This window comes from Terrimicrobium sacchariphilum (genome assembly GCF_001613545.1).
GTDB lineage: Bacteria > Verrucomicrobiota > Verrucomicrobiia > Chthoniobacterales > Terrimicrobiaceae > Terrimicrobium > Terrimicrobium sacchariphilum.
The window spans coordinates 1,204,285-1,261,955 of record NZ_BDCO01000002.1; the positions used below are offsets into that span (position 1 = coordinate 1,204,285).

Consider the following 57,671-nt stretch of genomic DNA (forward strand, 5'->3'; position numbering starts at 1 on the left):
GCGGTAAATTCGGGCTCTCTCAAAGGCTCGGGCACCGTCAATGGCAACGTGACCATCGGCGATGGATCCGGATCGGCAGACGCGATCTTTAATCCCGGCGATACCACGGGAACATTCACGACCACGGGTTCCCTTTCGCTCTTGTCGGATGCGAACTTCGTGTTCGAGCTGAATAGCGGCACGCTCGCAGCGGATAAGGCCATCGCCAACGGAGTGTCGCTCAACTCGTCCAGTGTCATTTCCTTCACCGACCTGGGCTCCGCGGTTCTGGCGGAGGGCCAGAGCTTCACCATCATCGACAACACCTCTGCGAGCGCAATCTCGGGGGTCTTCTCCAATCTGGCTGACAACTCGACGGTCACGATCGGCGTGAACCAGTTCCGCGTCAGCTACAGCGGTGGGACAGGCAATGACCTTGTCATCACCACTGTGCCGGAGCCGGCCACGGTCGCATTCCTCGCCATGGGCGGAGTTGCGCTTCTCGTTTATCGCCGTCGCATGCGCGCCGCCTCTTTGTAAATCGCTCATCATTGCGGGAGGCCGGCGTGGGAGCCGGCTTTCCGGATGAGGAGTGTTCTGGGAAAAACGGGAGATGCCTCGGCATCTCCCGTTTTTTTATTGGGATACCGAGCCGACGACCGTGTCTTTTTCCACTGTAAGCGCCTTTGCCGGTGCCGGGAAAAAGCAGGCTGTGATCTCGCAAAAAAAGGCCGCACGATCTCAGATGTGGGCCGGAAATCACCCTCTCGCAACAGGCGCATGAGGCCCCTGATTGGCTTGATAAAATTGTGGCCACAATCATCTGTAAATCCCTTCAAAAAGGGAAAAGGTGTTTGCGAATCGAGCCCGGCACCAGCATCGTTGAGGAGTCCTCCCGAGAATGAACGTATTTACATTGAATCTAGAATGTAAACAGCAGATCCGGCAGCTCGCAGCCCGGTCCGCCCTTGGGAAAGGCTTTTCACTCGTGGAACTGCTGGTCGTCATTGCTATCATCGGGATACTGGCCGTGGTGACGATTCCGGCCTTTAACCAAATGCAGGCGGGGGCAGGGTTTTCCAGGTCGCTTTCCGATATTCAGTCATTAGTGGAAAAGGCGCGCTATGAAGCCATGGCCCGCAATACCTATGTATGGCTGGCCTTTCAAACAGCCACCAATCAAGGCTCGCTTGAGGTCCAGGGTGCGTTGTTTGCCTCGGCCGACGGCTCCGGCACGAATACGAGCTCAGCTAATGTCCAGCCGCTTTCGCGAGTGATGCGGATGAAGGACGTTGCTCTCGTGGACTGGCAGGCACTCTCCACCGAGACGAAACAAAAGGCTGCGGCGCGGTACTCGAATACCTCCCGGCCCGACTATGTGACCTCCGTGGGCGCTTCGTTCACGACCAACCAGGGCGGGATCACGGCCAGCTCGGGGAGCGTGGATTTCTCTGGAAAGAACACTCTGACCTTCACCCCTCGCGGAGAGGTCGCCATGAAGGGCTCCCTGGGCAGCGATGATGGTTTTGATCCCCTCATCATCCTGGGGGTCAAGCAGAGCAAGGGTTTGCAATCTTTGACCAATCGTGACGACGCCGCGCTCCTCGTGGATGGCGGCGTGGGTTCTGTGGAGGTTGTGAGAGTTCAGTAACGCAATAGAAGATTATGAAAACTTTGAACGAAAGACGCGCGGGCTTCTCCCTGGTGGAGGTGGCCCTCGCGCTTGGGATCGCCGCATTCTGCCTGCTGACCCTGGTCGGCCTGCTGTCGGTCGGGTTCAACTCGATGGGATCGTCTCGCCGGACTGCCGAGGCCTCGACCGCCATGGTTCAGATCGCCAATGCAATCCGCGGCGCCTCGGCCAATTCCGCCGGCCAGTATCAAGGCCTCGGTGCCTTTTCCAACATCTCGTGGAACAAGGCCAGCTCGGTCACCAACATCGAGCTCACCTCAGGAGGCCTGCCCAGTGCCGGCCCCTCGGAGAAAAGCCATGTGGCTCGCGTGCAGATCCTTCCCGCCACCAATAGCCTGGGAGCCCGCACCGCCTTCGTCAGCGTAGCCTGGCCGAATGCTGCTCAATGGGACGAACAACGCTCCACCTGGACGCATGCGGAGGGATCGATTTCGACATGGGTAGTCTTCATGCCTTCGCTCTAGCTCGCAGCAGCATTGTCGTCATGCCGCGCAAGGTTCGGGCATTTACGCTCATCGAGGTCCTGGCTTCGCTGGCCGTGATGGCGCTGATGCTTGTTTTTCTCCAGCAGATCATCAACGGCACGATGGCTGCGAGTCGGCGCGCCCACCAGCAGGCCAACTCCAGCCTCGCCGCGCAGTCCACCCTGGACACGCTGGGAAATGATCTGTCCAACCTCGTCACGGCCAATGGTGCAACGGTGTTTGTTAAGGAGGATGCCGACAGGAATATCTCCATCGCCTTCCTCACCCGCACCCGCAGATCAGTCAATGCCCCGGATACCACCCGCTACATGGCCGTGCTGTACCAGAAGGTAAATAACCAGATCGTTCGTTCCAACTGGCCTGTGACCTGGTCGGACACGGATGTCGCCAAGGCAGCCACCACCCGGCCGGCCGGGTGTCTGGAGAGTATCGTGGCTGACAATATCATCGGCTTCCAGGGAGCGTTCCTTACGAATGACGGGTCCGTGGCCCAGTTCACCTCCGGCGGCGACTGGACCGCAGCGACAACTACCCAGGGGCAGGTGCCTGCCGGCCAGTTCAAGGCGCTGGTCCTTGCGCCGGGAGGGAACGAGTTTGCCACCGCCTCGCAGCCTTACGTTCGATCCCTGGTTGTCGCCGTCGCCGCTCTGGATGATCAAAGTGCGCAACTCGCAAAGGTAAGCGATCTCGCGACCACCCTGGGCACGCCTTCTCAAGGGCAGACCCCTCAGCAACACTGGAACACGATTTTGTCAGGCGGCCATATGAATGGGGTGCCTGATCCCGTGGTGTCGTCGCTTCGTACGGCAGAAACAACCTTCCTCCTAAAGTAGTATGGTGATGCTTCCTGTGAACTTCCGACGGAGAGGTGCTTCGTCCCGGGGCATGGCTCTCGTGGTCGTGCTCGCCCTGGTCGTCTTGGTGACGGTCGTCGTGCTGGCGTTCTTCGCTCAAGCCACAGCCAATCAGCAGGTCGAGGCAAAGCGGCAGCAGCGCAGCATGGCCCAGGCGCTGGGACGGTCTGCCTGCGACTATGTGATCGATCAGTTTGCCCGTGAGATCGTCGATGCGGGACGGTCCATCGAGTACTCCTCCAATGGCGTCTCGGTCTTTTATCCCAAGGCAAATGCCAACGTCGTTCCGCAACGAGTGGTCGCCTCGACGATCGGGGTATCCGATTCCAATTTCTTCAATCTGAACCGCCAGAGCATTCCCGCCGCCGATACCAATGTCTCGGCCGATGGCACGGCCAGCCCATCACGTAACGGGACGCTTGTCTCGGCGGATCGCTGGAACCGCCCGCGCATGCTTCCCGGCGGAGGATTCACCAACACGACCCAGTTGCCCAACTGGATCTATGTCGACAAAACCAACGGGCCGGTGAAGTCGCCGTCGACCGACGTCGTTGGTCGCTTTGCCTACAATGTCTACGACTGTGGCGGAGTGCTCGATGTGAATGTCGCCGGCTATCCTCAGAGCGCGGCAAACTCCATGTCCTCGGTGAAGGGAACGATCGCCGGAGCCGATCTCACCCAGATCGGCCTTTCGCAGTCGGCCATCGACAAGCTGGTGACTTTCCGGAATCCCGGCGCCACCACCGCTTCATCCTATCTGGAGTGCGTCGACGCACTCACCGACCGCGGCTACCTCGCCAATGTGGTGACGAATTCCACAACGGGAAAGGTCTATACAAATAACTTCTTTGGTACGCGCCAGGATTTCCTCAAGTATGTGCGCACGCAGAATCCCGACCTCGCAAATTTTACGCACCTCCTCGGGGTCTTCTCCCGGTCGGAAAACTCCCCGTCCTGGACTCCCGGCGTTCCCTCGGGCGTGACATCGTCTGTGAGTTATGACGCGGATGCAGACAAGCCGGCGTCGCTGAACCGACGCATCGCCAATGTTCGCTTCCCCGTCGACCAGACCATCACCTGGTATCGGGTGGACGGCACCAGGGAGGAGAGGGTCAGGAAACAAGGACAGCCCCTCGTTTCCCAGCGTTTCCCCCTTGGTCGCCTGAGGTGGATCACGCCCTCTGGACCCAACCTGGCGATTCCCAACGCGGCGGCGGCGATCAAGCAGCACTTTGGGCTGGCGTGGGACAGTGCAAACAAGCTGTGGATCTATACCTCGCCTGTCGGCAGCTCTGCCGCGACCACTCTCAAGACGCTCGAGCAGGTGGCGACGGAGGGTCGCGAACCCGATTTCTTCGAGCTTCTGCAGGCGGGCATCCTCTCGGGATCGACCGGGCGGGATGCGGGTCCTCTCGGGACCCTCACCACCGATGGACCGGCTGGGGATACCCAGGCCTGGGACAAGACGCCCGCTTATCAGATCATGCAGATCGGTGCGAATGTCATCGATCAATATGATGAAGACAGCTACCCGACGGAGATATTGACTGGTCTCGGTCCGGTCGCCGATGCGACATTCTACGGGATCGAGAGCCTGCCGTATCTGCCTCGTGTCTTCTTTTGTGTCTATCGGTACGACTCCAATCCCAAGCGGGCCGGAGGATGGTTTTGCTTTGAGGTCTGGAATCCCCATCAGACCGTGCCGACAGGCTCCCAGGTGCCGACGCAGTTTCGCATCCGGGCCACCGGCTCGGCGCAGGTGAAAGTGCTCGTGCTGGGCGGGGCGAATACCCCTCCCAATCTGCCTCCCGGTGGCGCGCCACCCGTTTTCGGCCCCGTGACGGATCTGAAGGGGAATGTCGGCGTGCAGTTCTCGATCAACCCGCAGGAACCCACCCTCCTCACGCCGTCCAATGCCAGTTCTCCCGCCAGTGAAAACCTCATCACCAGTCCGGAGATCACCCACACGGTTTACAAGAACAACGGCGCCGACGTGTGGTATGTCAATACGGCGAAGTCCAATAGCATGGTCGGCATCTGGACAGGCGATGCGCTCAACGTGGACCCCGCCTATTATGATCAGGGAATGATCACGCCCAATGGCGTCACCTTCACCCTGCAGTACAAACATCCTGATGGCAGCTGGCGGGATTACTCGGTCATGAAGAAGCTGGGCATCACGGACCGCGGCGGTTCGATCGTGGATATCTACAATCCGGTCAGCAAGGATTGCTTCTACTTTGCCCAGAAGAGCGATCCCCGTACCGATCGCTTCAGCGTGAGCATGAACTATCAGACGTATGGCGGTCTCATCCTGCCCAATAGCTCCCTGAGGCCCAATGGTGGCCAGGGCACGATCCTCGCGCGCTTCAGTCCGGCCACCACATCGGCCTTTACCTTTCATGGCAGCGGCTCGGCCACGGGAGGGCTGAATAATAACAATGCCCTGGGCATGCTCTCGGAAAACCGGGAGACTCCGAGCCTCGCTTCTTCCGCCTCCTGGGTCTCCTACCGGGATATTGACAATATCAACCGGCGGGCGGAGGGCGCTTTCGCCGCCTCCACCTCCTCCGACGGGATGCCGCTGTTTGCAAACAACCTGGCGAGCCGCCCGCTCATTCTCAACCGGCCCTTCCGGTCGGTGGGCGAGTTGGGATATGTCTTCAGCGACGCGCCATGGAGGAATGTGGACTTCTTTACCCCGGAGAGCGGCAATGCCGGTCTGCTGGATATCTTCACCGTTTCGGAGGACGAGGTCGTCGCTGGCAAGATCAGCCTGAACACCCGGCAGGCCGCCTCGCTGAAGGCGCTGGCCGCCGGGGGCGCCGTCGTGGAGGGCTCGGGAGCCATCTTGTCTGCCATCGAGGCTGCCGACATCGCCACGGCTGTCCAGGGTGCCTCAGAGACCTCCCCATTTCTGAATCGCAGCGATCTGGTGGGCAGATTCCGGTCGTCCCTGGATACCGATGGGAGGTTTGCCTCGCTGCCTTCCATCGCGCTTTCGAGCGCCGCCCGAAACCGGATCAAATCCCAGCGAGAGAGCATCGTGCGGACCATCTCCGATGCCACGGATACCCGCACCTGGAATCTCCTCGTCGACGTGATTGCCCAGTCCGGCAGGATGCCCGCCGGGGCGAGCCTCTCCGGAGCGAGCTTTGTCATCACGGCGGAACAGCGATACTGGCTGCATCTCTCGATCGACCGGATCACTGGCAAGGTCGTCGACCAAATGCTGGAGCCTGTTTATGAATAGACTGACCCTTCTGTCTGGTATTCACCTCATCCTTCTCGGGTCCGCCGCTGTCGCGCAGGATTCGATCCCGGCACCCGTGCCGCCCTTCGTCAAGCCCGCCCCGGCTTTCGATGCCTATGTCCTGCGGCTCAAGGACCCGCCGAAGGGCGCCTCCAGTCAGGCCGCGCCGGAGTTGATCCAGCGGGAGGCGACACGCTCGCGGGATGTGGTGCGCTATGTCGACTCTCTCTCCGATGGCAGCAAGGTGGAGACCTGGATACTGGGAGGGAAAAGGATTGTGGAGGATCCTCAGACCCATTCCGTGAGCGTGATGGACCCCGATCACGACCCCGTGGCGGTCGTGTACAAGATTTACGATCCGGCCAATGTCGACTGGATCACGGCCGATAAATACGTGGGAGTCGAGAAAGGGGAGGCTGGCAGCTTCTATGTCTTTGACCTCAACGGATCGAGCGGCTCCGGAGCCTCGCCCTATGTGCAGTCCGACTACCTTTTGCCTTCCGGCCGCCGCGCTTGGGTGGATGTGCAAAGCGGACGGCTCGCGCAGTGCAGTGTCAATAAACGCATCTACACCATCGAGTACACGCAGGCCCCCACCGGTGACCTGGTGCTGCCAGAGGCATTTGCCAGGGTCTGGCAAAAGTTCCAGGCGGATCGCAATCCCTTGAAGATCGAGCGACCGCCGCGCGACTAGGCGGTCCAGGGTCAAGCCCGCACCCGATTGCAAATCGTGCGGGCTGGCGACGCTACGCTCCGCGATTTCGATCTGCCCGGGGCGTCGTGATCTCCGGGATTTTCGTGCAGCTTCCCGCCAGATGGAAAGGGTGGCGATGCTCTCCCGATGTTGTGGCCACGAAATCTTGAAAACCTTTATTTTGCCCGGAAAATTCGGGCGGGTCGCTTTCAGCCCGGAGAAGGAGGCGATAATTTGGAGGAGTCCCAAAATGACGAGTTCCAAATCTTATCAATCGTCGAGCTATCGCATGAATGCGGTCATCTGGTCGCATAGCCAGCGTGCAGTACCAGGAAAGAGGGCGCGATAATGAGCGCGGCCGTTATTGCAGAAGCCGGGCGAAACCTGATCGGGCAGACCGGCTGGAACAGTCAAACGTGGGCCGAGGAGACTCTGGCGCGCCTGAGCCTGCGGGAGAAGATCGGACAGACGGCGCAGGAGCGCATCAATGCGTCCACCCGTTTCCTGGGAATGAGCCTGGAGGAGTGGTTCGAGCGGTATCCGGTCGGCAGTGTGTTCTGCGGAGGTGAGATTATCAGCGGTTGCGGAGATACGGCGGAGTCGTCGCGTGCGGCGATCCAGACACTCCAGGCTGCATCGCGGTTGCCCCTCCTGGTGTCGGGCGATCTCGAGAGCGGTGCCGGTGCCGCGGTGAAGGGGCTCACACGCATGCCTTCGGCTCTCGCCCTGGGTGCGACCAATGACACCGACCTGGCCTATGAGTACGGTCGCTGGACGGCGCTGGAGGGCCGCCAGATCGGGTTTACGTGGACTTTTGCCCCGGTGGTCGACCTGCTCAGGAACTGGCTCAACCCCGTGGTCTCCAATCGCGGGCTCGGAGTTTCTCCCCGGCATGTGGGCCGCATGGCCAGCGCGGTGATCCGCGGTGTGCAGGACCACGGCATGGCGGCTTGCGCGAAGCACTTTCCCGGCGATGGTGTTGATTTTCGCGACCAGCATCTGGTCACCTCCATCAACTCTCTTTCCGAGGCCGAGTGGAGGGAAACCTATCTGCGAGTCTTTGCGGAGGTCATCCAGTCCGGTGTGCATACGATCATGTCGGGACACATCGCTCTCCCGTGGCTCGAGCCGCTGGCGGACGGCGAACGCCCGCGTCCCGCGACAGTTTCCCATCGGGTGCTCGGCTTCCTCCGTGATGAGCTCGAGTTCGACGGTGTGATCGTCTCCGACGCGCTCGAAATGGCCGGCTTTACCGGGTGGGGGAGGTATGAGGATCGCATCATCGAGGCGTTCAACGCCGGCATCGATGTCATGCTCTGGCCGCAGATCGAGTACTTTGACGTGATGGAGCGCGCGGTCATGGATGGCCGGGTCACAGAGGCCCGCCTCGACGAGAGCGTCCGTCGCATTCTTCGACTCAAGGCCAGACTGGGACTGCCCGGGGCTCCGTTGCCCGGCGCGACCACAGGCGGGCCGATCGTCCTCTCGGACGAGGCGCGGCAGACCGCCCGTAAGGTGGCGGAGTCGAGCATCACCCTGGTGCGCAATGAGGAGAACATCCTGCCTCTCGATCCGGCAAAGGTTCGCCGTGTCCTGCTGCACTGCGCCGTGGGCCTGGACGAGAAATCCCGCGACGACCTCAGCACTCTCGTGCAGGACTTTCGCGATCGGGGTGTTGAGGTGTCGCTCTTGCAAAACGGAAACTGTCTCGATGTGATTTCCCGCGAGCGCCTCGGCGAGCGGTGGGATGCGTATATCGTCGTATTCAGCCTCCAGATTCATCAGCTAAAGAACACCGTGCGTCCCGTGGGCCAGATTGGTGAGGTGATGTGGACGCTGCAGAATGCGGAAACTGTCCGGCCGATCGTTGTTTCGCTTGGCACTCCCTATCTGCTGCAGGACATGCCGTTCCTCAAAACGTTGGTCAACGCGTACAGCCCCAGTACCGAGACGCAGACGGCGCTGGCTCGTACATTATGGGGGGAGATTCCGTTCTCGGAGTTTTCGCCGGTCGATGTCGGTGGCGAATGGCACGCTTGACCTGCTTGGTACAGCTCCCCGGCATCGCATTGCCGCAGCAGATGTACTGACTCCTCCTTTAATGAAACGCCCGACCCCAAAGTGGCTTAGCACCGCGATATTTTACGAGATATACCCGCAATCCTTCCGGGATTCCGACGGAGACGGCATCGGTGACCTGCCGGGAATAATCGAGAAGCTCGACTACATAGCCGATCTCGGGTGCACCGCGATCTGGCTGAACCCCTGCTTTGTCTCGCCATTTGGAGACGCCGGCTATGATGTGGCCGATTTCTATCGAGTCGCTCCACGATATGGGACCAACGATGATCTCGTGCGGCTCTTCCGGGAGGCCCGGGCGCGGGGCATCCGGGTCTGCCTGGATTTTGTCGCGGGCCACACCTCGATCGACCATCCCTGGTTCAGGGAATCCTGCCGGCATGAACCCAACCGGTATTCCAACTGGTATATCTGGACCCGCTCGATCTGGGACAAGGGCGATCCTCAAAAGCCCATGGTGCATGGGCATGCCGAGCGGGACGGAAACTACCTGGCCAATTTTTTCTATTTCCAGCCGGCTCTCAACTACGGCTACGCCAGGCCGGAGCACCCGTGGCAGCTTCCCGTCGACCATCCGGATGTCCTGGCCGTACGGCAGGAGATGAAAAACATCCTGCGCTACTGGCTCGACCTGGGCGCGGATGGTTTTCGCGTCGACATGGCCATGTCTCTGGTAAAGAACGATCCCGATCTCAAGGAGACGATGCGACTTTGGCGAGATGTCCGCGAGATGTTTGACCGGGAGTATCCTCATGCCGCGCTGATGTCGGAATGGTCCGACCCGGAGAAAGCCATCCCGGCCGGTTTTCACGTCGACTTCATGCTGGCGTTTGGCGATCCTCCGGCATACACCTCGCTGCTCCGCAAGGAACCCGGTCGCGATCTGAACCCGGTCGCCGATCCGGCCTCGCATAGCTACTTCGATCGGTGCGGGCAGGGCGACATCCGCGAGTTCATGGTTCCTTATCTCAAGCACTACGAAGCGACGAAGGACCACGGCTTCATCACCATCCCTACGGGCAATCACGATGTCCCTCGGCTTGCAAAGGGGAGGACGGAGCAGGAGATACTTATTGTTTTCGCCTTCGTGATGACGATGCCCGGCATCCCGTTCATTTACTACGGTGATGAGATCGGGATGAGGCATATCGACGGTCTGCCGTCCAAAGAGGGCGGGTACTCCCGCACCGGAGCCCGCACGCCGATGCAGTGGGACGATGGCGTGAACCTCGGCTTCTCATCTGCCTCCCCCGAGGATCTCTACCTCCCCGTGGACGCAAGCCCCGGCGCTCCCACCGTCCTGTCCCAGGGTCAGAAGTTGCTTTCCCGGGTGAAATCCCTCGTGCAGTTGCGGCGTTCCTGGAGAGCGCTTGGCAATGGCGGTGCATTTCGCGTTCTGACCAGCGAGGGATACCCGGTTGTCTATCAAAGAGGGAAAGGGGCCGACACCTTTGTCATCATCATCAATCCTGCCGATGAATGTCAGCCCTCGACTTTCCTGCTTCCCCAGGTCGGCGCGTTGCAGCAGATCCATGGCGATCACATCGATGTGCTGGCGGATCGCGATCGCTATTCCGTGGTCATGCCCCCGGTCAGCTACGGAGTTTTCAAGGTGACCTAGATGAAAGGCCATTCCGGACTTTATGAATAAATACCATGTCATCATGATGGCGCCCCGGCGCCTTTCCCTTGCCCTCTTCTTGTTGCTGGCAGCCTGCGTCACCGAGGCTACCGCCCAGGAGATATGGACCATGCCGAAAGAGTTGCCGACCACTCCGCCCGGTGCGACGCCCGCCACCTTTCCGCTGCCGAGATTTGAGTGGCTGCAGAGAATCATCGAGAACAACGCCAAGGCAAACAAGGCGCCGGAGACCATCCAGTTGGTTTTTGACGGTGACTCCATCACGGACGGCTGGCAGGGAAAAGGGCGGCGCACATTCGATGAACGCTACGGAAAAATCGGGGTGTTCGACTTCGGCCTGAGCGGCGACCGGACCCAGAATCTTCTCTGGCGTCTCTACAACGGGCAGGTCGACAAGGTCCGGCCCAAACTGGTCGTGCTCCTGATCGGAACCAATAACATCGGCTTTGGCGAAAAGCCCGAGGACGCCGCTGCCGGGGTGAAGGCGGTGGTGGAGGAATACCGTAAGCGTCTGCCCGAGAGCGTCATCCTCCTCCAGGCCGTCTTCCCACGCGGCCAGAGTCCTCAAGACCAGGCAAGACCGAAGATCGACACTCTGAATCGTGAGATCGCAAAGCTCGCAGACGGGGAAAAGGTGGTGTTCCTCGACTTCGGAGAAAAATTCCTCAATCCCGACGGGTCCGTCAATGCAGACCTCATGCCGGACTTCCTGCATCCCAACGACAAGGGCTATGTCGTCTGGGCGGACGCGATACAGCCGGTCATCGACAAGTATTTCCCTCCCCGGTAGCAGCGGGGCCTTTTTCAAGCGGACCGGCAGCGATTCTCGCGGCGCGAAATCGGGATTGCTGCCGGGCGGGATTGGTTCCGACGCGATGTCGGCAGTCTAAAGGGAATTGAGCGCCCTGAAATCCCGTGGCAGGGGATCTGCCCCGACACTCACGGCGGAGGGTGTGCGCCCGGCCTTTTCACCCGGCGCGTTTCAGAAACTCTGGCGGACTGCGGGTCGCGTGGAATCCCGGTGAACGAGACGTACCGGCAGTCGGTCGCTCACCGGAGTGGGGGGCGTGTCGCGAAGCTCCTCTTCCTGTTGGTTTACCGCCCGCAGCTGGGTCAGCAGATGTCTCACGGCATGGCGGCCGATACCGATGGGGTCCTGCGCGATCGTCGTTAGCCGGGGACGTACTGCGGAGGCGATGCGCAGATCACCGAACCCGACGATCGAGACATCCTCCGGCACGCGGCGCCCGCAATCTTGAGTGGCGGCGAGCACGTCCATGGCCACCCAGTCGTTGAAACACACGATCGCGGTTGGGGCTTCCTCCATGGTGAGGAGTTCTCTCGCGTGACGGTAGATCTCCTCGGAGCCGTAGTTTTGGATGTCGCGCATCCACGTTTCGCGAACGGGCAACCCATGGCGCTCCATCGCGTGGCGAAATCCCTCCACGCGGGCGCGGCCCGTGCTGATCTTTCGGTGGAAAATGTTGGCAATGCGCCGATGGCCGAGCTCGATGAGATGCTCGGTTGCGGCGATGCCTCCCTCATAGTCCTGGCTGCCGACGAAGGCATATTCCTCGACTCCGGCAAAGGTCTGGTCCACCACCACGATCGGCCTCTGAAAGGTTCGCAATTCTTGCAGATAGGCCGGGGTCGGCTGGTCTCCCGGCGGGAACATGAGCAAGCCATCGACCCGCCGCTCCGTGAAGGTCCGGAGCACTTTCTCGCCCTCGTGGACGCAGAGATCCCAACTGATCACGATCGTGTCGTAGGCGGCCTCATACAGCACCTCCAGCATGCCTTCCACGATGCGTCCGGAGAAATCATCACGGAAATCATTGCAGGTGAGGCCGATCGTCATGCTCCGACCCTTTTGGATGGCATGCACGAGCCGGTTGGGCCGGTAGTGGTGCTGGGCGGCCACGCTCAGGATGCGTTGCCGCGTCGTCTCCGAGACCCCCGCCTTCCCGCTGAGGGCTTTTGACGTGGCTCCGATTGATACACCGCATATCCGGGCGATTTCCGCGAGTGAGGACATAACGGGCTTCATATCACTGGAAAAATGGCTGTGAGAAAAGACTTTCTTAAAATCCACGGGCTGGCCGTGCGATTTTCCCCGGTTTTCCTCGTAAAAAGTCCTGAGAGAAAATACTTGCGCAAATGGCGAGAAAGTACTTTCTCTATAGAAAGTTTCCACCTCACCATGATCTCCCCATTCCCACTCAAATCCTCCCGTCTCCTCTCTTCAGCCGTTGCCGTTTTGGCTGTTGGGCTCAGCGCCATGTCGGCTGATGCCGCTCTGCTTACCTCCTGGACACAGTATTCCGGCTCGGTCAGCAGCGGGCTGAATACCGCCAGCCCGGTTCTCGGCAATGGCACGTCCAATTCTGGTGATAGTCAGTCAATCTACGCTGTTTCCCCGACCTACACGCTGAGTAGCGTAGGGGATTCCCTAACGCTCTCCGGCGGAGTGACATTTCTGAATCTTGAGACTCCCCAAGCCGATCAGTTCCGTTTTGGCCTGTATAATGTGAATGGCCAATCCGGTGGTCTCGGCTGGCTTGGCTACATGGCGTCGAACTCCGGCACCAGTGGAGGCTCGACCTACAGTCGGCTCTGGGAGCGGAATAATCCGAATAACTTCAGCTTCGGCAGCGGTTCTGGTGCTACGACGGTAGCCAACGTGAATGCAACCCCGGGAAATACCGCCTTCGCCTCGGGCACCTACACGTTCTCCCTTACGCTCACCCGTGTGGCCACGGGTCTCCAGGTGGGTTGGACGCTCATCGGTACAAATGTGAACTACACCGTCTCGGGCACTTATCTGGATACCACTCCGCAGACCTATACCTACGACCGCGTGGGCTTCTTCACTGGTGGTGGCCTCACCGCCGATCAGGTGAGCTTTTCAAATGTCGATCTCACCGTCGTTCCCGAGCCCGGCGTGGTGGGCCTCGTGGTGGCGGGTCTCACCTTCTGCTTCATTCTCAGGCGTCGCCGTCAGGCTTAGCATCTTTGCCCGGCAGGTCTTATATTGCGAATGATCTGCCGGGTTCCCCTGGTCATTCTCTCTTTCTTCCCCATGAAACACCTCCTCCCTCTCTCGGCCCTCGTTCTTGCCTGTTTCTCCGGTTCGCTCCGCGCGGCGGATGCGCCTACGCTGCTCGCGGAATACGACTTCGAAAAAATCCCCGCCTATGTGCCCAACTGGGGCGCGGGACTCGGCAGCACCTACAAACCGGCCACAGGCTGGAAGACGCCGTTCAAGGTTTCGCTCGATCAGGACAACCCGCACTCCGGCGACAACTCTCTCCGCTTCGAGTTGCTGGAACCCTCCGATAAGGAAAAGATCGTTCACAGCCCGGCCATCAAGGTCGAGCCAGCCGATGGCGAGAGAAAGGTCCGCGTGCGTCTCTTTGTGCGTTCGACGGGCTTCGGCGAGAAGGGTGCGGGTATCCGCATCCTGGAGCGCGATGAAGCGGGTGCCAGCATTCGCCTTCTGGGCGGATCGAAGACGCTCATTCCGGTGCCGGATTCCGCGGATTGGGTGGAACTCGATGCCGAGGGTGTCCTGCATTCGCGCACTGCGTCGATCTCCTTCATGGTGGTCGCTTATACGGAGGAGGCTCCGGCCACGCTCTGGATCGACGATGTGTCGATCGAATTGGTCCCCGCTGTCACGCCCTGATCACGCCCTGGATTTTCGATGAAGGATATTCCCGTGTTCCTGCCGGGTCGGCGGCTCACGCTCGCCCTCACCCTGGCCTTGCTTGCTCCGACCGTGAGAGCCGCGGATGCTCCCTCCGGTCTTGCCTTTTCCTCGACGGCGAAGGGGAACATTTTCACGGACGCCCAGGGAACCGTCACTCTGAAGGTGCCCGCCTCCATTGCCAGCGGCACGCTTACGGTGAAAAACGAGAGCGGCGCTGTCATTGAGACGCGCCCGCTCGCAGGAAACTCGGGGGATGTGTCGATCACGCTTCCGCAAAAGGGATTCTACGCGATTGATGCCGAGACGGTGCAGGCGGATGGGGCAAAATCCCGCGGGTCCACGACCGCCGCCGTGGTCGGCCCGGTGCCTTCCGATGAAATGCGCCTCCAGTCCCGCCTCGGCCTCTGGACTGTGCAAGGGGACGCCGATCTCGTACTTGCCGCTGGCGCCCGCTGGAACCGCCGCATGATTTCCATTCACAAGCTGGGTGAGAACATGCTCAGTGAGAATCCTCCCGCGGCCGAGAGCGTGCTCTTTCCGAAGTCGCCGTTCACTCAGGTCGGCGTGATGTCCTTCGGCCTTCCGCTCTGGCTCATGGAGCCGACTGATAAGAAAAAGAGCTTCGGCAACCCGCTCAACAAGCCCACCGACTGGAACAAGCTCAAGGCGCTCGTCTCCGCCTGGGTGCGTCAGCAGGGGGAAAACTTTCCCGACTACTTCGAGATCTACAACGAACCCGAGTGGCAGTGGAAAGGCGCGTCGAATGAAGACCTCGTGCGGGTGCTCGCCACCATCGCCGACGGGATCAAGGAAGCCAGCCCGAAGACTCAAGTGCTCGGCCCGGGATTCTCGTCCATCCGCATCAAGGACCCCGCCCGCCTCGATCTCGTCACCGCGAAGGAGCAGGGACTCTTTGATCATCTCGACGGGCTCGTCGTCCATGCCTACGTGGATGGTTCGGCTCCCGAGAAGGAGTTCATCCAGCGTGTTGAGGAACTTCAGGAGTTCCTGCGCGACATCGGGCGCCCCAAGTTTCCGATCCACATCACGGAGTTTGGCTGGACCTCCGGCAAAGGCACCTGGCAGAAGCCTGTCGACGAGATCACCCAGGCCCGCTATGTGACGCGTTCGCTCACCCTGCTCGCCGCCCTGGGCGTGGAGAATGCGACCTACTTCTGCCTGCAATTCAAGGCTGCTCCGAATCCCGGCGAGCGTGGCTTCTCGCTCGTTCACGACGACTCCACGCCGAAGCCCGGCTATGCCGCCTACGCCAATGTCGCCCGCTGGCTCGCTGGCGTGAAGGGGACAGGTACCTGGCTGCGTCTCACGCCGACCACGCATCTCGTGCTCTTCGAGAAAAGCGACAACACCTCGATCGCCGTGGCATGGGACACGGAGGCCGAACGCGCAATCGGCCTGCCGCTGGTCACCTCACGACGCGAGGACATGATGGGCCGCTCGCTGCCAGCTTCCGATACGCTGGCACTTTCGCCGAGTCCGATCTTTCTCGAGTTTTCCGAATCCCAATCGCCCTCGATCGAAATGCTTGCGCGTCTCGACGTGATGCGCGGCGGCGAGGATGTCACCCTGCCGCGTGGCGGTGAGTGGATCGCTCCGGCTCCCCTGGTCGTCCGTGATGGCCGCCTTGCTGTCCCTGCCTCTGCTGCCAACGGAGATTACCTTCTCCTGACCCGCGACGGCCAGAAGTGGCTCGGCCAGCCCGTGAAGGTCATCCCTCCGCTCGAGGCCCGTCCGCCCGTTCTTGCCTGGCCCGCGGATCAGCAGGAGCCTTCGCTTGAGACGACTGTCATCTCGCATTCCGCCGTCCCAGTGACCACGCGGCTCGCGGTGAAGCTTGATGGAACCCGTGACCGGTTCCTCGAGGCCTCCGAGATTGCACCCGGCGAGACACGCCAGCTCTCGGTGCCGCTCGATGGACTCTCTCAAGGCACCCGGTATCGCGGCAAGATGGCCGTGGATAGCCGCCACGAGGGCCGCCGGGATGAAATCTCGCTCCCGCTGGATTTTACCATTCTCTCCGCGGCTCCCGTACCGCGCGGCGGGCAACCCGACTGGAGCCAGATTCCGGCGGTGGATTTCTCAGCCTGGGACCCCTTTGGCGGTCCCATTGCGCCCGAAGATTGCTCCGCGACGCTGCAGGCCGCTCATGGGGTGGAAGGATTGCACCTCCGCGTCGTCGTCCGTGATGATGAGCACCTCCAGACCCGCTCCGGCGAGGATATCTGGTCGCAGGATTCCATCCAGATCGGCCTCGATCCCGACCATCAGAAGACCTGGGAGGCTAATGACCTCTTCGGTCTCAAGGGACATCGCGTCTTCGAGTACGGCGTGGCCTGGAATGGCAAGCAACCCATGACGTGGCGCTGGGTCTCCTACGTGCCGGAGCTTCCCGTCGGCGTCGCCGAGCCTCGCGTACAGCTCCGCGTGAAACGGGAAGGGGACATCACCACCTACGATATCCTGTTCCCATGGGCTGTCATGGGTCTCGACCGTCCCATGGCTGCGGGTTCCGCCATTGGCATCTCACTTTCTCTCGCCGACGCCGATACGGGCAAAACCAGCCGCCGCGCCCTGCGTCTCTACGGCGGCATCGCCGAGGGCAAGGACCCGGAAAAATACGGCCCTCTCTGGCTCCGCTAAATCGCCATGTCATCCGCTCTTCGCCAGGTTCATCTCGACTTCCACACCTCGCCGTTCATTCCCGATGTCGGCGCGGAATTCGACGCGCGCGAGTTTGCCGCGACCTTCAGGCGCGCCCGGGTCAATAGCGTGACCATCTTTGCCAAGTGCCACCATGGGATGTGCTATTACCCCACGCAGACCGGCACTCCGCATCCCGCGCTGAATGGCCGCGACCTGCTCGGCGAGATGTTGGAAGCCCTCCGCGAGGAAGGCATTCGCTGCCCCGTCTACACCACCGTGGCGTGGGAGGAAAATGTCGCCGACCTTCACCCGGAGTGGCGGCAAATGCGGGCCGACGGCACCTTTGCCCGTTGTGAGAATGTCGATCCCGCCCGCCCGCCGCATCCCGGCGGATGGAGGTTTAACGACTGGGTGCATCCCGACTATCTCGACTATCTCGAGGCGCACGTGCGCGAACTCTTCTCCCGCTACGGCCAGTTGGACGGGCTTTTCTTCGACATCCTGTTTTACGATCTGCTAGCTCATCACAGCGACGCCTGCCGCCGCTACCGTGCACGCCATGGCTTCGAGGCGGACGATGTCGAGACCTTCAAGCGCTTCGAATCTCACGCCCAGGCCAGCTTCGCCTCCCGCTTCACGAAGCTCATTCGCAGTCTCTCGCCGGAGAGCTCGGTCTTTTACAACACGCCCTTCGATGTCTATGTCGACGGCACCGGCGGCCGCCAGCGCCTGCCCCATCTCACCCATATCGAGATCGAGTCGCTGCCTTCGGGATTCTGGGGGTATTACCATTTCCCACGCCTGGCGCGCGGCGCGGGCCGGTGGGGCAAGCCCTGGGTCGGTATGACCGGTCGCTTCCAGCGCATGTGGGGCGACTTTGGCGGGATCAAGCCCCAGGCCGCGCTGGAGTACGAGTGCTTCCGCTCACAGGCTCTCGGTGGCGGAAATTCCGTCGGCGACCAACTCCCGCCTCGCGGCCGGCTCGATGCTGCGGCCTACGATCTCATCGGCGCGGTCTACGAACAATGCGAAGCCGCCGAGCCGTTCTATGCCGGCAGCGTGGAGCTCACCGATATCGGCATCCTCTCCGCAAACTTCCCCGGCAAGGATCTCTCCGCGACGGGCACGTCGGACGAGGGCGCGATCCAGATGTGTGAGGAGACGCATTACGAGGTCTCGCTCCTCGACGAGCACTCCGACCTCTCAGCCTGCCGCGGCCTCATTCTGCCGGACGATGTGGTCATCACGCCGCGCCTCTACAAGAAGCTCAAGGCCTACCACGCCGCAGGCGGCAAGCTGATCATCTCTCACCGCTCCGGTCGCGACATCTCGGGCCGCTGGGCGCTGGATTTCCTGCCCCTCGGCTTCAATGGCATGGTGGAAAAGTTCCCCACCTACTGGCGGGCGCGCAAGGACTTCTGGCCGGAGCTGAGCGCCAGCGACCGGGTCGTGTATTCCCAAGGGGTGAATGTCTTCCCGGGCAAGGGCGCCAGGGTGCTGGTCGATCGCGTGCTGCCGTATTTCAAGCGTACCGACCTGACCTTTTCCTCGCATTTTCAGACTCCGCCGCAGGCCGAGCCGGACCGCTTCCCGGCCGTCGTCTCGGGGAAGGGATTTGTATATTTCGCCGACCCGATTTTCCGCGAGTACCGGCAGACCGGCAATCAGGCCGCCCGCGACGTCTGGCGCCGCATCATCCGCGACTTCGTCGGCGACCCACTCGTGGGTGCAGGTCTCCCGAGCACCATGCTTTGCATCCCGCGCCGCCGCGGCCGCGATCTGATCCTCACGCTCTTGCATTATGTGCCCGTGCGCAAAGCCCTCGAGATCGACGTGTGCGAGGAGCGCATGAGCTTCGCCGGCGAGTCGCTTGCCTTTTCCTCCAGCGTAAAGGAAGTCCGTCGGTTCGATACCGGTGAGACTCTCGAGCGCTCCGCGGACGGCAAGTGCTTCACCTTGCCGGTTACCAAGGGCCGCCTCCTCCTTGAAGTCCCGGGATTTTTCACCGCCAAAGCCAGCCGCCCCGTTCGAGCGGTCGCTACGAAACGGAAGTAGCCAGGCTCTCCCAGAACGCCGAAAAGGCTTCCCTCCACCCCAAAACTAAACGCCTCCGCAAACACCACGGGAAAGATTTCTCTGGAAAGAGAAAATACTTTCTCTAACTTGAAAGACGCCCCCCATGAAGTATCGTCGCCGGAATCCGAACGGCCTTACCCTCATAGAAATCCTCGTTGTCATCGGCATCATCGCCGTGCTGGCGAGTTTGCTGTTCCCTGCGTTGAGCAGCACGCGCAAGGCGGCGGCGAATGCCGTCTGCGTGTCGAATCTCCGCCAGATTTTCCAACTCTCCGCCGTCTGGGCTACGGACAATGATGGCTACGTGCCCCAGAGCCAGTGGTATGTGACGAACATGCCCACGAGGTACAGCAATCTCACCAAGTACGGCCTGACCCCCAAGATGACGATTTGCCCGGCTTCCGGCCTGCAGTCGCCTACCTACGGCATCAGCAGTCGGCTGGTAACCTCCTCCGACCCGCAATGGGGGCCGGGAGACGTGTACTTCTGGTCGCACGGAAAATACAAACTCTCCCTCCTCTCGCCTCGCACCATCTTCTTCTCCGAGACCGGGAAGCAAAGCTGGAGCGGCAAAGCCGGAGCCTACATCTCCGCCCCGGAATCCGCCGCCGCACCGCATGGGAACAAAGGGAATGTCCTTTATTGCGACGGCCACGTGGAGGCCTTGGGGACGAACGATCTGAAGAAGCTTGAGAACTGGTCATACGGCATTCCGTGAGCCGTGCGGAGTGAAAAGCCTCCGGCAGCACCTGTCGGGCCTGAGGGGCGCCGTCTTCGGGGGTCTCAATAGCACCTCTTGTCCAGGCGGCGGATGGTTACTACACTGGCGCATCGTTCGATGAAAAAAGTCATATTCCTGGGAGAGCAAAGCTTGCTGGATTCCGTTTACTCTCTCGAGACACGGTGGAAGATCGCCACGGAAGCCGAGGTTTTGGAACCTGCCATCCCTCCCGAGGAGGTCGATGCTCACATGGACCGCCTCTCGCAGGCCGATGCGATTTTTACCACCTGGGGCATGCCTCTGCTCTCCGAGGCCCAGCTTGCCGCACTTCCCAGGCTCAAGGCCGTATTTTACGCTGCTGGCTCGGTAAGGTTGTTTGCGCGACCCTTGATCGAGCGCGACATCATGGTCGTGAGTTCCTGGGTGGCCAACGCGATCCCCGTCGCCGAGTTCACCCTCGCCCAGATCCTGCTCTCCATGAAGGGCTACTTTCGCAATCTGCGTGACTACAATACTCCGGAGGCGCTTCGTCAGGCGTTTCGGGGGCCGGGGAATTACGGCGAGACGGTTGCCATCCTGGGCGCCGGGGCGATCGGGAGAAAGGTCATCGAATTGCTGGCTCCGTTCCGGCTGAGAATTGCGGTGTTTGACCAGTTTTTGACCAAGGTCGATGCGGCGAATCTCGGCGTAAGCAAGGTGAGCCTGGAGGAAGCCTTTGAGTCGGGGTTTGCCATCTCGAACCATCTTGCCGATGTGCCGGAGACGGAGGGCATGTTGCAAAAACAGCACTTTGCTCGGATGCGCGACGGGGCTGTCTTTATCAATACCGGTCGGGGCCGTACCGTCCGCGAGGACGATCTTTGCGATGTGCTGGAAGCACGCAAGGACCTCACCGCGCTCCTCGACGTGACGTATCCCGAGCCACCCAAGGCGGATTCCCGGTTGTTCTCGCTGCCCAATGCGCTGCTCTCCACTCACATCGCGGGGTCGATCAATTCCGAAGTCGCCCGCCTCGGCGAGATCGCCTGCGCGGAGTTTCTTTCCTGGAAGCACGGCAAACCGATGCGCTTTGCCATCTCCCTGGAGAAGCTCGCGACTATGGCTTAAGGATTTGCGATTCCCGCGTTGAGACTGGTCTCTCCGCCATGGTCGCCGGAAATAACCGCCGCGACGACAGGGCTGCGATCCCGTTCTCTATTCCATTACCCTAATGGTGGCCGCGTTGCCGGGACTTAGGCTGGCGAGGGAATGTCCGCGGTGCCGGGTGCTTCTATGTAAAAGCCCTTAATCGGTTTTCCTGGGCCAGGGGATCGCTTTTTCCTTGGGAATGACATCCTTCCGAACATTCATTCTCTTGCTGGCCGCGGTCTCCACGGCGAAAGCCGCTACCGTTTACGACGTAGGATCGGCTGTAACGGCCGGAAATACCGGAGCTAATACCTATTTCGTTTCCAATCAGACCGGCGCCGGTGTCACTACGGGGTCCTCGCTGGGGCTTACGGTGGGCACGTCCACCGGCACCACGAACACGACATATCTCGTCGGCTATTTCCCCGACGTCAGCCTGATCAATGTTGGGGACTCGATCTCCATGTCGCTGTCGTTCTCCGGCCCGATCAATGCGACCAACGAGGCATTCCGTGTCGGCTTTTACGATTCTGGCAACTCGCAACTCACCAGCAATGTCACGGCGAGCAATGGATCTGCGGTAATGAAGGACTATACGGGATACTCCGCCAGCCTCGGTGCCAATACGACTCCCTCCGCCTCAAACACATTCAAGGAAAGAAGTACCTCGAATAACAATCTCTTCTCCTCGTCTTCCTATAATTCATTCAGTTCCCCGACACTGGCGGGCAGTGTGGGTTCGACAGGGTCACGAAATCTCACCTACACGCTGGAGTTGGTTGCGACCGGCGTAAAGATGACGATCGACTACGGGACTTACTCTTACTCCTATATTGATACGGTCACCCCTTATACGAATTTCGACACCTTCGCGATTTACTCGGAGAAATCCACTTCGACCACGACATCCCCCACGCTCACTTTTACCAACCTCACGATTTCATCAGTTCCCGAGCCATCGACATTTGTCCTTTGCGCCCTGGGATTGGGACTTCTTCTGCGCCGGAGACTCCGGCGCTAGGAGCAACGGAAAGACAGGACAGACGAAAAGGCCGCGGTGAGAATCGCGGCCTTTTTGCGTGGAGGGATCAGGACTCGCGAAGACCGCTCGCAGCCGTCCGCCCATCACTCGCGCGCATGTTTCTGAGATGTTGCCTTGCGATGGCTGGCGGGATTGTCGCCGCACCGGCGCTCTGCTGTTGCTGACGACCTGCGAAGGGAGCGACGCAGGGGCTATTTGGTAACGAGCTCGCCGACCTTATGGGGTTCACGCATGGCGTGGAACTTCTTCCGGGCCTGTACCAGCATGAAGATGCCGACGAGGCAGACGAATCCCGCGATCGCAAGGATGAGGAGCCGATCGGTGAGAGGGTTGGGCAGCAGGGCGAGAAGGCTCATGAATCCCCCGATCGCCGTGGCGAAGAAGCCGATCATCCGCAGTTGCATGGCATCGTTTCCCTTTCCGACTTCCTTCTCGAAATCGACGGGCCGATGCATGCGCTCGAAGAAGACATCGATCTGGCGGCGGTATTCCGGCCTGGAGTATTTCCAGAATGGAATTGTCGCGGCATAGGCCACCGCGCTGACACCCATGATCACGAGGGTCAGTGTCGGCCAGGACCAGCTCTCGCGATGAAAGATCACGGTGCCGCCCAGCTCGATCAAGGATGGCACGAATCCCGCCCCTGCCGCGACCAGGCCGGACCACCATGGAGCGCGCCGGACGAACAGACCAAGGATGAGAGGAACGCTCATCGGCCCTCCCAGCATGGCCCCGATACGGAAGGCGACATCAAAGATGCCCTTCCCACTCGCCGTGGCGAAATAGCAGGCCAGCGCGACGATGGTAAGGCCAAACGCCAGGGAGGTGAACTTGCCGACGACGAGCTGGCGCGTATCGGACATGGGGGCTTTTCCCGTGAGACGGCGCAGGGCGGGAATGACATCGCGCACGACCATTGCCGCGTTGCGATTGATGCCGGCATCCATCGAGCTCATGGTGGCGGAGAACATCGCGACCGCGATCAGGCCGGTCATGCCATAGGGCAGCAGCCTCATGCTGATCACGGCATAGGAACCCTCTCCGGGGTTGGCCAGCGGCAGGGCGGCGACATCAGCCGCATAGAGCAGCCGTGCACACAACGGCGGGATCACCCAGAAGATCATGCAGACGCCCATCAGGACCGCCGCGAGCAGTGCCGCCTTGGAGGCCTCGCGACCGTCCTTCACTGTAAAATAGCGGGCGGCAGAGCTAAGCGAGCACTGCGTTTTGACCTGAAACACCAGCATCGCGATGATCCACATCGCAGCATAGTTTCCTCCGGGAAACGTGTTCTCTCCCTTGAACAGGGCAAAGTTTGCTCCCAGACCCTGTTGGGAGACCAGCTCCAGCAGCCCGCCGACGCCTCCCACCTTGAGCAGGCAGAGAATAGCAACCAGCACCGTGACAGGCACGAGGATGAGCCCCTGTACAAACTCCGTGGCCATCATGGCCCAGCTGCCACCTGTCGTGGCGTAAACCGTCACCACCAGCCCGAGGAGGAGGATCACCGTGATGATGTTCAGGCCAAACATCGCCCCGCTGAAAAGCGCCAGGGCCCAGAGCTGCATCGACGCCCCGAGCAGAAACATCACCAGTCCGACATAGGCGTAGATCTGCTGCGTCGCGGGACCATAGCGCTGACGCACCACCTCGGGGAAGGTAATGGCTCGCAGCTGACGGAACCATCCGGCAAGGAAGAGCCAATTCATCACCAGGCCGACGACCGTGCCTGCGTAGATGATGAGATAGCTGAGTCCCGCCGCATAGGCTACGCCGGCGTTGCTCGTGAACGTGATCGCGCTGATGCCGCTCATGAAGATGCTCGTGCCGACGAGCCACCATGTCCCCTGGCAGCCACTGCGAAAGTAGTCGCTGACATTGCGGTTCATCGAGTGAAACGCCGCTCCCATGACGAGCATGAAGACGAGGTATACGGCGATGATTACGTATTCGAGGGTGTGGCTCATGAGAGAACTGGGTTCCCCTCAATCTCGCCTCGGAATCGCCAGGCCGGGATGTCCGGCGTACTTTTACAAAGAAATGGCCCGTCGCGGCCCGGCGGTGACTCTTTGCACGGTTGCGCCGGGACGCCACGTGCCTTCGACGAGCAGGCGCTGCGGGACGACCGGGATGCCGAGTTCGTTCCGGTTGATCATGGAGACGACGAGGTCGACGGCGGCTCGACCGATCAGAGCCGAGTTTTCATCGATACCGGAATGATTGCTGGAGGGATTGGTGACATTGCACATCGCCACTCCGACATCCGATGGCACCGATACGCCCAGCTCCTTGAGGAAGATGAAGACATCCTGATGGATGGTGACGATGCAATCCGGGCGATGTTTGCGAAACCACTTGGCAAAGGTCGAGAAGTTCCAGTCTTCCGGCACCGCGGGGATAAGCACGGGAACGGCTTTTCCCGTGCTGTTCTTGCGTTGCTCTGAAAGGAACGCTCCCGACCAGTTGCCGTCGACCCGTTCGTCGAGGGCGCCCATGATTGCCAGGCCCGGTCGGCGATAACCCAGGGCGCGCAGCCTGCGGCACAGGATCACCATGGAGCGGAAGTGGTGATTTGCCACCGCGTGAAAGGCGGGCCGTGTCATCGTATAGCCGAGGCTGATCACGGAAAACCGGCTCCAGTCGAGATTGAGGTGCGCCCGCGCACGACGCTGGGGCGCGTTGATGATCCCCTGGATACCACGGGCCACGAGGATGCGCGAGGCGTTCAGGTGGGTCATTCCCGGCTCCCGCAGCCAGAACGGCTCGACCTTGTACCCGAGCTCCTCCGCTCGGAGACACGCGGCGTCGAAGTATTGACTCGCCGAGGCGAGCCCCTTCCATCCCTCGCGCGTTTCGTGGTTGGTCAGGAGCGCCAGGGTTGAGCGATATGCCGGGGGACGTACGGAATTCCGATAGGCATTGAGGACGGAAAGGGATGGGTCCGGGACATACCCGAGGCGATCGGCGATGGCTCGGATATGGAGTTTGGTAGCCTCGGGAATGCTCGGATGTCCGCGCAGCGCCAGGGACACCGCGACCTGGCTGACTCGCGCCATGCGTGCGATGTCGCTTTGCGTGACACGTTTTTGATCAGGCTTTCCCATGCTTGGCATATGTTTCCTAGGGGTTGAAACGCCGATGCTGGACCCGGCGGAAGAGGTAGTACGGCGCCAGGCCCGTGTCTTGCACGGAGAACGCCGTGGCCGGGTCGGCTATGGTCGTGTTGGCGGCATCGATGTAGCGCTCGATCGTCGTGGCCCCCTGGTACTCGGCGAGCACCTTGTTGGGGTCCTCCACCCATTCATCGACCGGCGTTCCTTTGGATGGCCTGGCCAGGATTTGTGCCTTGTAGTGCACGGTGAAGACATTGGACTGGGTGGTGAGTCGAGGATAGATCCGCCCATAGGATGCCTCTCTGGAGTTATCTCCTGTGAGGGCATTGGTGCTCCAGAAGGATTTCATCTGCGTCAACTGCGTTCCCTGCGGAACGAGGTAGAGACTGCATATTTCCGACGGTGAGCGAAAGACTTCTCCATTCGCAAACCTGTCCTCAAACTGCCGGAGCGTGCCTGTCTTTTCCGAGACGCTGTCCGCGCCGGCTTGCTCCGCCACATCGAGGATCCGGCGGAAGCTGTCCTGGCTCGTGCTGCTTTTATAGCTGGATGCCTTGCTCGTCGGGATGGCGAGGATCTGTTCGCTTCGCAGGACGGCGCGGAGCGCCGTGTTCCTCTTGATATAGGAAAAGGGAGCGATGGCATAGTTCATATTGACTTTGCCGGCGGTGGAGAATGGCTCGCTGATGACGTAAGGCTCGACCACCGGCATCCAGAAAAAATCGAGCAACAGCGAATCCGCGGGACTGGCGGCTCCCGGATGGGCGGAGTCGGGACGAAACAGCAGCGTGCGCCACGGCACGCCTGCCTTCACTCCGGTAGGCAGCGAGCCAAAATTGACCGGGGAGGCGATGAGGCGATTGGGAGAGAAGAAGGTCGGGCCGCCAGCCTCCTGTTCCTCGTTGTCGTCAAAGTATGGCACGGATGACGGCGAGGCCCGGTATTGGTTACCCTCATCCGGTTTTCCGATGTAGGGGCCGTCTGCCACGGTCGCAGTGCCGTTGTCCCAGTCTCCGGTGGTCCATGCGGCCTGCGCCGCGGCCAGGTTGGGGAAATCGGGCTGGGAGTAGCTGGAGTAGTTCGCCCCGGGAACCAGTTTCCCGGAGGCATCGTATCCGTAAAGATACCGAGTGGATACCGAGTCATCGAGCGTGTGCGAAAAGGCGTTCGTGCCATAGCCAGGCAGGGGGACAAATACGCTGCGGTCGACCTCGGGGGATGCTGCGACGAGCCTGATATCCCCGTGGCCCGGGACGAGGCTGATCACGACATCATTGCTGCGGATCCAGGCGCCCAGTGCCGGGTTTTCCGCTTTTCCGGGTTCGTTGCTTCCCGGGGAGTTGCTCACGATCGAGATGCGGCCCTTCTTGTTGCCCACTGCGCCATCGGAGGAAAACGTCCACCAGTTTTCCCGCGTTCCGGCGGCGGCATTATCGACCAGTGTGGGTTGCGGCAGCGTCGGGGCTCCGGGAAACTCGGCCCGGATCGTTTGCACCGGCGGGTCCGTATTGGTGTCGGCGCCAGCCGGGAAGATTTCGATCTTCAGTTTACCGCCGGAGAAGGCCATCGTCCCCGCATTGGGTATCGTCACGGGCGCACTGACAAAGGGATAGACATTCTCGCTGGTGAGTCCGGTATCGGCGGGCATCACGCCTCGCGCCGGAATCTTCCCTCCGGTGAGAACCATGCGGATACCGGTGAACCCGCCCCAGTACCGGCCATTGTAGGTGGTCACCGTATTTCCATTGGAAAGCTTGGGACCCGCCTTGAATCGCCGCACGCCGCTGCTGGGAAATGCCAGCGGCTGGCCGCTCAATGTCATCGCATTTTCAAAGGTCACTTTGATCTGGGCGTCCCCCCGGATCGCGGTCCAGCCTTGCGCTGGACAGAAAAGCTCCAGCAGGAGCGCGGCTTCCACACGCTTCTGGCCGGGTTGCAGGGCGATGCCTCCCAGTGTGCGGTTCACCTTGCTTGAATCGGGGTCGGTCGCGATGTTGCTGGGCGCATTCGCCGCATCGGCGGTGCAGATGAAATGCATGGCGATCTCCGAGACCGTGAAGAACCGGCCAAATCCCATCGTGTCGTTGGATGTCCGCAACGGCACGACCTGCCCGTGTCCAAAATCGACCTCACGGTTGGAAAGCCGGCGGCTGGTGAACTGATGGCCGCTGGTGGGATAATTGTAGCTGCCCGTGGTTTCCTGCTCGAGGAGATCGTCGAAAAGGTTGGTGGAGCGAATGTAGTCGACCATTTCTGTCAGGATCTGGTCCCGGTCGGCGGAGTATTTCGAAAGGAAGTCGCCGCCAAAGCCGGGGATCGCTTTCCCGGTGAGGGTCTTCAGGTAGGCCAGCAACTCCGCATTGCGGGGAATGTTCTGGATGTCGTTGGTGGCGCTGCCCGAGTTGCTTCTTTGAAAATAAAAGGGATGGCCGTTGATGGTTGAGCAAAAGGCAATCAATCGATCAAATACCGTGCGATAACCGGGTGCCGTCGAGGCATTGACGGGCCACATCGACAGCTTGGGGAGGGCGAAGGGATTAAGCTCGGGCGCGCGGCTTGTCGCCGTGAGGAAAAAGCGGGCCCGGGCGAGGACATCCTGGTTGAGCGCGGTGAGATTGCGGTCGGGAGTGAAGACCAGTTCGTCGGAGGATGCCAGCAGCCGCTGGTTTGTGATTGGAAGCGGTCCAGTCGCGACCTGTGTGCCGCTTTTCGAGCCGCCTTCATCATAGCGGGGCGCCAGGCCGAGGATCTGCGCCGCGGTGAGATCAGGGAATACCGCCGACAGGTAGGTCGTGGCCGGATGCCCCGGGTACCGCTGAAATTCGTTCCGCGCCGGCTGAAAATTCGCCAGCGACCTTTCTCCCTTTCCTCCGGATCGCGGGGTATCCCAGAATCCCCCGAAATCGCCCGCCGCGGCGTTCCAGGCATCTCCGGCGGCTGTATTGACGTTAACCTTGCAGGTTTCGTCGTCAGCCCAGTAGGCGATGCGTCCGACGATGGGGTTCTTGTCCGTGGCACCCGCGACCTTGAGCTTGCCTCCACTCGAGGATGGGGCGACGAGGCTTCCATCGGAAAGGGCGTAAAGCCATCGCACAGGCATGGGCAGAGGGTTGGAGGAGGTTGCCGGGGCATTCTTGACGGTGAAACCTGCCACGGCGTTCAAGGCGCTGGCATCGGCGATGGGATATTGGCCGGCCACCGGCGCATTCAGATCGACGTACACCCCGCTCTGGGCCGCCCAGTCTGCCGGCACCGCGTCGGCGCCCTGGAGATTGTATGTGGGGGAGATCAGTTCATTGTCGCTATAGAGTCGATAGACCGCGGTCTGTTTTCCCGAGGTGTCAAAGGTGCGAAGCAGCCCGGGCTGGGATGTCCACAGCAACCTGGGGTCCTGCGTCGCTTTCCGCAGCATGAGTTCCACCATGCCCACGGCGGAATCTCCCAGCAGTCTCGCCTGTACGGCATTGGCTCCGCTGGCCGATACTTGAAGGTTCGTCCGGGAGGAAACGAGAAATGCCACCGCCAGCGCGGTAAGGATGATGAGGACCGCCAGGACGCTCACCAGTGCGAAACCCCGTGTCCGTTGTGTGATTGCTGTCCTCATGTTTGACTGTTCCAAAGGCTGGTTCCCACCGGCACCGTCGTTCGGAATACGCGATAGGGGATGCGCCCGTCCTGGAGTCCGCGCTCGACCTTCTTCAGGTCGTTGTCCCATTCGGCCGGGTCGTGAAATACCTCATTGGGTTCAAACCCGAGATCCGGAGCTGCGGAGCTGTTGCCTTGCAGTCTGGCCGAGGTCGCTTCGTCGATGACGACGAGTATGACCTCCAGGCGGGGGGGCAACTGGTTCATCTCCCGCGGTTGATTGCCGGAGTTTCCAGCCCATGACACGCCGCTGTCATAGGAGTATGATGTCGATGCGCCATCGGGCCACATGGGGCGGACGGCGAAGGCGACGACATTTTCTGCCAGCACACGAGCCGAGCCATTGGACAGGGCATTCGTTATCCAGTTTGACGGGGAGGCATACACGGACATCTTCTCAGAGGGTTGCTCGATGCTCAGGAGCCGGTAGCGAAACCGCGGATGGCCTGCGGCGAGGAAGGCCGGCTTGCCACCGATGAAGTCTCCGCTGGTGTCGTTTCCAAACTTCACGTAGTAGCCTCGTGTATTCAGGAGGCTTGCCAGCTTCGTCAACGACGAGGAATCCGAGTGACCGAGCGGCGCCTGAAAGAACACGGCATGTCCGATCTGGGCGGGCACGAGGCCGGGTCCGCAGGCGAAGCGTAGCTCCGACTGGCGACCGTAGCGGGTGGGATTCCCATCATATGACGGATCTCCGGCGGGGCGACCCGAGGCGTCGAAGTAATCGTAGTAGGTATTAAGCGTGGACTGGGAGAGTTCACGGGTGATGGTCGCAAACGCATCGCGTGCGGCGCGGAATGTCTCCTCGTGGGATTTGCCTCTGCGCCACACCTTGCTGGCCTGCGAAGTCATGTCCAGCGTGAGGGCCAGGATCAGAGATAACACGGCGATGGCCACCAGGACCTCAAGCAGCGAAAACGCCGCTCTTCGATTTTTGGGAATGGCCATTTAGCGTCCCTGGTTGGCGATCACCACCGGAAACCAGTTTGTCTGGCCGGGGAGGGTGGCATTCTCGATCCCGATCCGCACGCTCAGGCCGTCGCTGGCATTGAGTGGCTGGGAGGGCGAGCCGCGCTGCGGCAGGACGATCGGATTGGTCTCGATGCTGACCCGATATTTCCACGATGCCGCATTTGTCATCAGCATTCCCTGGTCGTCGTAATGATAGGTGGTTGCCGGGAGGGAAAAGGACGGTTTCCAGCTGTTCTCCCCGATGCTCATGATGGTGGTTTCCAGGATTTGTGCGCACAGGGTGCGATCCATGGATTCCCGTGTCGTCCGCATGGCCACAGGCATGAGGCCGATGATGGCTACCAGTGCCATGCCGATGATCGCGAGGCTGATGGCAACTTCGATGAGGCTGAACGCCCTGGCTCGTGCCACGCGAGGCATACTATTCCGAGTAGCCGCGGACCAGGCCTGTTACGGGGTCGATCTGCGCGGTGAAGAAGAGAGACTTTAGCGCCGTGGGTTCCGTCCCCGGTTGGGAGATCAAGGTCAATGTGGCGGGTGACGAGGCCGGAAGGTCGGTGGAACCGTCGGGTCGAAACCGGAAGGCCACATACGGTGACGCTCCCGAGGTTTCCTTGACCGGCGCGCTTTGGAGTGCGGACGACCATGTCGTGTTTGCCGCGATCACCACCGGGTCGTCAAAGACGATCTTTCGGTCAAACGGAGTCGCCGTCGAGCGGGTCGGGTCGTAGATCCATAGCTGGACCTCGTCGATCGCCCCGTCCGTTCTCGCATATAGCCTGCATTCCACCACCCGGTTCCGGGCGATCGCCGCGTGCCTGGCTTGATTCAGCTCATTGATCAGTTCGTTCGCCACTCCGTTGAGTCGGGAGGACTGGACCACGCTGCCGATGGGCGTGACCGAGGCGGCCGCCAGCAGAGACAGGATTGCAACCACGCAAAGCAGCTCGATCAAGGTGACTGCTCGCAACGCTCTCATCCGGGGGTCATGAAGCATGGGGGAGAATTTAGGGGTGGTTGCGCAAGGATGCGACCCTGCCTCAGCTTTTACATAGAAGTAAAAGGGTTGTCACCCTCGGGTTATGAGTAAAAGCCCGATGCAGACTGGAGATGGACGGGGCGCGATGTTCCACTGGAGTTGTGAAACCTTGCATCCCTCTCGTTGTCTGCCTGCTTTCCTCCCTGCCTTGCCATGGCTCGGACCCGGAAGCTGGAATCACCAATGGCGCCATGTCCGACGGGGAGGAGACCCCGACGGGATGGGTTTGCTCATCGTTTCGCGATTCCTCCCCCCTCGTTCTCACGCGGGATACCGAGGTGTTTGCCACAGGTCCGGCTTCGCTTCGTGTCCATGCAGAGAGCGCGGAGGCGCAGGGCAATGTCTCTCAGACCTTCGTCGCCCCGGGCGGGACCTTCACCGTGGCCGGATCGATCAAGGCCGACAAATCTCTGCGCGCCACCGTGCAACTGCAGGAAAAGAATGATGCCGGAGAGCGAATCGCCTCCCACGAAATTGCCGCGGGAAAGGAGGACTGGAAGACTTTTGAGAAAACCATCACCCTCCAGGATCAGACAGCCAGGTGCGTCTTGATCCTGAACGTCAAGGGGCAGGGCAATGCCTGGCTGGACGAGATCGTGGTCAAGTGAGGGCTTCCTCCGCGCTGGAGAGCCGCGCTATGGTGCGCGCGCTTTCCAGGAGTCGGGCTTCATAAGCTCGCGAAATGGGCGCATCGCTTAGGATGTCCTGATAGAAATCGGACCAGAGATAGTTCCCGGAGATGGCGTCGAACATTACGCAATGCGCCTCGGTGCGGCGACATCCCGTACCCCGGACGAGAGTGACCTCGGATTCCCGCATGCCATAGGTGCTTCGGTACGGTCCGCAGTTTCGGTAAATCGTGCCATTCTCAAAGTTGAGGATCAGGCTGTTGCGATAGGAGTCTCCATCCTCGACGCAAAAGGATGCAAAGATGGACCCCAGGCACCCATTGGCAAAGCGAAGCTGCAGGGTTGCGTTGTCGGCCGTGGGACGGCCTGTCCTCAGCCGTTCCGTCATGGGCCGGATCTGCAACGGCTCGCCGGCAAAGTGGATGAAGTCATTCAGCAAATAGACTCCGAGCCGGAGCACAGGCGCCGCAGGACAGGCGACCGGATCATCATACCAGCTCTGGTCCGCGCGTTCGCAGTATGAAGCCCATACCTCCCCGCGAATCGAGACCAGCCGGCCCATGTCAAACTGCTCCCTCCATTGGTCGATCTGTCGCAGGTCGGGCGTGGGGCGGGGGGACGGCGAGTTGACATGCACGACGCGGCGGCGGTCCCTGGCCACCCGCAGCGACGTGGCCAGCTTCTCCGGGTCAAACTCGATCGGCTTCGTGGTGACGACATGCTTCCCTGCCTCCACGATGGTCTGGATCAAGGCAGCTCGCCCGGCGGGAGGAGTAAACAGGCCGATGGCCTCGATCGACTTGTCCTCCAGCATGGCCTCCAGCGAGTCATGGACCGGCAGCTTCCAGCGATGAGCCACGGTATCGCGGCGGGAGGTGTTGAGATCATAACACCCGGCGATCTCGAACAGGGCATGATCCGGGTATGGGGGCAGGAGATGACGGATGATATCTTCCCCGAAACGGAGGCCTACGATGCCAAGACGAATTTTCCGCGACATTTGTTGCCAGTCTACATCCGGCCTTTTTCTCGCAGAGCGTCATTCCACTTTTACGGAAAAACCCGCTCCACTCCTGTCGCGACTTCTCGTTGGGTTTTGTGTAAAAGCGGTGCGTACTTCGACTTCCCTCCATCGCTTCATCAGGGTTCCTCCACTTCCCCGCTCTATGAGATATCTTGTCGTTTCATTTCTCCTCCTTGGACTTTCGGTACAGGCAGGCATGGTCTCAAACCAGGACCTCTCCGAAGGCAGGACCGGGTGGAATCTCTTTGTTCCCGGCGGCTCGAAGGATGCCGGGTGCAAGTGGGACATTCTGCCCGGCCAGGGAAAGGACGGCGCAGCGGCGCTCTCGATGAGTTCCAGCTCCGATGCGAGATATGCGGCTCTATCCTCCAAGGCCGCTGTCGAGGCCGGAAAGGTTTACCGCTTCTCCGTGCAGGTCAAAGCGGAACCCGGCTCCGAGAAGGTCGCTCGTTCGGCGGGAGTCCTGGCGAGGATGACGTTTTTCTCGAAGGACGGAAAGGACCTTGGCAGCGAGCATGTTCATTTTGCTCGCGGCGGTCGTGCCGCCCTGGCGAGTTCCATCAACCAAACCTACTCCGACAGCCTTCCCACGGAATGGGAGGAGATAGCCGGAGTGTTCACCGCGCCTGCTGAGGCAGCCACGGTCCAGGTCGCTCTCTTTTGTTGGTCGACGAAGGGTACGGTTCTCTGGTCGGGTGTCCAGCTGGAGCCTGCCGCGACCGGGACGGCTCCCACCCCCCTTCTGCAGGCGGCTGCGTCCAGGCCCCCTGCGGCTTCCCTGTCGACTGGCACGACCACGCCTCCCCCTGCTGATGTCCCGGCGATGACCGAGCTGCCCGCCTGGGCTGCATCTCATCCCCGGATCGTATGGGATGCGGCGACTCTGGAGCGGACGCGGCTCCGCATTCGCGATCATCCGGAGGTCGCCGCCATGTGGCGCAATCTTGAGGCTCTCTGCTCCTCGTATTGCGATCCGTCCCAGGGTAAATTTCTCAAGCCGGAGGATGCTTTTCAGGACTTCCTGGCTCTCCAGGGCGGATCGCACGAAAACCGGGCAAAGCTCGAGGTGGCGTTGCGCCGGTGGCTGACTCCGCTCGATTTGCTCTCTTTTGCCTATGTGGTGGGCGGACGGGAGGAGTTTGGAAAAAAAGCCGTGGAGCTGGCCGTCGCGACGGCGGCTCGTATCACGCCCGACAAGATGGAGAACGGCTTCTTCTACACCCGCACATTTCCGACACGTTCCCTGGCGCTCGCTTACGACTGGTGTTTCCCGCTCTTCAGTCCCGGGCAGCGTGAGACTCTCCGCGACGCCATCGCCAAACACGCGTCCGTTCTGTACCTCGGCAGTCTCAATGGAGTCTGGGGCCAGTCCACTCTCGGAAGGATCTGGAACTGGAATGTCGGTACCGCTTCCGCCTGGGGCCTGGCCGCCCTGGCTCTTGACGGGGAGTCAAACTACCCCACACGCCAGTGGCTCTTTCAAGCTGCGAGAAACGTCGAGGACTACCTGCGATATGCCATTGATCCGGCGGGCGGAATCGTCGAGGGCCCCGTGTATTTCGGCTACGGAGGAGGATATCTGCCCTATTTCGTGGAAGGGCTGAAGCGCCGCACCGGGGAGGATCTCTATCTTGCGACGAATTACCACAAGGTTACCGGGTGGCTGCCTTTCGAGATTCTTCCCGGCGGAGGGAGAGTCAATAACATCATGGACTCCGGTTTCCGGATTTCCACGGGCGACGTCTTGATTTATGCCTTGCACAGGGACAACGATCGTCCTTTGGCGAGATGGTTGTGGGAGGGCATTTTCTGGCGGGACGGGCGATTTGTCTCCGAGAACCAATCATTGCCCGCCGCGATCCTGTGGGCACCGGAATCCATGGATCGCGAGAAGGTGGCGCAGCGCGAGTCCTCGCTCCCATTGTCGGGCTGGGCGGATAGCCGCGGCCTGGTGGCGAGCCGCACAGGATACGGGGGCGATGACGCGCTCTTTACGGTGCATGCCCAGCAGTACACGGACTTCAAGCACGATCAGGCCGACAAGGGGCAGTTCACCTTCTATGCCTATGGTGATGATCTCGTCATCGACTCCGGTTATGGGAACGATTCCAGCCGGGAGAAAAGCACGAGTGGCTTTGCCCACAACCAGGTATTGATCGATGGTCAGCCCGAGCTTCAGGGCGGTGCGCATTCGCGTACCGATGGCTGGATTACCGGCGCTCTCTTTACCCCCGTGGTCGATCTTGCCCTGGCAGACATTGCCGATGCTTATCGCTATGCCTACAAGTCCAACTTCAAGGACGCGACTTACGAGAAAGACTTCCGTCAGGCGGTGGAGCGCGCGACCAGGCAGACACTGTTTGTCCGCACACCAGTCCCATATGTCGTGATCTTTGATGAAGTACGAAAGGACGACTCACCCCATGAGTACGGCTGGATGCTTCATGCCAAAAGCGGGAGGGAATTTCAGGTTAATGGCAATGATGTCGCCGTGAAACCGGTATCGACGCCTCCTTTGCTGGTCGCCACTCAACCTTGGGATGGCACCGGATCGGCGGACCCCTCCAGGCCTGACGGCGGCTGGACGGGAACGCTGCAGGTTCCCAGCGCGGGCAGATATGTGGTGTGGGGCCTTACCGGAACCGATAATCCGGACGGAAACAAGTCGGACTCCTTTTTTCTCAGGCTGAATGGTGGAAAGCTGGGCTACACCTCCGGCAAGGACCCCTCGCGCTTCGCCTGGACCACGTTCAACAAGCAGCCTTTGACCTGGGTGCCGCTGAATGACGGAGATGTCAAGACCGGTGCGCTGGATGTTCCCGCCGGGCCATTGAAGGTGGAGGTGGGCGTACGGGAGCCGGGCGCGTGGTTCGCCGGTCTGGCCTTGCTGCCTGAAGGTAAACTCCCGGCGGATGATAATTCCCTCCCTGCCGGGGCTGTCTCGCTGAAGGCATCCGAAGGCGAGGTGCGCGGCGCGATGAAACTCGTGACGCTGCCGACGCGGGAAGCGCGCGCCTGGCTGCAGGTGTCTGTATTGGCTCCCAACCGATTCGAAAACAGGGTGGACGCATTTCAAACCACACGCGAAGGAACCCATCCCCGCCTGACGCTTCTCATGAGGGACTCAACCGCGCGGTTCTTGAGCGTGCTCATTCCTCACCGGGCGGAGGATGCAAAGCTTCCTGTGCAGCGGGTGGATGCCGCCAGGGGAAGCGTGGGAGTCATCAAGGCTTCCGGCGGAGAGGATCTGGTCGGCTGCTGGGACGGTACCGGCATCTCCACCAGCGAGGTCGAGACGGATGCGGAGTTTCTTTGGTTGCGCCGGGATGGGGCAGGCAGGGTGACCGCTCTGGCGGCCACCAATGCCTCGTACTTGAAAGTCGCTGGGGCATCTGTTTTCACGACAAGCTCGGGACCCCAGAGCATCGCGGTCAGCGCGGGTCAGGCTGTGACCTCGGGGGATTCCTCGCTGGTACGATTCGACCTGCCGGATCTGCAGGTGGCGTCCATGAAGCAGCCGGCCGCGTGGATGGCCCGGCGGGAAATCAACATCTCACGCTAGTGCGACGGCATTCTCGGTTTGTTCTGGGCGACACCGTCGCGGAGTATCTTCTTGATCCGCAGGGCGGAGCGATGGAGCTGCGCCTTTATCCGCGATCCACATCAGGTCTGCTGGTCAGGAAAAGACGCTGGGTGGACGATGATCCGGGCCTCGCCGCTTTTCCCCCGCAACACCGCCGCATTGCTGCCTCGCAGTTGGATCAGCTGGCGCATTGCCGCTTGCAGGGCGAGGCCCAGCCTGGCGGATTTTCACAGGGCCTTTCCCTCAGGTCGACATCTCCCGACGTGAGATTTCTGCGCCAGCAGATCAAAAAATCTCGCGAGGGAGTGATCATCACCACCTTGCTGGTGAAGGAACCCGGAGTGCGCATCCGCCACCGGCTCTCCTGGCGGAAAGGTGACCGGTATGTCGAGGTGTCCACCAGTTACCGGAATCACAACGCTAAGCCGGTCGCGCTCAATCTTGCCACGAGCTTTTCCCTGGGAGGGCTGACCCCATTTCATCGAGGTGATGCGCCGGGGCGCCTTTGGATTCATCGCTTTCGATCCTACTGGTCCGCCGAGGGCAGGCATGAACGGGTCTCGGCCGAGTCGCTCCATCTCGAGCGATCATGGGCGAGCAACGCCGTCCACTCCGAACGTTTCGGTCAGGTGGGAACGATGCCGGTTCGTGGCTTTGCTCCGTTCGTCGCCATCGAGGACTCCGGCGCGGGAGTCTTCTGGGGGGCCGCCCTGGCCTGGGGAGGGTCGTGGCAGATGGAGTGCTGGCGACGGGATGATAATCTCTGTGTTTCCGGTGGCCTCGCCGACCGGGATTTCGGCCATTGGCGGAAGGAACTTCATCCCGGCGAGGAGTTCATCACGCCTCCCGCGTTGCTTGCGACATCTCCCGTCTCACTGGAGGACCTATGTGAAAGGCTGCTGCCTTATCAGGAGCGCAGGACTTTCCAGCCATCTCCCGTGGAGGCAACCCTTCCCATCATCTTCAATGAATACTGCACGACATGGGGCAACCCCGCCCATGATCATGTCCTCAGGCTCGCCCGTGCGGCACGGGATGCCGGAGCGGAAATCTTCGTCATTGATGCCGGATGGTACAAGCAGCCGGGGATCAGCTGGCAGGCGGGACACGGAGACTGGGTCGACAGTCCGGAGTTTTTTCCCCACGGCATTGCCGCCACTGCGCGCGCCATTCGGGAGTTGGGACTGATCCCGGGCCTGTGGTTTGAAATCGAGACCTGTGGGGAAAGATCCCAGGCGTTTTCCGAAGTCGGGAGACTGCTGCATCGTGACGGACAAGTCCTTACCGTCGGGCGCAGAAGGTTCTGGAATCTCTGCGATCCCGACGTCCTGGAGTATCTCGGAGATCGGGTGATCGGACTCCTCCGCGACGCGGGATTTGGCTACATCAAGATCGACTACAATGAAACGCTTGGCATCGGCTGTGATGGAGCGGAGTCGCCGGGCGAGGGATTGCGGCGGCAGGTGGTAGCCATCCAGGACTTCATCCGCAGGATTCGGCGGGAACTGCCGGGGATCATCGTGGAAAACTGCGCATCGGGAGGACACCGGCTGGAACCATCATTCATGAGCCTGGTGGACATGGGCAGCTTCTCCGACGCCCATACGGGTCTGGAGATCCCTATTATTGCCGCGAACCTCCAGCGCCTTATCCCACCCTCCAAGTCACAGATATGGGCTGTGTACGCCCCGGAGGATCAACGGCGGCAGATGTTGTACAAGATCGCCGCCGGCTTCCTGGGGCGGCTCTGCCTCTCGGGTCCGCTGGACCGCGCGGACGCCGCGGCGAAAGAGTTGCTCGTGCAGTGCCGGGATCTTTACCGCAGGGCGGCGCCGGTGATTCGGAGCGGCACATCCCGCCGATATGGACCCGAGGTGAAATGCTATCGGCATCCCGAGGGATGGCAGGCTGTCGTACGGACGTCGCCGGACTCCGATACGGCGCTGATCGTTTTTCATTCCTTTGGCCACGTGGGGCAGGCCCCGGTGGGAGTTTCACTGCCCGCAGGGTGGAGCGTCACTGAGGCCATTTGCTCCGGAGAGCCGCTGACAGCGAAGGATGGGATGCTGGTCTGGCGACCGTCCGGAGACTTCGATGCGGCCGTGGCTTTTTGCCAGGGAGTAAACCAATGATTTCATGAATAGCCTTAAACCGTATCCCCGCCACCAACTTCGCAAGGTTCATCCCGCTGACGGTGTCTGGGACTTCACGTTCCTTGGTGACATCGCACGCGATAAACTCGATCTGGATCAGATCGTCTATGACGACGCGATGCCCGTCCCGGCCGCCTTTGATGCGATGCCTGCTTATGCCGGGCGGCGAGGCCTGGCGGTATATCGGAGGAAGATCAGCGTGACGCCGGGGCGTCCCTCCCGCCTCAACTTTGAGGCCGTCAGCCTCTGGTGCCGCATCTACGTGGATGGCCGACTCCTCGGCGAGCATGCATGCGGCTACACGGGCTTCTGGGTGGATGTGCCTGCCGGTGACTTTCAGGACCGGGAGCTGGTGGTCGTGGTCGACAATCGCTTTGATTTCCACCGCAGCCCCTTGCACGAACACTACTTTGATTTTTATCAATGGGGGGGAATCATTCGCAGCGTGTGGATTCACGAGGTGGGCGGTTCCTATTTGAAGGATGCCTTCGTCCGGACGATCGATCCGGTCGTCGGCGACATCCACGTGCAAGTCCAGATCGAGGGCGCGAATGGCACCCCCTTGAGCTTGGAGCTGGATGGCTTGCCAGTGGGAAGCTATCTGGCCTCCGCTCGCATGGAGTTGCGATGCCGGGTGCCTGAGCCCCAGCCGTGGTCCCCGGGTACTCCGCACCTGCATCACCTCCGCCTGCGCCTGGGCGATGACGACATGATCATTCGCTTCGGGCTGCGTACCGTGGAGGCGCGGGACGGCCAGCTCATGCTGAACGGAGAACCCGTTGAGTTGCGGGGGTACAATCGCCATGAAAGTCATCCCCAGTTTGGCCCCGCCCTGCCGTTGTCGCTCCTGGTTGCCGATCTGCAACAACTCCGGGACCTGGGGGCCAACTTCGTACGAGGCAGCCACTATCCTCAGGATCAGCGGTTTCTCGATCTCTGTGACGAGATGGGATTTCTCGTCTGGGAGGAGGGCATCGGCTGGGGGCAGCGCGCGCGTCAGCTGGAGGATGCCGGTTTCCGCAAAGCCCACCTCGCCATGCTGGAGGAGATGGTATGCACCAGTCGGAATCACCCCTGTGTCATTCTCTGGGGAGTGCTAAACGAACTCGGCTCAAATGAAAACTGCGCCCGCCCGGTTCTGGAGGAGTCCATAAACCGTATCCGGCAGCTGGATCCCACGAGGCCGGTTACCTATGCGACCATGTTCCCGCTCGAGGATCTTTGCTACGATCTGGCCGACGTCATTGCCCACAACATCTATCCCGGATGGTATGGCTGCGAGGATGTGGAAGATCCGCTCAGCCTGATCGTTCCTCATATCCACAAGTGCATCGCGCATGTGGATTCCCTCGGCCATCGCGCAAAGCCCTATATCATCAGTGAGATCGGGGCGGAGGGGCTTTACGGCTGGCACGATGCTCTCAACGGATTTTTCACGGAGGAATATCAGGCAGCCTATATCGAAACCGTGCTCTGCGAAGTGGCTGCCAATGCGCGGATCAATGGCATCGCGCTCTGGCATTTTTCCGATGCGCGTACCTATGTCGGCGGCCGTGCGCTCGTGCGCCCCCGGGCGTTCAACAACAAGGGGACCGTCGATGAATACCGGAGGCCCAAGCGGGCCTATGAGCATGTGAAACGGTTGTGGAGGGCGAAAGGGGAGTAGCCCTCTGTTCCTGGCCCTGGGGCTTGGAGATGTCTCAGGCTTTTCGCAAGCGCACCCCGGCTTTGACCAGCGCCCGGACTTCCCGCTTTTCCGGCTCCGCATTGGTCACCCACTCATGGATCATGTCCCAACCGGCAAAGCGTACCGTGCTGGGCTGGCTCCACTTGGAGAAATCCGCGAGGAGGATGCTTCTTTTCGAACGGGCAAGGATCGCCCGCTTCATCTCGGCTTCCGTCAGCTCTGTGGTGAAACATCCTTCCGCATCCAGTCCCGAGGCACCGAGAAAGGCATAATCGGCCTTGAGATGGGCCAGGGCGCCGATGGCCTCCGCGCCGATCAGCGCTCCACTCACGCGGCGAAGCTCGCCGCCGAGGCAGAGAAACTCCGCATCTCCCTGCAGGGACAGCGCGGTGAGGGCGACGGAATGGCTGATGATGCGGACGTCCTTTCGCCGGAGCAGCATCTTGCCAGCTTCCAGGCAGGTGGAGCCTGCATCGATGAATACACAGGCTCCCGGCGGGATCAGTGCCGCGGCGGCCTCAGCGATCGACCTCTTCGCACTGCGATTGCGCAATAGTCGCTCATCGAAGGAAACCTCCGAGCGCACGTAGCGGGGATCGAGCACGCCTCCATGAACGCGCAGGATGTCACCGCTTTTCTCCAGGTCGGTCAGATCCCGGCGAAGAGTCGCGGGCGACACCTTGACCATCTCCTGGAGCTCGGAAAAACCGAGCCGACGATGCTCGCGAACGATCTTGCGGATCGCATTCTGGCGTTCCTCTGCAAACATAGGTGGTCGAGGGTGTGGCGGACCACTCCTCTCGTCAAAGAGAATCTCCGGCGCGCTCAGGGAAATGCGATGTAGCCCCAGGCGTCGCCCAGCGACAGGCTTTCCGAGGCGCTGGTGATGCCCCCGGAGGTGCTGGCGGAACGCAGGGACGCGGCAGCTGTGCAGACTCCCATTTGCAAACTTTGCGGCATCTCCCAGCCTTCATGGACTCCGAGGAGCAGCCCGGCTGCGAATGCATCTCCCGCCCCGGCGGCACCTGCGATCTGGTCTTTCGGCAGGTTTACACGTCCCTGCCAGATTTCCTCGCCTGTCGTGCTCCGGGCATATGCTCCTTCCGAGAGGTGGATGACCACCCATCGACCTACGCCTCCGCGGAGGAGGGCCAGCGCTGCATCTCTCAGACCGCTTTCCAGATGCCGGTCCGAGTCATCACGCGTGGCATGTCCTGTGATGCGCTCGGCCTCCACCTCGTTGCAGACAAGGATGTCGATCTCCGGGAGAGCCGGGGAGACGACCTTCGCGTAGTCGGGACGCTCGACGCTGACCAGATCCACCACGCGGAGGAATCCCCGCTGGCCTGCTTCGCGCAGCACTCGTGCCGCGAGTGTTCCGTGCTCCGGGTCGGATGCGTCCAGGGCATCGAGCAGTCCGATATAGCCGAGATAGAAGATGCGGGCGTTCATCTTTGACCAGTCGAAGTGCCCGGCTGCGAGATGCCGGTTTGCTCCCGGTTGATGAAAGAACGTGCGACGTCCGCTCGATCGGACGGTCATCACGTCCGTATACGAGGTGGGCGCGGTGGGATGGCGACAGAGCAGGGAGGTATCGATCCCCACCGCCTGACAATGATCGAGAACCCAGTCGCCTTCTGCGTCCGAGCCGATCAAGCCCACGCCTTGCAGCGGAAATGTCGCGCCGAGCTTTGCCAGATCACACAGGATGTTGAATGGTCCGCCGCCATTGTTGCACTCTTCGAGCTCGATGTTTGCGAGTGAATCCTGCGTGGGATAGCCGTCGATGATCTTCGTCTTGTCCACGATCCAGTTGCCGGCTGCAACGATGCCACCTTTAGTGCTCATTGCCGACCCTCGCTGATGAGCCGGATTTGCGCTGGCGCATCCTCCTCGATTCCCGGGTAACGACCGATGTCGGGATCGACAAAAAAGTTGTCATTCAGGTCATCGTTGGCCGTGGAAACCTCCCCGATGATGCACTCGTCGGAAACCGGCCGGAACTCGTGGTAGATCCCCGGCACCAGGGTGACGCGGCAGCCTGCTTCAAGAATGATCGTCGACCCGGCATGAACGGTCTCCACCCGGTGGTTTACCGGGATCGTAAACGACCCGTCGCCGGCGCGGTCCGGATGAGCGGGCCACACTGTCACGGCGAGTCTCCCCCAGCGGCAGATGATGTCCTCCTTCTTTTTGAGATGGGTATGGGCCGGGGTTGTCATGCCCTTTTGGGCATACATGAGCTTCTCGCAATACTCGGGCTCCTCGGCCAGGTTGACGAGTACGAGGCCGGATTTCCTCCAGTCGCCCAGGCCGAAATCGGTGAGATCCCAGCGAGGATCAGGCGGCAGCGCCCATCCATGGTCTTGAAAACATTGCCGCGCGGAGCGGACGAGATAGTTGATATCACTTCTTTTCATGGGCTGGGATCAGTTGGAGTAGCTTTTGCCTCCATTCGTAAGGTTCAGGTCGTCTTCCAGGGGGCGATGTGAGGCGATGCCGAGTGACTTCAGCTCGGCATGATACGAGCGCACCGCCTCCTTCGGCGAGAGTTCTCCATCGACGATATGGCGCAGGTGCTTGATGAACGTGAGCGGATGCTCGGAGAGATTGATCTTTCGTCCAAAGAGCGCCACCCACGCGCCGTGCTTGCGCGCATCGTGGATCAGTTGGAATGCATCGAGGGTCGTGCCAGCGCTGCCGCCGAGAATGCCCACGATCAGGCTGGGATCGTAGGAGACCAGCTCCTCGAGAGGGGCTGGCCCGTTGTAGGGAATCTTCAGAAAAAGCGGCCTGCCCACCGACGTCACTCCGGCGAGCATTCGCACGATGTGATCATTCAGAAAGGGACCGATTTGCCTTGGATCGATCCCGGGATCGATGTTGGGGTTGAAAACCTCCAGAAAGTACCGGAAGCCCTTGCGCTCCGCGTCGCCGCGGAAGGATGCAAACTCCAGCAGGGACTGGTAATCCCAGTCGATATTGTTCGTGAACGTGATCGAGTACAGGCCGAGGTCGGCGCCCAGATAGGGCTGGGTGCAGTTGGTTTGCATGCGGCCATACTTGATGTGCTCGATGGATGCGGTGTGAAATGCGCGCGACGGATGAGAGGCGTATTTTCCTCCTCGTACGACCCAGATGTCAGTCGTGTCGTTGGCGCGCGCTGCCGGGGTTATCGGCGAGTCCTCGAAGAGCCGTTCCCGGATCGCGAGTTGCTCGAGGTTCGATGCCGAGAGCAGCACGATGTCGACGAGCCCTTGCGAAATCACGTCCCGGATCTGCTGACGATAATCCGCCAGGGTTTTCCATCTCCCTTGCGACTCGCTCTGGTTGAATTTGCTTTCCTCCGGCCCAGGCGCGGTGATGCCAAAGGCCATGTCGGCATCCTTGGCATCCGCAATGATGAAGTCAGCCGCAGTCGCCCGCCCCGCGCGAATGCGGGCGAGCTTTTCGTCGAGTCGTTTCGGGGTAGACATAAACTTACAAGGGCACAACGGCCTTTCCGGTATGGGCCCGGAGCGCGGCGTCGAAGAGTTCGTGGCTTAGCACCGCCTCCTCCGGGGTCACGCATCCGAACTTTTCGCCCAGCAGACCGGCGCGCTCGGATAGGAATGCCGCCCACATCTGCATGAAGCAATCCGGGAAGCCCGGCTCAAAGATCCCGCCCGTGATGGTGGGAAATGGTCCGTGAAATCCGAGATCCGTCCGCTGCCAAAGCTGTTCCTTGCCGCGCTGGAAGGTCCACAGCGTCTTGGGTTCCTTGGTCGAATAGCGGATGCCTCCGTCCGTGCCCAGGATCTCGATGAACCACGTATTGGTCTCTCCGGGAGCCAGTCGTTTCATCTCGAATCGCGCCGGTACATCCCTGCCGTCGATCTCCACATCCGTGTGCAGCAGGGCATTGTCCCAGGTGTCGCAGGGCGTCATGCCACCCTTGCCATCCGGGCGCTCCAGGTAGATTTTCTGCAGTTGGGCGTATACCCGCTTCGGCTTCCAGCCGAGCCGGAATGGCAGATGCACGGCATGCATGCCGAGATCTCCCATCACCCCGATCTCTCCGCATGTCCTGACCTGGCGTTTCCAGTTCGCGGGTTTCGTGGGATCGAGATCGCTGCTATGGTGAAACCCGGAGCGAATCTCCAGGACCTTGCCCCACGCTCCGGTGCGTGCGGCGTGGTAAACGCGTTGCGGCCCCGGCAGGAAAGGGAACTCGGAGCTGCACCGCACGAAACGCCCCGAGGCGCGGGCGGCTTCCGCGATGGTACGTGCCGCCGCCAGATCGAGGCCGAAGGGCTTTTCCGCGAAGAGGTCTTTGCCGGCATTGAGCACATCGAGATAGATGCTCTCATGCAGATTGTGCGGGACGGCCACGTACACCACGTCGACTTCCGGGCTGGATAGCAGCTCGCGATGGTCTGCGGTGAGCAGTCGCACGGAGGGAATCTGGCGAAACCACTCGCGCTGCTTCTCCGCCAGGTCGCACACCGCGGTCAGTTCCGCCCGGACGGGAAAGCCATCGAGGACGAACCATCTCGCCAGGGCGCTGGCCACCTCGCGGCCCATGAGGCCACCACCGATGATGCCGATTTTTACGGGAGTGCTCATCGTGTTATCGGAGGAAGGCCGCGGCGTCGCTCGCGGTTGCCCCATCGTGAACGATGGCCATGAGCGCCTTCGTCATGCCTGCGGGGTTGGGGTGTTGGATGACATTGCGGCCATAGACGATTCCCGCCACGCCTTGCCCGATGAGATCTTCCGTGCGCTGGAGTATCTCCGCATCCGCCGCCCGCCCACCGCCGCGCACGAGCACGGGGATGCGGCCCGAGATCTCGACGACCTTGTGGTACACCGAGACGTCGTCGGTGGGGTCGGCTTTGATGATGTCGGCGCCCAGTTCGACAGCCTGGCGGACGAGAGGGAGGATTTTCTCCGGATCGCCGTCGACCATGTAGCCGCCTGCCTTTTCATTGGGCTGGAAGACCAGGGGTTCGATCATGAGCGGCATGCCGTAGCGATCGCAGTCCGGCTTGATCTTCAGGATGTTCTGAATGCACTGATCCGTCACCTCCGGCTGGTTTGGTATGCGAAACAGATTCACCACCACGCAGGTGGCATCGAGGCGCAATGCCTGCTCAACGGGGTTTTCGATCATCCGGCTGAACAGATGGGTGGGGAGTTCCTTGCCGTACACATTGGCCACGTCGGTGCGAAGCACGAGCGAAGGCTTTTGTCGGCCCGGGATGGATTGCAGGACCGGAGCCTGGCCCACTGTGAGCTGGATCGCATCGGGCGCGGCTGCGACCAGAGTTTCCACGGCTTTCCCGATGTCCTCGATCCCGGAGAGAAAGGCATGCTCGTTGAAGAATCCATGATCGATGGCGACATCGAAGCAGCGTTGGGATTTCGCGTTGAAAAGTCTGTGGAGTCGGAATGTTTTCATGTGAGCGATTGTGATTGATAAAGATCGAAATGATCATTTCTGTCAAGAGTTCCGATGTCGGGCGATGATGCGGAAATGAAGCTCCGGCTGGAGGAGGGGTGCCTAAGCCTGGCCGTAATAGGCGCCAGCGCCGTGCTTGCGGAAAAAATGTCTGTCCAGCAAGGGCTGGGACACGGAAGACGCCGCCTGGTTGAGGTGGAGGGTTTTCATTGCCATCTCAGCGACGATCTCGAGGGCAAAAGCGGTCTCCCCGGCCTTTTCTCCGCGGTGGAGCATGCCATCGGCCTCGGCTGCAGGCGTCCGGCGCTGGTTCTGGATGAGGTAATGGATCGCCTCGTGGAGGGGCGTTTCACCGCGGGATTCCTTCTTGCGCAGCAGGTCCTGCCGCTCAGTGCACAATAACGAATGCGGAGTGCCCCCTTTCCCTCGTGCGACCCTCATCGGAAGCACCTGGATGGCGGGAGATACAGTGCGCCAAAGCGCTGTTGCGAGAAATTGACCCGGCCATACGCCTCCCACGGGGAAATCATGGCTCGGCTGTGCCGGATAGAGTGAGCGTATCGATGTTGATGCCCGCGGAGGGATGCGAGAAGGTGATTGTGTGCTTTCCCGCTGAAAGCGGGATGACGATCTCGCTTCCGTCGGCATTCCGAATTGGTTCATCTCGCCATTGGAAGGCATTCAGGGTCCAGTATTTCTCCGATCCCCATCCTGCCGGACCGGGGACGAAGCTCTTTAGCGCCGCCTCGGATGGGATCGCCTCATCGACCAGCACGGAAAAAGTGACTTGAGGTTGCCCCACGGCATAGCGGGCGGAAAGCCGGTACAATCCATCCTGCGGGACTGCGACAGACCAGGTGACGGAATGGGCAGGCGATTGCGCTCCGAAGTTTGCCAGTACCTTTCCGCCGGAGGCCTCGCTCCGGGCGATGGCCGAGGCATTACCCTTGTCCTGTCGGGCCATGGCCTCAGCTTCCCACGTTACGGCGACTGCTCGGGGGATCGGCGCCTGTGGGGAGGGAGTGGCGATCTTGAAGGGAACGGGCGCGGGTGTACCGGGAAACATCTCGGCCACCCAGCGTTTCAAAGCTGTCAGGTTACCTGCTTCATGGAGAAGGTAATACCTTCCTGGAGGCAGAGAGATATTTGGTGACGATGGCTGCGCCTGCCCTGCGTCGTCGAATAGCGCCAGCGCCCCGACCGGGGCGATACGTCCCTGAAAGGCGGAGCCGAGAGTGATGATGGACCCGCCGGGGCCGCTCTCCCACGCCATGTCCACGGGATCGGCGGCCTCCATGGTTGCGTCGGGTAAGGAAACCTTTCGCGCTTTGACTGCGATGAACGACGTGATCGTCCCGCCTCTCCTTCGAGTCAACCATAGCTCGGCTTCGGCTTCGGCATTCGGCGGATTGGGAGAGGCCGCGTCATTGGCGATCCATGCGGTGTCCTCCCAATCTGGCGAGGTAATCCGGATCTGCCGCCACCCGTCTTTGTCCGTGACCGCTGTCTGGAGTGGAGATGCCGGCCGGGCGCGAAAAACCGGCTGGAGAAGCGTGGTCAGCCGGACGTCTGTGCCCACGGCTTTCGAGGAGGCAGTTTTCATCCACCAGTCTTCGACATCGATATTGGGCACGGTCGCGGCGCGTGGTTCGAAAGGTGTGGCGCCGGGGTCCAGCCGTGTGACCATCAGGTCGCCAGCAGTGCCAGGAACGACGAGCCGGGTGGCATCCGTGGTGGCATCCGGCGGTACTTGGGCGAGCCACTCCACGGTGGCGGGTTGTTCGGTTCTCACCTGGTCGAGCACGAGCGCGTAATCGCCTCGGCGATGGAGGATGCGACGGCGCACGTCGGTCACTTCGAGGTAGGCATCGGTGAGGTTTTCCTCGGCGACCAATTGAGATGGACTGCTGATGTAGCGGTCGATGCGGCCCCGGGCGGCGATATCGGACCGCTGATTCCTGCCATTGATCAGCAGGGTGGAGTGAGATTCCGTGACGTTGGAAAAGAATGTCCAGCGTCGCCCCTCCTTGTCGAAGAAGCCGGGCTTACCATAGATGTCGACTCCGTAGCCCGGAGCCATGAGAAGCCATTCGCCTCCGAAGTTAAACGAGAGAGAACCCGCGTCGGTCTTGGTATGGTGGTTCTGGTTGTAACCGGATTTGAAGCTCACCAGATAGTCGCCATCGCCCCAGCCGCTGCGGGAGGTGAGCACGTCCCAGTCCGGCGCATGGTAGTCCAGCTCGCGCGGAGCGACGGGCATGACGTCGGGATCGTACCACAGCAATGACCACGCCATCGCATCAGCCGCGCCCTGTGGGGCAAAGGGCAGCGCATCGGCCAGGTATTGACCTGTCCCATCCTTGTATTGGGAGGCGAGACGATAAAGCACCGGCTGGGGGCCGGAGGCATCCGCGCCGCGCGAGTCGCCCCAGAGCAGGGTGCCTGCCATGCCCGGCAGAGTGACGCCGACGCGAAACGCGATCGAGTTGCGGAGCATGGGCAGCGCGTACATCTCCTCCGCTCCGGTCACGGCCCTGGTTCCCTCAATGTACTGGAGGATAAAGGAACGGCCGTATCCCCAGTACGGCACGCCTTCAAAAATGCTCCCATCCGGGTACATCGCCCGGCCGACTCGCTGAAAGTTCAGCGCGGCGGCGGCGATCCATTCGCTCGCCTCGGGGATCTCGCCGAGAAAGGCGACGCCCGAGAGGCCGAGAGCCGCCATGCAGATGTGGTTGTGGTTTTGCGTATACCAGCCAGCCCAGAAGATTCCGCCGTAGAACCCCTTGAGCATCGCTCCCATGCGCTGGCTGATTGTGGCGCGAATCTGCTCCTTTTCCGCATCGGTAAACAAATCCCGGTGCCAGTCGTATGCCATCGCGATGCCGCGAGCCATATGCGCGGCAGCCAGGTCCATGTTCACGAGTTCACCCTCCTTGCCTTCACGGCCCCAGGTGTCGAAAGCACATCCAGCCAGCACCATTTCGTGCAGTCGCTGCGTGTAGCGTTCCTCCGGCCAGATGGAGGCGGCCACACAGAGTGAGACCAGGGAATCACCGTAAGTGCGCTGCCATCCCTCGGCGGCATTCTTGCGAGGAGCGGGAGGCGTGTAGGCGGGAAATGGATTGTCGATGATGCGGTCGGCGGTGGATTTCAGCCGCGTACGCCACTCCGCTCCCATGCCGGTCAGCGACTGAATGCGGGCAAGCTCCCGCTGCCACCCCGCCGGATCGTAAAACAAACGACGTACTCCCGGGGAAACCTTTGCGAGCCAGGCGGCAGAGTTCGCATCACGGTAGGCCAGCACCTCCTTGCGCGGAACCTTGGGCATCGCGGCTTCCTCGGCGGGAGACAGGGCGCGGAGGGACTGCGCTGAGCAGAGCAGCATCGACACAAATAAAAAAAGGGGGAGGACGCGGTTCATGGAATGCCTCATCTTCCTGGCCCTGGCCGGCCTTCGCAAGGGGCCGACCGATGACACAGGTAAGTGAAGGCTGGGTCTGCCCGTCGATGGTCCGCTTTCCTGTGTAAGTGAAATGCGCTTTTCATCATGAGCCCGGCTGCTAGTCTGGTGGGGTTCCCGTGATCCGGTATCGATCGGATTATCTACGGAAATCTCCCCATGGAAAGACGAGTTACCCAATCCGATGTGGCGCGACGAGCCGGGGTCACGCGCCCGGCGGTGACCATGGCGTTGCGGGGCCACCCCAGCATACCGCTTGCGACGCAGGAGCGCATCCGCCGCATCGCCGAGGAGATGGGTTATGTACCCGACCCGATGCTTTCGGCCCTGGCCTCCTACCGGAGCACTCTGCGCCCGGCCTCCTACCATGGCACGCTGGCTTGGCTGGGAAATAATCTGCCGCCCTTTGACTGGCGGGAGGTCACCATGTTCCGGTCGTACTATGACGGCGCGGTGCGGCGGGCGGCCTCGTACGGCTACAATGTCGAGATCTTCGACTTTCAGGCAAAAGGATCGACGCCGGAAAAAATCGCCAAGGCCTTCCGCTTTCGCAATATCTCCGGCGTCCTGCTCTCCCCACAGCCCGGGCCGAGTTGGGAGCTCAGTTTCCCCTGGGAGCATTTTTCCTTTGTCACATTCGGGTACTCGCTGGTGCGCCCGGCGCTTCACACCGTGGCCCCCACTCAGTTCCGCGCCATGATGATGACCATGCGGAAACTTTACGAAAAGGGCTACCGCCGTATTGGCTTCGGATGTTCCTTTCTGGTCGATGAACGCACCGATCACCACCTCCTCGGCGGCTATCTGGTTGAAAAGGCGCTCTTTGAGAGGAAGCTCACGATGCCTCTTTTCGATGAGGAAAAAGCCGACGCGCCACTCTTTCGGAAATGGTTTCTCAAGCACCGCCCCGATGCCATCGTAACCGGAAATCCACGGCTGCTCCAGGTCATCGAGGATGCCGGGTTCCGCGTCCCGGAGGATGTCGGGCTGGCCTGCCCCACGCTGCCCGAGCCGGATATTGACTTCGCCGGGGTCTACGAGGACTCTTTTCACATGGGCGAGACCGCCGTAGATACTCTCGTCGGGATGATTCACCGAGGCGAACGCGGAATCCCCGAGCGGCCTCATTATGTCCATGTGCCTGGCCTGTGGCTGGAGGGACGGACTTTGCGAGATAGGCACGCTCCGGAAAAGAAAAACGCCGGAACCGCCAAACGGTCCCGGCGCTCATCGTAAACGCGCTCCCCTTTCGATCGCGAATGATTTACCGCCCGAGCCTGCGGGCGCGGCGGAGATACCCGAGTACCCCCAGACCACCCAGACCGAGCAGGACCCCGGTTTGCGGCTCGGGAATCACCGAGGCATAGGTGTTGCCGAGGACAAAGTTGTCGAGGTTCATCGTGCCGCCATTGGCATTGACGGTGTAAGTCACCTGTGTCGCGATCCCGGTAACGAATTGGGATGTCGATACCGTCCATGTCGTGGGTTCGGTGAGCGGGACGGACGACGATGTGGGAATAAGGGAAAAGTAGAACTCATCCGCCTGGGTCGATGGATTGAGCACCATCTTGCCGATGGCCAAATATTGGGTGGCCGTCGCGAAGGTGGAACCCTCGGCCAGTACGGTGGTCGAGTCGATGCTGTTGCCTCCGGACGTCACGATGCGAATGCGGTTGGATGCGTTCATCCCAAAAGCCGCAATGCTCGTGCTTGTGGAGTCGCGGAATCGCGGGAAGAACATATCGCTGCTTACCGTGCCATCATTGAGTACCGAGATGAGGCTGCTGAAATAGTACGTCGTACTCGTGGCCGGATCGAAATCGATCGACGTTTGCAGATTGCGGGTATAGTCGATCTTCGCCGATCCCGCCGCCGTCAGGGCCACATAATTGGTCCCCGTCGAATAGGTGTAGTTCGTCGGTGTGGAAAATGTCCCCGCGAGATTGGTGTAGGTGCGACCGTTCGTCGTCACTCCCGACCAGCTGCCGCTCCATCCACTGCCTCCATTATTTGCCGCCGCGCTGGTGCCGGAGGTATAGTTGAAGAAATCCTCGACCAGTACTGCGGCCCGGGTGGAGGTCATGCCCAGCAGGAGTCCTGCGGCGATGGAGAAGGTCAGGAGTAGGGGAGCTTTCTGTTCCATGGGGCGAAGCATAGGAACCCTCCTCGATGGGCCAACCTGTTGCTCATTAACTCAGGTAAGTAGTCGAGCCGCAGACGAGCGACGCGCTGACCTGTGTAAGGAGATTGCGAGTTGGGAATCATACCCAGGCCGGGTTCATTTCCCTTTAGCAATGCACGACACCGCCCAGGCAACATGTGAACTCCCCGGCATAGCGGGAACCCTCTCGCAGGAGCGGGTGATGGTCTGCCTCGATGACAAGGAACGCGAGATGTTCGCCTCCGGCGGGTATTTTCAAAATCTGCCCGTCGAGGTGATTCACTACACGACCGGCCAGTGCACGCCTGCCCAGTGGCGGAAGGTGCTCATGGAAGTGCAGCCGACGGTGCTGGTCACCTGCTGGCGTGCTTTGCCGCTGCCGGAGGACTATGTGAATGATCCCGCCCTGCGGCTCCGCTACGTCTGCCACCTCGTGGGATCAGTCAAATCGTTGATACCCCGCAGGCTTCTGGAGCGTGGCGTCGCGGTCACCAACTGGGGCGGTATCGCCGCGGTGGCGGTGGCCGAGCATGCCCTGCTGCTCCTGCTCGCGGCTCTGCGGAGGAACCCCCGCTGGCGCGAGGGGCTGCAGGTGCCATTCCGCGAGCAGCCGCAGTACCGCATCGAGCTCCAGACACTCTCGCTCTCGGGCCGGGCCGTCGGTATTCACGGCTTCGGGATGATCGCACGTCACCTCGTGAAGCTTCTCCAGCCGTTTGGAGTGCAGGTTTCCGCTTACTCGCACGGCGTGCCGGAGTCTTTCATGCGCAAGCACGGGGTGAGGCCCTGCGCCTCGCTGGAGGAGCTGTTTTCGGCGCACTCGGTGGTGGTGGAGTGCGAGGCCCTCACACCGTATACGGAGAACAGCGTGACGGCCGGCCTCCTGAACCTGCTCCCGGATGACGCCGTCTTTGTCAATATCGCCCGGGGGCGACTGGTCGATGAGCAGGAGCTGGCGCGGTTGGCGCGGATCGGCCGCATTCGCATCGCGCTGGATGTCTATCGCGACGAGCCGCTCCCTCTGCCTCCTTCGGCAGAACTATTAGGCATAAAGGATGCCATTTTGTCCCCCCATATCGGAGGCCCCACCAGCGACCTGTATCCAAAATGCACCGCGCTGGCCGAGGCCAACCTGACTCGGTTCTTTAACAACGAGCCACTGGAAGCAAAGATAACCCTCCAGGAATACGATCGGGCCACCTGATCTTCCTCCAACCGCAAACCACCCCCTCTATGAGCTACAAAGCCGCCCTCGCCGCCTGTACCCTTCTTGCCACCACCGGAGTTTCGTCGCTCTCTGCCGCAGACACTGTTGTCATGCAGGAGGAGTTTACCTCCCCCTTGTCGCCCAAGCTATGGAAAGGCACTCCCGATGGCGTGAGCGTCGACAATGGAGCGCTTCTTCTCAAGGTCCCCGCGGCGGATACCCCGCCCGAGCGCGCGGTTGGCACCGTCCTTACGGACACTGAGGGAAAACTCAACTTCCTTCGGCACCCGGTGGCTATCGAACTCGATGACCTTGATATCCAGGGGACCTCCGCCGATGAGAATGGCGTCTTCATGCTCTTCCTCTCGGAGGACAAAAACACCTCCACCGCGAAATACGTCCTCCAGCTGCGCGTGGATCGCACTGGCAATTCCTACCTCTGGTTGTATTACCTCGCTACATCCGGCGAGCCGCAGAAGCGGGCGCAGATGGCGTTCCTGCCCGGGATGCAGTTTCCTTTGAAGAAGGTCGTTATCCAGGCCGACTCCAGGGCGGCAAAGCTCACCATCACCGATGCGGCTGGCACGCAGAGTGATTCCCGCGAGTGGAATGCCGAGGTCGATCCGTCAAAATGGGATGGAGCCGAGCTCTATCTCATGCTTCGCGCCGTGTCGAAGAAGGATCCCGGATCGACCGATGTCTCCATCGGCGCTCTCAAGGCCGAAACCTCCAGGTAAGCCCATGAAACAGATTCTTTGCCTCGCGGGATTGGCGGGCTTCGCGTTTGCTGTCGGTCCCGTTTACGCCCAACCGGTCAACCGGCTCGATAATGCTTCGTTTGAGTCCGAGATGATCAATGGACTCCCGGATGACTGGGAACTCTTTTGTCCGGTGGCTGGCGATGGCGGTGAACTATCGCGGGCCGGACGTGCAGCCTTCGCCACTGATGAGTCCGTATATCATGGCGGATCGCGGGCCGTGCGCATCTCCTCCGACAAGCCGACCCGCTGCGCCGTGCTGCAGCGCAGCATCCCCTGCCAGGCGGGGGAGAAATGGAAGTTCTCCGTCTGGATGAAAGGTAGCGGGTTGGGGGTGGGCGGAGATGCCGGAGCCATCGCGAGAGTGAGCTTTCTCAATCCAGCGGACCCTTCCAGGAATGCCGCGCTGACCCAGCGAAGCGCTTCCGTCCGCTCGGAAAGTGCGGACTTTGACTGGACGCGACTGGAGACGGCGGGCGAGGTGCCTGCTGACGCGACGGTGGCGCAGGTCGAGCTCTTCCTCTGGAAGGGAAAGGGAACCGTATGGTTTGACGATGCCTCGCTCGAGTTTGCGGCGCCGGCGTCCTCCCGCGCGCCAGACCGTGCGGGCAAGCTGCGATCGCGCAATGCTAACAACCGCCTCACCGGCCAGCCTCGGAGCGGCGAGCGTGTGATTTTCATGGGGGATTCCATCACCGAGGGGTGGAACCTCCGGGCGGCCTTTCCCGATCAGGACTTCGTAAATCGCGGGATCGGCGGGCAGTTGACCTGGCAGATGGTCTCCCGGTTTCCTCAGGATGTCCTCTCCCATAAACCGGATGCCGTCGTGATCCTCGCCGGCACCAATGACATCGGAGGCGCGATGCCACCGGAGATCATTGTTTCCAATATCCGTTCGATGGTGGAGGCCGCGAAAGATGCGGGAGCGCGCGTGGTGGTCTGCTCAATCCTGCCCGTCACCGATGCGCTCGCCACGCCCGCCAGTCCTCAGCTCGTTCGCACCGCGAAACGTCCGCCCGGGGTGATCCGGGAGGTCAATGCATTGCTGCGCATTATGGCGGAAGACGAAAAGGTTTCCTTCGTCGATCTGCATCAGGCCCTCGCCGACGAGCATGGAGCTTTGCCCGCCACGCTGACTGTGGATGGATTGCATCTCAATCCCGACGGATACGCGGTGATCTCCCCGATCGTGCTCAAGGCGATCCAGTCCGGTCGCAAAAGCTGACCCGTGGCAAAGATGATGAACGTCGCGCCTGGCCGGGAAACGGAAGACCACATGAACTCTCGGATCGGTGGCAGCCCCCGACGCTGGACTGTCGGTACGCTGAGTTACTCTGCATTGGGCCTGTTCATCCTGTTCTGCTGGTTGCTCTGGGGAGACTTCTCATGGTCGATGAAGGAGCGGGCTGTGCCTCCCATCACGCAGCTGTTGCTCAAGGGGCACGGCGCCCCCGATTCGCTCATTGGATTTCTCATCGGCTCGGTCCCAGCGATCCTGACGATTGTGATCGGTCCGATCATCAGCTACAGGTCGGATCGTCACCGGGGCCGATGGGGTCGGCGCATTCCCTACCTGCTGGTTACGACGCCGATCGCCGTCGTTTCGATGGTGGGGCTCGCCTCCACACCTTATCTCACCGGCATGCTGCATCGGAGCCTTGGTGCGGCTTCGCCCGGGCTGCATCCCCTGTCGATCGTGCTCTATGGCCTGTTCTGGACGGTCTTCGAATTTGCCAGCATCATCGGTAATGCCGTTTTTCTCGCGCTGATCAATGATGTGGTGCCGGAGAAATTCCTTGGCCGCTTCTTTGGCGCCTTCCGCGCCATCGGCTTGATGGCCGGGATTCTCTTCAGCTTCTGGATCATGGGCATTGCCGAGACACATCCGGCCTGGATCTTCCTTGGCATGGGCGTGCTCTATGGAGCCGCCTTTGGTTTGATGTGCTTGAAGGTCCGCGAGGGCGGGTATCCGCCACCATCCGATGAGGCAGACGACGGGCGGGGAGGGTTCCTTCACTCGGCACGCACCTATTTTCGCGAGTGCTACGGCCACTCTTACTATCGCTGGTTTTTTCTCTCGCTGGCTTTCTCCTGGATGGCGTTTGTCCCGGTTAATCTCTTCAGTCTGTTCTTTGCCAAAAGCATCGGCATGAGCATCGATACCTGGGGCAAATGCATGGCCGCAGCATACTGCATATCGCTGGTATTGGCTTATCCTCTGGGTGTTTTGGTCGATCGTTTTCATCCATTGCGGATCAGCCTGATCACACAGGCCGTCTATGTGGCTGTGGTTCTCTGGGGAGGGCTCTTCGTGCGCGATGCCGCGACCTTTGGGGTGGTGCTCATCTTGCAGTGCACGCTGGCCGGGACCTGGATGACAGCCGCCGCGTCGCTGCCACAACGCCTGTTGCCCAAGGATCGGTTTGCGCAATTCGCCTCCGCTGCCGCCATCGTGACCAGCCTCGGTACGATGCTGGCGGGACCACTCATGGGGTTGTTGCTCGACCTGACCGGGCAGGTTTACCAGTACACCTTTCTCGTCAGTTCCGCCCTCGCAGCGACCGCACTGGTGACTGGCGTGGTCGTGCTCGTCAAGTTTGGCCGACTCGGCGGGGCGGCACATTATGCAGCGCCGCAATAGGAAAAGCTGACCTGTGTAAGCAATTTCTCATTCGAGTATGCGCCGAGGCGATATTAGCTTTTCAACGTCACCCCTTGGTATTTTGGATATTTCTCGGAGCACCCCCATGAATCTTCAATCAGGCGGCCGTCGGGCATTCACCCTTGTCGAGATGCTGATCACTGTTGCCGTCCTGGGTGTGCTCGCGGCGCTTCTCTTTCCAATGGCCTCGCGAAGCGTAAAGTCCGCCCGGGCCGCACAGTCGCTGGCCAATCTCAAGAGCATCGGAACTGTGATGCACTTGTATGCGGGCGACAATAATGGCGCGTTCCCATTGGTCTGGGACAGCGCGACCTCGACCTCCTGGATCGCGACGATCTGGCCATATGCCTCGGATCGCCGCTTTCCCGGCACCACGCCCAACGCTCTCAAGGGTAGTATCTTTTACACTCCGCTGGCCGAGAACGGCACCACCGCACGGACCTATGGGATGAACGAACCCTTGCAGTTGAAATACCCATCCCGAATGTATCTCTCCACCGTCCCCTCGCCGTCCAAAGTCTCGCTGGTGGGTGATGTCAAAACCAGTGGCAGCTTCCGCCCGGATCAGGTCAACTATCGCAACAATGGCCTCGCACACGTCCTCTTTATCGACGGCCACACCGGTGCTGTCGGTTCATCCGATGTCCCCGTGAATACGGTGTCCGTCTTCTGGACCGGAGTTCAATCCAACTGAAATATCGTCCGCATGCCTGCGGTTCTCGATCGGTTTCCGTCAAGGCGGCCCCTCTTTTCTTCGTTCCCGTCGGGATGGCATGGAAAGAGGCATGGAAATTGACTGATCTCGGTACGGACATCCCGAGGGGATGAGGGGATTTGTGAGAAATCAGCAGATTCGGAGGAGTCTGTCTGGAATCATAACGCAATCGCCTTTCCCTGGCGGTACCCAAACCGGGTAGAGAACCATCCGGGAAGATGAGGCGATCCTGAATTGGAAAAATTGGACGCTGATCCAGCCGATTGGCTTTGGAAAGCTGTGTATAACCAATTGGCTGCCTCGCATGGATTCGAACCATGACAAAGTGATCCAGAATCACTTGTGCTACCGTTACACCACGAGGCAATACTTTTTCCCCAAGCTCGAACCCGTGGGGAACTCCTCCTTGGTTTCCCAAGTTCAGATCTCCCGCCAGTCGCGCTGGGAGGGTCAGAATATCGACCCAAGAATCGAAATCAACGCAATTTTTTCCTGTTTGCGAAAATGCTCTTGGAGTCCTCCTCTTGGGCGGCGGAATGGATGCTGCGGGTCCTCGATTTGCCCTCATGGAGAGGGGAGGGCGGGTAATCTTGGAAAAAATCTCTCCAGATATTTTCCGCGTAAGGGCTGTGGGTTGTCCGGAAATTCCACGGGACGCAGCTCCGTCCCCCCGTCATTGCGGCATGAACGGTGTCTGCAATGTTGCGGAAAACGCGGCGAGGGAGGCCCGGGCAGTCGGGGGGATTCCTCTGCGGCGATCCCCGGGCGGAAAATCATCCGCAGGATTTCTGCGATCCTTGTACCAAATAGCTGTACTTAGTTTTCTAAGTTATTCTATAGCTGGCTCGCCGCATGATTTGTCTCGCCTATTGTGCCGATAGACTGATGTGTCCGTCGCTGCATGTATCACTGTTTTCAGTGCTCTCTCATGCGACGGACGAGGTCCGATTGTGGCTTTACCTTGAAGGCTATTCTCCTAAGGAAATCGATCGGCTGAAGCGCACTGTCCTTAGCGCAAGGCCGGATACGGTGGTGAATTTCATCCAGCTGGAGCTTGGGGTTTTCAAGGCCTTTCGACCATTTTACGGAAGCTATCTTCCCTATGCCAGGCTGCTGCTCCCAGAGATCATTCCCGCAGAGAGGTTCATCTATCTGGATGCGGATACCCTCTGCACGGCGGACTGCCGTTTCCTGATGGGCGAGGAGTTGGGCGACGCCATCGCCGGAATGCGGGCGGAGGGCCCGGTCTCGTCCGCCCGGGATCGCGACGTGTTGCTTGCCGCCGGAATGACTGAGGATGCCCAGACCTTTAATAGCGGCGTCATCGTTCTCGACGCGAAGAAATGGAGAGAGGAAGGCATTGGTGAGCGTATCCTGGATTTTGGGCGTAACAACTCGGCG

44 protein-coding genes and 1 tRNA gene (2 of these 45 only partly in view) are annotated in these 57,671 nt (G+C 60.8%); 28 read left to right on the forward strand and 17 right to left on the reverse strand.

Annotation, left to right across the window (positions count from 1 at the left end):
* The 9 genes from TSACC_RS05825 to TSACC_RS05865 all read left to right on the forward strand — a co-directional run.
* Positions 1-519 carry the end of a PEP-CTERM sorting domain-containing protein gene (locus TSACC_RS05825; protein ID WP_075078452.1) on the forward strand. 1,449 nt of this gene lie to the left of the window's left edge, so 519 of the gene's 1,968 nt are visible here — the last part of the coding sequence; its start codon lies off the left edge, out of view; it ends in the stop codon at positions 517-519.
* A gap of 376 nt (positions 520-895) precedes the next feature.
* Positions 896-1,630, forward strand: coding sequence for a prepilin-type N-terminal cleavage/methylation domain-containing protein (locus tag TSACC_RS05830; protein ID WP_237763905.1), 735 nt, complete (start codon positions 896-898; stop codon positions 1,628-1,630).
* 14 nt (positions 1,631-1,644) lie between these two features.
* On the forward strand, positions 1,645-2,136 hold the full coding sequence (locus tag TSACC_RS05835) for a hypothetical protein (protein WP_075078454.1): 492 nt from the start codon (positions 1,645-1,647) through the stop codon (positions 2,134-2,136).
* Entirely contained in the window at positions 2,109-2,990 is an 882-nt protein-coding gene (locus TSACC_RS05840; RefSeq protein WP_169809548.1) for a PulJ/GspJ family protein, read from the forward strand. Before TSACC_RS05835 ends, TSACC_RS05840 begins: the two co-directional genes overlap by 28 nt.
* A 52-nt stretch (positions 2,991-3,042) precedes the next feature.
* On the forward strand, positions 3,043-6,264 hold the full coding sequence (locus TSACC_RS05845; RefSeq protein WP_075078456.1) for a hypothetical protein: 3,222 nt from the start codon (positions 3,043-3,045) through the stop codon (positions 6,262-6,264).
* The gene (locus TSACC_RS05850) at positions 6,257-6,958 is read left to right on the forward strand and encodes a hypothetical protein (protein ID WP_075078457.1); all 702 of its coding nucleotides are present in this window, start codon (positions 6,257-6,259) and stop codon (positions 6,956-6,958) included. Before TSACC_RS05845 ends, TSACC_RS05850 begins: the two co-directional genes overlap by 8 nt.
* A 348-nt stretch (positions 6,959-7,306) precedes the next feature.
* Positions 7,307-8,998, forward strand: coding sequence for a glycoside hydrolase family 3 protein (locus tag TSACC_RS05855; protein WP_075078458.1), 1,692 nt, complete (start codon positions 7,307-7,309; stop codon positions 8,996-8,998).
* A 61-nt stretch (positions 8,999-9,059) separates the two neighbouring features.
* On the forward strand, positions 9,060-10,658 hold the full coding sequence (locus TSACC_RS05860) for an alpha-amylase family glycosyl hydrolase (RefSeq protein ID WP_075078459.1): 1,599 nt from the start codon (positions 9,060-9,062) through the stop codon (positions 10,656-10,658).
* 22 nt (positions 10,659-10,680) lie between these two features.
* Positions 10,681-11,469 (forward strand): GDSL-type esterase/lipase family protein, encoded by a 789-nt coding sequence (locus TSACC_RS05865; protein ID WP_084400230.1) that lies wholly within the window; start codon positions 10,681-10,683, stop codon positions 11,467-11,469.
* Between the two features lie 192 nt (positions 11,470-11,661).
* On the opposite strand, the gene TSACC_RS05870 is transcribed toward TSACC_RS05865, so the two are convergent.
* Positions 11,662-12,726 (reverse strand): LacI family DNA-binding transcriptional regulator, encoded by a 1,065-nt coding sequence (locus TSACC_RS05870; protein ID WP_237763906.1) that lies wholly within the window; start codon positions 12,724-12,726, stop codon positions 11,662-11,664.
* A 153-nt stretch (positions 12,727-12,879) separates the two neighbouring features.
* Between TSACC_RS05870 and TSACC_RS05875 the strand changes: the two genes are divergently transcribed.
* The 7 genes from TSACC_RS05875 (at position 12,880) to TSACC_RS05905 (ending at position 21,998) form a co-directional block, all read left to right on the forward strand.
* Positions 12,880-13,686 carry a PEP-CTERM sorting domain-containing protein gene (locus TSACC_RS05875; protein ID WP_075078460.1) on the forward strand — a complete coding sequence of 269 codons (807 nt, stop codon included), beginning with the start codon at positions 12,880-12,882 and terminating at the stop codon, positions 13,684-13,686.
* A 72-nt stretch (positions 13,687-13,758) separates the two neighbouring features.
* Positions 13,759-14,364 carry a hypothetical protein gene (locus TSACC_RS05880; protein WP_075080583.1) on the forward strand — a complete coding sequence of 202 codons (606 nt, stop codon included), beginning with the start codon at positions 13,759-13,761 and terminating at the stop codon, positions 14,362-14,364.
* A gap of 18 nt (positions 14,365-14,382) precedes the next feature.
* Positions 14,383-17,049, forward strand: a complete 2,667-nt coding sequence (locus TSACC_RS05885) for a sugar-binding protein (RefSeq protein WP_075078461.1) — start codon at positions 14,383-14,385, stop codon at positions 17,047-17,049.
* 6 nt (positions 17,050-17,055) lie between these two features.
* Complete coding sequence (locus TSACC_RS05890) at positions 17,056-19,107, forward strand: alpha-L-fucosidase (RefSeq protein ID WP_075078462.1); 2,052 nt, start codon at positions 17,056-17,058, stop codon at positions 19,105-19,107.
* 124 nt (positions 19,108-19,231) lie between these two features.
* Positions 19,232-19,846 carry a prepilin-type N-terminal cleavage/methylation domain-containing protein gene (locus TSACC_RS05895; protein ID WP_075078463.1) on the forward strand — a complete coding sequence of 205 codons (615 nt, stop codon included), beginning with the start codon at positions 19,232-19,234 and terminating at the stop codon, positions 19,844-19,846.
* A 120-nt stretch (positions 19,847-19,966) separates the two neighbouring features.
* Positions 19,967-20,956: a hydroxyacid dehydrogenase gene (locus TSACC_RS05900; RefSeq protein WP_075078464.1), complete on the forward strand. Its 990-nt coding sequence runs from the start codon at positions 19,967-19,969 to the stop codon at positions 20,954-20,956.
* Between the two features lie 220 nt (positions 20,957-21,176).
* Entirely contained in the window at positions 21,177-21,998 is an 822-nt protein-coding gene (locus TSACC_RS05905) for a PEP-CTERM sorting domain-containing protein (protein WP_075078465.1), read from the forward strand.
* Positions 21,999-22,210: 212 nt separating this feature from the next.
* On the opposite strand, the gene TSACC_RS05910 is transcribed toward TSACC_RS05905, so the two are convergent.
* From TSACC_RS05910 to vccD, 6 genes are all read right to left on the reverse strand, one after another.
* Positions 22,211-23,986 carry a sodium:solute symporter family protein gene (locus TSACC_RS05910; RefSeq protein ID WP_075078466.1) on the reverse strand — a complete coding sequence of 592 codons (1,776 nt, stop codon included), beginning with the start codon at positions 23,984-23,986 and terminating at the stop codon, positions 22,211-22,213.
* A gap of 63 nt (positions 23,987-24,049) precedes the next feature.
* Positions 24,050-25,123, reverse strand: coding sequence for a LacI family DNA-binding transcriptional regulator (locus TSACC_RS05915; RefSeq protein ID WP_169809550.1), 1,074 nt, complete (start codon positions 25,121-25,123; stop codon positions 24,050-24,052).
* Positions 25,124-25,139: 16 nt separating this feature from the next.
* Entirely contained in the window at positions 25,140-28,694 is a 3,555-nt protein-coding gene (gene vccA, locus TSACC_RS05920; protein WP_169809551.1) for a Verru_Chthon cassette protein A, read from the reverse strand.
* Between the two features lie 38 nt (positions 28,695-28,732).
* Entirely contained in the window at positions 28,733-29,725 is a 993-nt protein-coding gene (gene vccC, locus TSACC_RS05925) for a Verru_Chthon cassette protein C (protein ID WP_075078469.1), read from the reverse strand.
* Entirely contained in the window at positions 29,726-30,169 is a 444-nt protein-coding gene (locus TSACC_RS05930) for a prepilin-type N-terminal cleavage/methylation domain-containing protein (RefSeq protein ID WP_075078470.1), read from the reverse strand.
* A gap of 1 nt (position 30,170) precedes the next feature.
* The gene (vccD, locus tag TSACC_RS05935; protein ID WP_075078471.1) at positions 30,171-30,728 is read right to left on the reverse strand and encodes a Verru_Chthon cassette protein D; all 558 of its coding nucleotides are present in this window, start codon (positions 30,726-30,728) and stop codon (positions 30,171-30,173) included.
* 161 nt (positions 30,729-30,889) lie between these two features.
* Here vccD and TSACC_RS05940 point away from each other — a divergent pair, with 161 nt between their 5' ends.
* Complete coding sequence (locus tag TSACC_RS05940; RefSeq protein WP_169809553.1) at positions 30,890-31,396, forward strand: carbohydrate binding domain-containing protein; 507 nt, start codon at positions 30,890-30,892, stop codon at positions 31,394-31,396.
* Here the strand turns inward: TSACC_RS05940 and TSACC_RS05945 are convergent.
* Positions 31,389-32,417, reverse strand: coding sequence for a Gfo/Idh/MocA family protein (locus TSACC_RS05945; protein ID WP_075078473.1), 1,029 nt, complete (start codon positions 32,415-32,417; stop codon positions 31,389-31,391). The two genes, TSACC_RS05940 and TSACC_RS05945, sit on opposite strands and share 8 nt — an antisense overlap.
* 166 nt (positions 32,418-32,583) lie before the next feature.
* Between TSACC_RS05945 and TSACC_RS05950 the strand changes: the two genes are divergently transcribed.
* Genes TSACC_RS05950 through TSACC_RS05960 form a run of 3 tightly spaced genes read left to right on the forward strand, consistent with a single transcriptional unit; the run spans position 32,584 to position 39,843 of the window.
* Positions 32,584-36,003 carry a heparinase II/III domain-containing protein gene (locus TSACC_RS05950; RefSeq protein WP_075078474.1) on the forward strand — a complete coding sequence of 1,140 codons (3,420 nt, stop codon included), beginning with the start codon at positions 32,584-32,586 and terminating at the stop codon, positions 36,001-36,003.
* Positions 36,003-38,156: a glycoside hydrolase family 36 protein gene (locus TSACC_RS05955; protein ID WP_075078475.1), complete on the forward strand. Its 2,154-nt coding sequence runs from the start codon at positions 36,003-36,005 to the stop codon at positions 38,154-38,156. Before TSACC_RS05950 ends, TSACC_RS05955 begins: the two co-directional genes overlap by 1 nt.
* A gap of 4 nt (positions 38,157-38,160) precedes the next feature.
* A complete protein-coding gene (locus TSACC_RS05960; RefSeq protein WP_075078476.1) occupies positions 38,161-39,843 on the forward strand; it encodes a glycoside hydrolase family 2 protein in 1,683 nt (560 codons plus the stop codon).
* A 34-nt stretch (positions 39,844-39,877) separates the two neighbouring features.
* On the opposite strand, the gene TSACC_RS05965 is transcribed toward TSACC_RS05960, so the two are convergent.
* From TSACC_RS05965 to TSACC_RS05990, 6 genes are read right to left on the reverse strand one after another with little or no spacing between them, the layout of a single operon-like run.
* Positions 39,878-40,633: a DeoR/GlpR family DNA-binding transcription regulator gene (locus tag TSACC_RS05965; RefSeq protein WP_075078477.1), complete on the reverse strand. Its 756-nt coding sequence runs from the start codon at positions 40,631-40,633 to the stop codon at positions 39,878-39,880.
* Between the two features lie 56 nt (positions 40,634-40,689).
* Positions 40,690-41,712: a carbohydrate kinase family protein gene (locus TSACC_RS05970; RefSeq protein WP_075078478.1), complete on the reverse strand. Its 1,023-nt coding sequence runs from the start codon at positions 41,710-41,712 to the stop codon at positions 40,690-40,692.
* Complete coding sequence (locus TSACC_RS05975) at positions 41,709-42,284, reverse strand: D-lyxose/D-mannose family sugar isomerase (RefSeq protein ID WP_075078479.1); 576 nt, start codon at positions 42,282-42,284, stop codon at positions 41,709-41,711. Before TSACC_RS05975 ends, TSACC_RS05970 begins: the two co-directional genes overlap by 4 nt.
* Positions 42,285-42,293: 9 nt before the next feature.
* Entirely contained in the window at positions 42,294-43,340 is a 1,047-nt protein-coding gene (locus TSACC_RS05980; RefSeq protein ID WP_075078480.1) for a beta/alpha barrel domain-containing protein, read from the reverse strand.
* Positions 43,341-43,344: 4 nt separating this feature from the next.
* On the reverse strand, positions 43,345-44,469 hold the full coding sequence (locus tag TSACC_RS05985) for a Gfo/Idh/MocA family protein (RefSeq protein ID WP_075078481.1): 1,125 nt from the start codon (positions 44,467-44,469) through the stop codon (positions 43,345-43,347).
* Positions 44,470-44,473: 4 nt separating this feature from the next.
* Complete coding sequence (locus TSACC_RS05990) at positions 44,474-45,304, reverse strand: class I fructose-bisphosphate aldolase (RefSeq protein WP_075078482.1); 831 nt, start codon at positions 45,302-45,304, stop codon at positions 44,474-44,476.
* Positions 45,305-45,379: 75 nt separating this feature from the next.
* On the opposite strand from TSACC_RS05990, the gene TSACC_RS22085 reads away from it, so the two are divergent.
* Positions 45,380-45,706, forward strand: a complete 327-nt coding sequence (locus TSACC_RS22085) for a hypothetical protein (RefSeq protein WP_237763907.1) — start codon at positions 45,380-45,382, stop codon at positions 45,704-45,706.
* Between the two features lie 124 nt (positions 45,707-45,830).
* On the opposite strand, the gene TSACC_RS06000 is transcribed toward TSACC_RS22085, so the two are convergent.
* A complete protein-coding gene (locus TSACC_RS06000; RefSeq protein WP_075078484.1) occupies positions 45,831-48,728 on the reverse strand; it encodes a DUF4962 domain-containing protein in 2,898 nt (965 codons plus the stop codon).
* 198 nt (positions 48,729-48,926) lie between these two features.
* Between TSACC_RS06000 and TSACC_RS06005 the strand changes: the two genes are divergently transcribed.
* Positions 48,927-50,003: a LacI family DNA-binding transcriptional regulator gene (locus TSACC_RS06005; RefSeq protein WP_075078485.1), complete on the forward strand. Its 1,077-nt coding sequence runs from the start codon at positions 48,927-48,929 to the stop codon at positions 50,001-50,003.
* 28 nt (positions 50,004-50,031) lie between these two features.
* On the opposite strand, the gene TSACC_RS06010 is transcribed toward TSACC_RS06005, so the two are convergent.
* Positions 50,032-50,910, reverse strand: coding sequence for a PEP-CTERM sorting domain-containing protein (locus TSACC_RS06010; protein WP_169809555.1), 879 nt, complete (start codon positions 50,908-50,910; stop codon positions 50,032-50,034).
* Between the two features lie 151 nt (positions 50,911-51,061).
* Here TSACC_RS06010 and TSACC_RS06015 point away from each other — a divergent pair, with 151 nt between their 5' ends.
* The 5 genes from TSACC_RS06015 to TSACC_RS06035 all read left to right on the forward strand — a co-directional run bounded on the left by TSACC_RS06015 (position 51,062) and on the right by TSACC_RS06035 (position 56,249).
* The gene (locus tag TSACC_RS06015) at positions 51,062-52,132 is read left to right on the forward strand and encodes an NAD(P)-dependent oxidoreductase (RefSeq protein WP_075078487.1); all 1,071 of its coding nucleotides are present in this window, start codon (positions 51,062-51,064) and stop codon (positions 52,130-52,132) included.
* Positions 52,133-52,161: 29 nt separating this feature from the next.
* Positions 52,162-52,872: a hypothetical protein gene (locus tag TSACC_RS22090; RefSeq protein WP_075078488.1), complete on the forward strand. Its 711-nt coding sequence runs from the start codon at positions 52,162-52,164 to the stop codon at positions 52,870-52,872.
* Between the two features lie 4 nt (positions 52,873-52,876).
* A complete protein-coding gene (locus tag TSACC_RS06025; protein WP_075078489.1) occupies positions 52,877-54,118 on the forward strand; it encodes a GDSL-type esterase/lipase family protein in 1,242 nt (413 codons plus the stop codon).
* Positions 54,119-54,169: 51 nt separating this feature from the next.
* Complete coding sequence (locus TSACC_RS06030; protein WP_075080584.1) at positions 54,170-55,534, forward strand: MFS transporter; 1,365 nt, start codon at positions 54,170-54,172, stop codon at positions 55,532-55,534.
* Between the two features lie 106 nt (positions 55,535-55,640).
* Positions 55,641-56,249, forward strand: a complete 609-nt coding sequence (locus tag TSACC_RS06035; RefSeq protein WP_075078490.1) for a type II secretion system protein — start codon at positions 55,641-55,643, stop codon at positions 56,247-56,249.
* A 313-nt stretch (positions 56,250-56,562) separates the two neighbouring features.
* Here the strand turns inward: TSACC_RS06035 and TSACC_RS06040 are convergent.
* Positions 56,563-56,636, reverse strand: a tRNA-Gln gene (locus tag TSACC_RS06040).
* Between the two features lie 486 nt (positions 56,637-57,122).
* Between TSACC_RS06040 and TSACC_RS06045 the strand changes: the two genes are divergently transcribed.
* On the forward strand, positions 57,123-57,671 hold the 5' portion of the coding sequence (locus tag TSACC_RS06045; RefSeq protein ID WP_084400240.1) for a glycosyltransferase family 8 protein. 360 nt of this gene lie beyond the right edge of the window; only the first 549 of its 909 coding nucleotides appear in the window; the start codon lies at positions 57,123-57,125; its stop codon lies beyond the right edge, outside the window.

What these genes read in the sequence shown, in the direction of transcription:
- TSACC_RS05835 (WP_075078454.1), top strand. Translation starts at nt 1,645, where the DNA reads ATGAAAACTTTGAACGAAAGACGCGCGGGCTTCTCCCTGGTGGAGGTG.
- TSACC_RS05840 (WP_169809548.1), top strand. Translation starts at nt 2,109, where the DNA reads ATGGGTAGTCTTCATGCCTTCGCTCTAGCTCGCAGCAGCATTGTCGTC.
- TSACC_RS05845 (WP_075078456.1), top strand. Translation starts at nt 3,043, where the DNA reads ATGGCTCTCGTGGTCGTGCTCGCCCTGGTCGTCTTGGTGACGGTCGTC.
- TSACC_RS05850 (WP_075078457.1), top strand. Translation starts at nt 6,257, where the DNA reads ATGAATAGACTGACCCTTCTGTCTGGTATTCACCTCATCCTTCTCGGG.
- TSACC_RS05855 (WP_075078458.1), top strand. Translation starts at nt 7,307, where the DNA reads ATGAGCGCGGCCGTTATTGCAGAAGCCGGGCGAAACCTGATCGGGCAG.
- TSACC_RS05860 (WP_075078459.1), top strand. Translation starts at nt 9,060, where the DNA reads ATGAAACGCCCGACCCCAAAGTGGCTTAGCACCGCGATATTTTACGAG.
- TSACC_RS05865 (WP_084400230.1), top strand. Translation starts at nt 10,681, where the DNA reads ATGAATAAATACCATGTCATCATGATGGCGCCCCGGCGCCTTTCCCTT.
- TSACC_RS05870 (WP_237763906.1), bottom strand. Translation starts at nt 12,726, where the DNA reads ATGAAGCCCGTTATGTCCTCACTCGCGGAAATCGCCCGGATATGCGGT.
- TSACC_RS05875 (WP_075078460.1), top strand. Translation starts at nt 12,880, where the DNA reads ATGATCTCCCCATTCCCACTCAAATCCTCCCGTCTCCTCTCTTCAGCC.
- TSACC_RS05880 (WP_075080583.1), top strand. Translation starts at nt 13,759, where the DNA reads ATGAAACACCTCCTCCCTCTCTCGGCCCTCGTTCTTGCCTGTTTCTCC.
- TSACC_RS05885 (WP_075078461.1), top strand. Translation starts at nt 14,383, where the DNA reads ATGAAGGATATTCCCGTGTTCCTGCCGGGTCGGCGGCTCACGCTCGCC.
- TSACC_RS05890 (WP_075078462.1), top strand. Translation starts at nt 17,056, where the DNA reads ATGTCATCCGCTCTTCGCCAGGTTCATCTCGACTTCCACACCTCGCCG.
- TSACC_RS05895 (WP_075078463.1), top strand. Translation starts at nt 19,232, where the DNA reads ATGAAGTATCGTCGCCGGAATCCGAACGGCCTTACCCTCATAGAAATC.
- TSACC_RS05900 (WP_075078464.1), top strand. Translation starts at nt 19,967, where the DNA reads ATGAAAAAAGTCATATTCCTGGGAGAGCAAAGCTTGCTGGATTCCGTT.
- TSACC_RS05905 (WP_075078465.1), top strand. Translation starts at nt 21,177, where the DNA reads ATGACATCCTTCCGAACATTCATTCTCTTGCTGGCCGCGGTCTCCACG.
- TSACC_RS05910 (WP_075078466.1), bottom strand. Translation starts at nt 23,986, where the DNA reads ATGAGCCACACCCTCGAATACGTAATCATCGCCGTATACCTCGTCTTC.
- TSACC_RS05915 (WP_169809550.1), bottom strand. Translation starts at nt 25,123, where the DNA reads ATGGGAAAGCCTGATCAAAAACGTGTCACGCAAAGCGACATCGCACGC.
- vccC (WP_075078469.1), bottom strand. Translation starts at nt 29,725, where the DNA reads ATGGCCATTCCCAAAAATCGAAGAGCGGCGTTTTCGCTGCTTGAGGTC.
- TSACC_RS05930 (WP_075078470.1), bottom strand. Translation starts at nt 30,169, where the DNA reads ATGCCTCGCGTGGCACGAGCCAGGGCGTTCAGCCTCATCGAAGTTGCC.
- vccD (WP_075078471.1), bottom strand. Translation starts at nt 30,728, where the DNA reads ATGAGAGCGTTGCGAGCAGTCACCTTGATCGAGCTGCTTTGCGTGGTT.
- TSACC_RS05945 (WP_075078473.1), bottom strand. Translation starts at nt 32,417, where the DNA reads ATGTCGCGGAAAATTCGTCTTGGCATCGTAGGCCTCCGTTTCGGGGAA.
- TSACC_RS05950 (WP_075078474.1), top strand. Translation starts at nt 32,584, where the DNA reads ATGAGATATCTTGTCGTTTCATTTCTCCTCCTTGGACTTTCGGTACAG.
- TSACC_RS05960 (WP_075078476.1), top strand. Translation starts at nt 38,161, where the DNA reads ATGAATAGCCTTAAACCGTATCCCCGCCACCAACTTCGCAAGGTTCAT.
- TSACC_RS05965 (WP_075078477.1), bottom strand. Translation starts at nt 40,633, where the DNA reads ATGTTTGCAGAGGAACGCCAGAATGCGATCCGCAAGATCGTTCGCGAG.
- TSACC_RS05970 (WP_075078478.1), bottom strand. Translation starts at nt 41,712, where the DNA reads ATGAGCACTAAAGGTGGCATCGTTGCAGCCGGCAACTGGATCGTGGAC.
- TSACC_RS05975 (WP_075078479.1), bottom strand. Translation starts at nt 42,284, where the DNA reads ATGAAAAGAAGTGATATCAACTATCTCGTCCGCTCCGCGCGGCAATGT.
- TSACC_RS05980 (WP_075078480.1), bottom strand. Translation starts at nt 43,340, where the DNA reads ATGTCTACCCCGAAACGACTCGACGAAAAGCTCGCCCGCATTCGCGCG.
- TSACC_RS05985 (WP_075078481.1), bottom strand. Translation starts at nt 44,469, where the DNA reads ATGAGCACTCCCGTAAAAATCGGCATCATCGGTGGTGGCCTCATGGGC.
- TSACC_RS05990 (WP_075078482.1), bottom strand. Translation starts at nt 45,304, where the DNA reads ATGAAAACATTCCGACTCCACAGACTTTTCAACGCGAAATCCCAACGC.
- TSACC_RS22085 (WP_237763907.1), top strand. Translation starts at nt 45,380, where the DNA reads ATGAAGCTCCGGCTGGAGGAGGGGTGCCTAAGCCTGGCCGTAATAGGC.
- TSACC_RS06000 (WP_075078484.1), bottom strand. Translation starts at nt 48,728, where the DNA reads ATGAACCGCGTCCTCCCCCTTTTTTTATTTGTGTCGATGCTGCTCTGC.
- TSACC_RS06005 (WP_075078485.1), top strand. Translation starts at nt 48,927, where the DNA reads ATGGAAAGACGAGTTACCCAATCCGATGTGGCGCGACGAGCCGGGGTC.
- TSACC_RS06010 (WP_169809555.1), bottom strand. Translation starts at nt 50,910, where the DNA reads ATGGAACAGAAAGCTCCCCTACTCCTGACCTTCTCCATCGCCGCAGGA.
- TSACC_RS06015 (WP_075078487.1), top strand. Translation starts at nt 51,062, where the DNA reads ATGCACGACACCGCCCAGGCAACATGTGAACTCCCCGGCATAGCGGGA.
- TSACC_RS22090 (WP_075078488.1), top strand. Translation starts at nt 52,162, where the DNA reads ATGAGCTACAAAGCCGCCCTCGCCGCCTGTACCCTTCTTGCCACCACC.
- TSACC_RS06025 (WP_075078489.1), top strand. Translation starts at nt 52,877, where the DNA reads ATGAAACAGATTCTTTGCCTCGCGGGATTGGCGGGCTTCGCGTTTGCT.
- TSACC_RS06030 (WP_075080584.1), top strand. Translation starts at nt 54,170, where the DNA reads ATGAACTCTCGGATCGGTGGCAGCCCCCGACGCTGGACTGTCGGTACG.
- TSACC_RS06035 (WP_075078490.1), top strand. Translation starts at nt 55,641, where the DNA reads ATGAATCTTCAATCAGGCGGCCGTCGGGCATTCACCCTTGTCGAGATG.